The organism is Amycolatopsis sp. NPDC004368, assembly GCF_053602515.1.
Map to the genome: position 1 here is coordinate 167473 of NZ_JBSGDT010000009.1, position 55818 is coordinate 223290.

Here is a 55818-nt window from a genome sequence, read left to right on the forward strand (position 1 = left end):
GAGGAGTCGCTGCTCAGCGCCGCGGCCACCGTGTTCGTCGCGTCCGGGGTCGACGCGCCGGTGCGCGACATCGCCGCCGAGGCGGGGGTCGGGATGGGCACGATCTACCGCCACTTCCCGACGCGGGCGGACCTGATCGTCGCCGTGTACCGGCACCAGATCGAGGCGTGCGTCCAGGCCGGGCCGCGGTTGCTGGCCGAGGGACCGACGCCGCACGCCGCGCTGGGCCGCTGGATCGAGCTGTTCGTCGACTTCCTCGTGACCAAACACGGGCTCGCCGGCGCGATGCGGTCGGACGAGGCCGGGTTCGAGGCGCTGCACTCGCTGTTCCTCGACCGGCTCCTGCCGGTGTGCGCGCGGCTGCTCGCCGCGGCGGCCGAGGCCGGCGAGATCCGCGCCGACGTCGAGGCGTACGAGCTGATGCGCGGTGTCGGCAACCTGTGCATCGGCGCGGAGGACGACACCCGCTACGACGCCCGCCGCCTGGTGTCCCTGCTGATCACGGGGCTGCGGCTGTCCGGGTGATCCGCACCGGGTGGCCCGGCCCGCCGCCCGGCGCTACACTCCGCGCGGCCCGGATCCGGCAGCCGCGGAAAGGTGCAGATGACTGCGTCGACGACGATCCCGCACCGGGAAAAGCTGCTGCGCGAAGGCATGCGGCGGCTGTACGTCCACGGCTTCCACGGCACCACGATCGACGCGATCCTCGAGGGCGCCGGCGTGCCGAAAGGCTCGTTCTACCACCACTTCGGCTCGAAGGAAGCGTTCGCGAAGCAGGTGCTCGCGCGCTACGCGCAGTTCCAGCTCGACCAGCTGGGCGAGTGGGCGGGCCGCGCGGACCTCACCACGCCGGCCGTGCTGTCCGGCTACTTCCGCGCGATGGCCGACCGGTTCACCGCCTCCGGCCACCGCGACGCCTGCCTGGCGGGCAAGCTCGCCACCGAGCTGTGCGCGGAGCACGCGGCGTTCCGCGAGCAGCTGGCGGAGGACTTCCGTGTCTGGAAAGGACGGATCGCCGAGCTGCTGCGGCAGGGGCAGCGCCGCGGTGACGTGCGGGCCGACCAGCCGGCCGAGGCGCTCGCCGACGCCGTGCTCGCCTTGCTGCAGGGGGCTTTTGTCGTCGCGCTGGCGTCGCACGAGGACACTTCGCTGACCTCGGTGGCCACGGCGCTGGAGCTGCTGGTCGCCGTTCCGGGCTAATCCAGTCCTTTGTGGACACGCGCAAGGCGAGGGTGGTGAGGTACCGACGTCCACGGGCTCGATCGGGAACCTGGGTGGCGGAACGGATCGGCCGTCGAGCCCGGTGCGGTCGCTGCCCGCCCTCCTGCCCCGGGAGCGTGCACCGGGCCTGTGACCAGCTGCGACGCGCCGGTGGACCAGGGTCGTGAAGGAGCAGGGCGCGGATGCGCCTACGCTCTGGGGTCATGGCGGATCGCGCGCTGTGCCTGGAGCCACTGGAGCTGTCCGGGCGGGAACGGTCGGTCCTGCGGAGCGTCGCGGTCCGTGGGGCGAGGTCGTCGTTGTTCTGCGAGCTCGAGGCGGGACACGGCCAGGAGCACGTCGCGGGCGTCCGCGGCGACGCCGAAGGCGGTCCACGGTGGTGGTTGCGCTGGTGGCCCGGCCGGCGCGTGCTGGAGGCGCGCGCCGAATGCGGCGCACTGGCCGACGACGGCGCCGTGTGCCGCGTGCCCGCCGGTCACGAGGGCGGCCATCCCCCGGCAGACGTCGAGGTCGAGGAACTGGCCGATACAGCGGGCTTCGCCGGACCTCGGTAGACTCGCGCTTCATGCGCGAAGGTTTCAAGGACGACCTCCACCGGCTCGACGACCGGCTCGCCACCATGGGCGACGCCGCCGCCGAGGCGATGCGCTCGGCGACGCGGGCGTTGCTGACCACCGACCTCGCGCTCGCCGAGCAGGTCATCGGCGCCGACTCCGCCCTCGACGACCTGCGCGCCGAGTGCGAGGAAGAGGCGTACTCGCTGCTCGCCCTCCAGGCTCCCGTCGCCGGCGACCTGCGCGGGGTGCTCGCGGTCGTGTACTGCGCCGAGAAGATCGAGCGCATGGGCGACCTCGCCGCGCACATCGCGAGCACCGTCCGCCGCAGCCACCCGGCGCGCACCGTGCCCGCCGAGCTGGAGCCCGTGTTCAGCGAGCTCGGCGACGTCACCGCCCGCATGGCCGACCGCGTCGGCCAGTTCATCCGCGGCGGCGGCGTCGAGGGCGGCTACGCGGAGCTCAGCCGCTCCGACGAAACCGTCGACGCCCTCCACGCCCGCGTGCTCACGACCATCACGTCGACCACGTGGACCCACGGTCAGCGCCCCGCCGTGGCGGCCACCTTGCTCACCCGCTTCTACGAACGCTTCGCCGACCAGACCGTGTCGGTCGCCAAGCGCCTGGAGTTCGCGGCGACGGGGGCTCTGCCGGATCCCCGGTGACCCGGTCTGTGCACTTCGGACAGACGCTCACCCCAGGCACTTCCGCACCGCATCGACGAGGTTCGACGCGCGGGCGTCGCCGTGGCCGATCATGCGGTTGGTGACGTAGGCGAAGGCCAGGGAGTGCTCGTCGTCGCCGAAGGAGAACTGGCCGCCGGCGCCGTCGTTGCCGAGGCTGCGTGGGCCGAGCATGCGGCGGAACGGCGAGTCGAGCAGGAAACCGGAGCCCCAACGAGCGCCGGCGTCGAAGCCGAACCAGTCGGGGCCCGCGGAGAGTTCGCGGGTGGCGTCGGTGACGGTGTCCGCCGACAGCAGGCGCGGGGTCCCGTCGAGGCCCGTGACGGCGGCGGCGTAGACGCCCGCGAGCCCGGTTGCCGACGCGGTCGCCCCCGCACCCGGCAGCTCCATCGAGAGCAGCGCCGGGTCGTTCCAGCCGTGGGGTTCGTCGAGGCCGGGGAACACGAGAGCGCCGTTCATGGTCACGATCCGCGTCAGGATGTGCTCCGGCGGCGGCATCGGCGGGCGGCCCTCGGCCTCCGACAGCCGGGCTCGAGCCGCGAGCTCGGCCGGCGGCAGCGCGAGCCATGCGCGCAACCCGAGCGGATCGCCGACGGCCGAGCGGAAGTACGCCCCCGGCGTCGAACCGGTCACGAGCCGCACGAGCTCGCCGAGCAGGAAGCCGAACACGTGACCGTGGTAGGCGTAGGCGGAATCGGGATCCCACAACGTTTTCTGCGCTTCGATCGCCCGGATAACCGGCGTCCACCGCGCGATCTCCACGAACGGCACGGTCTCGTCGAGCACCGGCAGTCCCGCGCGGTGCGCGAGCACCATCCGCGGGGTGATGCCGGCCTTTCCCCTCGCCGCGAACTCGGGCCAGTACCGGGAGACGGGCGCGTCGAGGTCCAGCCGTCCCTCCTGCGCGAGCAGGTGCATGCACAGGCTCACGATTGCCTTGGCGCACGAGAAAACCGGCACCACCGTGTCGCGCTCCCACGCCCGCCCGCCGGCCTCGTCCGCGACGCCGCCCCACAGCTCCACGACCTTGCGACCGCCCGAGAACACCGTCACGGCGGCACCCAGCTCGGGGAACTCGGCGAAGTTGCGCGCGAACGCGTCGGCGACGGCGCCGAACCGTTCGTCGGCCTCCCCGTGATGGTCCGTGGTCACTTTCGGCGCTCCTTCGTGTTCGATGCCGACGCGCACGCTACGGTCCGCGTCCCCGCCCGGCCACCGAATTTGCCGCCGTGCCAGGATCCACGCGCACCGACCTTCGCGGCGCCGGACGGGGCCACCCTCGCCTACCGCGTGCGCGGCTCGGGCGCCCCGTCGTCTGCCTGCCGGGCGGCCCGATGCGCGACGCGGCCTACCTCGGCGACTCGGGGGACCGACCGCGCACCGGCGCTTCCGCCGCGTCGGCCGACCCGGAGACGTCCCGCAGGTCGGCGACGTCGAGGCCCCTGCGCGAGCACCTCGGCCTCGACCGGCTCGACCTGCTCGGCCGCTCCGCGGGCGCGAGCCTCGCGCTGCACTGCGCGTCCGCGCACCCCGGTTGCATCGGCCGGCTCGCTCTGGTGGCGCCGAGTGCCCAGTCCGTCGGCGACCACCTCGCGCCCGACGGACGGCGGCGCGCGATCGCGCCCCGCGCTGCCGAACCCTGGCACGCGGCGGCCTACGAAGCCGTCGCCGCCGGCCGCGCCACGCGCGCCGACTGGACCGCGCTCGCCCCGATGTTCTACGGCCGCTGGGACGACACCGCGAAAGCCCACCACGCAAGGGAAGCCGCGCAGCGTCACCCCCAGGCCGCTCGGCACTACAACTCCGCGGGTGTGTGCCGCCCCGGTCGCCGTCACCGCCTCGGTCCTCGTGCTCGCCGGCGAACTCGACTGGATCACCCCGCCCGAGGTCGCGGCCACCATGGCCGCGCTCTTCCCGGCCGGGCCCGCCGTGCGCCGGCCCGGCGCGAGCCACCACCCGTGGGGCGACGACCCCGCCGCCATCACCGAGGTCGTCGCGAAGTTCCTGGCCCGACGGGGTTTCAGCGCCGCTTGCGCTTCGCCGCCCGCTGCCACTCCTCTTCCTTGACGCGCAGCCCGAACGCCGTCTTCACCTCCGGCCGTTGCAGCGGCCGGAGCACGGCCTGAGCGAGCAGCAGCCACAGGAAAATGCCGACCGGCGCGCCGGATCCGCCCGCGTCGGTCGTGATCAGGGTGATGAGCCCGCCGACGAGCAGGATCGCGCCGAATCCGAGCTCGACCCCGAACGTCGTCCACCACACCGCGGGCTGTCGCCGGCCGAGCAGCACCGCGCAGACCAGCACGGTCAGCGCCAGCACGGCGTCGAGCGTGGCCAGCGCGAGGACCCCGCCCAGGCCATCGGTGTCGTCGAGGCTGCTCACGAGGACCCAGACGAACACCGACAGCGCGAGGTAGAGCGTGGCCTGCGCCCCCATGGCCCACCGCGCCGAGGTGATCGCGCGGCGCACGTCCTGCTCGTCGTACGGGTTCTGCTCGAAGGAAACGGGAATCGGGTCGGACACGGCGGGACCACCTTTGCGAGGGATGTCCGCCGACCCGGCATGGGCCTTCGTCATCAGCCGGGTCGGCGGCGGGAACCGGGCCACACCACCACATCCGCGCGGGAGGGGTCCCGGCATCCGGCTCAGCCGGCTACTGGTCGGTGGTCTTGCTGCACGTCACCGGCTTGCCGGGTGCGGGCGAAGTCGCCTTGGCCAGCTCCTTCTGCTTGTCCAGCAGGATCCGGCAGGTCAGCGTGAAGCTGCCGGTCGGCGTGGCGGTGACGCTGGCTTCGCGGCCCGCGCTGATGATCACGTCCTGCTTCCACGGCAGCCCGAGCGGGCCGGTGAGCTGGTGCTGCGTCGAGTCGTCCTGGTAGCGGTCGACCGACTGCGAGTAGGTGATCCCGCTCGTCGTCCCGCCGCCGGTCACCTCGTAGCTGATGGCCCACGACTTCCCGGTCGGGTTGGTGCACGCGACGAGACCGAGCAAAGCGGTCAGCGCGACCGCCGCGGAGAGTGCCTTCTTGATCACGCGGCGACTGTACTGGGTGTCCGGTTCGCCCGCCGCGCACGCGAAGGGCAGGATCGGGGGCATGACGGCGTTGACGACAACCAGGCGATCCCTCCACGGCGTGGCCGAGCTGCTGCTGGCCGGCCCCCAGTTCCGCACGTCGGAGCGGATCGAGCTGCGGGTGGCGGGTGCGGGCTTCGCGACGATCGCCGCCCCCGAGCTGGCGGTCGAAGGGATCCGGCTGATCGGGCGTTCGGGGGCAGTCGAGCTGCCCGGGCGCACTTACCGCGAGGTGGCCGCCGAGATCGGGGTCGAGCCGAGCGACCTCGCCGACGTCTACACCGACGGTCCGGCCGTGCGCGCCGACGAGACCATCGACCTCGACGGCGAGGCGGTTGCCACCCTGATGTCCGCGTTCGTCGCCGGCGACCGGGCGCTGCGGGCGCTCGCGCCGGCCGAGACGCCGGTGCTGTGGCCCGAGCACTTCGACGTGGCGATCACGCTGGAAGCGGTCAACTACGGCGTCTCACCCGGCGACGGGTTCCTGCCCGAGCCCTACGCCTATGTCGGTCCGCACGAGCCGAGGGAGGGTGAGTTCTTCAACGCGCCCTTCGGAGCGGCGCGACCCGTGCGGGAGCTCGACGACCTCCTGGCGTTCTTCCGTGAAGGCCGGGAGCTCACGCGGTGAACCCGTGTCGCTGACCTCCGAGCTCGCCGATCCGGCCAGTGTCCTGACGAAGTGGTGCGCCCGGGTGTTCACCGGCACGCCCGCCGTGGCGGCGCAGGTCGAGGCGGCCGTGCAGGACGTGCGGCCGGTCCGCCCGGCCACCCGCGACGTTTCGCGCCGGCACTGGGCCGAGATCGGAGGCGCGTTCGGGCAGCGCGTGGCGGACCTCGTGCAGCCGGCGCCGCCGTACTACGCGCTGCTCGGGCTCGTCGCGGCCCAGTGGGCCACGGGGGCGTGGGCGCACCGGCAGGCCGCCGGGTACCCGACGCACCGCGGTCTGCCCGCCGAGTTCCGCGCCCGCGCCCTCGGCGTGCGGCCGGCCGCGACGACGTGGCTTGATCTCGGTGACCAGCTGGGCCGCGCGGTGGCCGAGCCGGCGCCGTGGGTCGCCGACGCGTGGACGGAGTTCTTCGCCCGCGCCCGCGCGTACTCCGAGCGCCACGCGCCGCCGGGCACGCTCGGCCCGCCGGGGGTGGAGGCCGGGCTGGCCCGGACGAACTGGGTGGTCTCGGCGTGTGAGGACGTCTACCGCTCGGGCGCGATCGACCCGGCGCTGGCGCGGATCGTCGACGGCGGCGGGGCGAGCGTCGACGGGCTGCGCGGGCTGGCGTCCGAAGCCCAGGTCTCGGAGCTGGCGGAGATCGCGAAGCGGCTGCACGAGCGCGGGGCGCTGTGGGAGCTGCGCCGCAGGGGCGGGAACCCACCCGAAGGCGAGCAGCTCGGCATCGCCGGGCCGACGATCGTGCCGGGCTGGGCCGACGGCGACGTGCTGCTGGGCGCCATCGATCCGGCCGGGGGGATCGGCGAGGGCAGCGCGACGCTGCTCGACGTGAAGACCGTGGTCGGCGTGCGCGATCCCGACCGCGTCGGCCGCTGGCTGTGGCAGCTGCTGCTCTACGCGTGGCTCGACGTCGGTGACCTCTACCGGATCCGCGACGTCGGGCTGCTGCTCGCCCGGCACGGCACCGTGGTGACCTGGCCGGTGGAGCAGTTCGAACAGGAGCTGCTCGGCACGGCGGACGTCATCGAGTTCCGCCGCGACGAGGCCCGCGAGCTCGTGGGCGCGATCCTGGCTTCGGCGGGGCTGGCGTTCCCGGAGAGCTGAGCGCCCGCGGCGCGCGGCCGGCCAAACACACCGCGGCCACGACGACGGCACACCCGGCCAGCTGCAGCACGGTCGGGTCCTCGCCGAGCAGCACGATGCCGTAGACCACCGCGCCGATCGGCTGCAGCAGCATGAACACCGATCCCGTCGAGGACGACATGCGCGGCAGCCCGGCGGCGATGAGCAGCCAGCCGACGACCTGGCCCACGAGGGCGAGCGCCACCAGCCAGCCGAACACGGGCCACCCGGGCGTGAAGTCGAGCCGGTGCGTCGGCACCCCCATCACCACGGCGACGGCGCCGGCCGAGACCGTGGCCAGCAGCAGCGAGCGGATCTGCGTGGCCGGTCCGCTGCTGAGCCGGATGAGCAGCAGGTAACCCGAGTAGCCGGCGCCGGCCGCCAGCGCCAGCAGCGCGCCGGTCAACGGGTCGGAGCCGACGGCGCTCTTGCCGAGGAACCCGCCGCTGAGCACGATGCCGACGAGCAGCGCCGGTGCGGTGAGCAGGAACCGGCGGCTCGGGCGTTCGGCCAGGAAGACCAGCGCCAGCACCGGCACGATCACGACCTGCACCCCGAGCAGCACCGTCGCGATCCCGGCGCCGACGCGCGGGATCGATTCGCCCCACAGCACGAAGTCGAGCCCGAGACCCACGCCGCCCAGCAGCGGGAACAGGATTTTCGGCCGCGTGCCGGTGCGCCGCCACTCCCAGTGGGCGAGCCCGGCCAGCACGGGGATCGAGAGCAGGCAGCGCCAGAACGCGCTGGTGGCCCCACTGGCGCCCGACACCTTGATGAACACCGACGACAACGCGATGCAGAGGCTGCCGGCGGCGGCGAGCAGCCGCGGATCGACCCGGTCGGTGAGGACGGTGATCGGCCCGGCCGCCGGGCGAAGCTCGGTCGTGGTCACCCGTCAAGCCTGCGGTGCGCAACTGTCAAGGACAAGCGAATGTTCCTGCGCTGAATTCGGTAGCATCGCTACCGTGTTCAGCCTCGACCGGATGCGCGCCCTGCACGCGGTCTCCCAGCACGGCTCGGTCGCCGCGGCGGCCGCGGCGCTGCACGTGACGCCGTCCGGGGTGTCGCAGCAGCTCGCGAAGCTCGAACGCGAGGCCGGGCAGCCGCTGCTCGAACCCCGCGGCCGCGGCGTGCGGCTCACGCGCGCCGGCCGGGTCCTCGCCGGGCACGCGGGCCGCATCCTGGCCCAGGTCGCGCAGGCGCGGTCGGACCTGGAGCTGCTCAACGAGGACGTGCTCGGCCCCCTGCGCCTAGGCGCCATCGCGACGACCATCCACGCCCTGCTGCCACCCGCCCTCGCCACCCTCGCCGCCCAGCACCCGCGGCTCGAGGTGACCCTGCGCGAGGGTGAAGCCGAACAGACCGTGCCGCAGGTCGTGGCGGGCGAGGTCGACATCGCCGTGGCCGAGAGCTGGGCCGACCGCCCCGTCGTGCTCCCGCCGACGGTCACCGCCACCACCCTGTTCTCCGACGTCGCCGATCTGGCCCTCCCGAGCACCCACCGCCTCGCCCACCGCCGCACCGTCGACCTCTCGGAGGTCGACGACGTGCCGTGGATCGCCTGGACCGCCGGTTCGGGCTGCCACGAATGGCTCCTGCACGTCCTTCGGGCGCAACAGGTGGACCCCCGCATCAGCTGCACCGTCGGCGGCTACCCGACGCAACTCGCGCTCGTCGCGGGTAACGCCGGGGCCGCCCTGGTGCCCCGCCTCGCGCGCGGCACCCCACCCGCCGGCGTCCGCATCCTCACCACGCGCCCCGCCTTGTCGCGCACGATCATCGCGGTCTGCCGCGTGGGGGAAGAGGAACACAGCGGCATCCGCGCGGCGCTCGACGCTCTCGGGGCGGCCTCGGCTCGGTTCACGACCGGGCAGCCGGTGCGGTGAGGGGGCGGCCGCGAGCCACTCGCGGCTGATGAACACCGGCGTGACCGAAACATCCACGTGCGCAAAGCTCTCGGCCACCGATGCCGGGACCGGTGCACCGAAAACGTCCACGGCGACCGCGGCCGGCTCACGCCACGGAAACCGAAGGGGCACCGGTGGGTCCTGCTCGCCGCCTTTCGGGTCCCACGCGACCACCAGCGCACCCCGCCCCGGGCGCTCCACCAAGTAAGCCCGCGTGGGGCCGGCATCGTGCGCACCACGAGCTGCCGGCGGGCGATCCGGTCGCGCAGGGCGTCGAGGGCGGGTGGGCAGCCCTCGAGGAACATCCGCAGGTGTGGGGCAGCTCGGGCCCCCGCGCGCACCGCGGTGCGCGCGGGGGCCTCCTGCGTGGCACGTTCCTGCAATTACTCCGAGCTCTGCGTCGCGGGTGTGTCCGCGAAGGCGGTCAGGAAGGCTTGCTGCAGCGCGGGTTTCAGCCCCGGGTACGCGAACGGTACCGGCCCGCCGTGCTCTCCCGCGACGATCGGCTTGACGTACCCGGCCATCAGCGCGTGCGTTTCCTCCACAGAGGACGGTATCGGTCCCCGTAGAGGTGCAGGTCGAACACGTCGTAGTGTTCCCGCCCGGCCGACACCAGGTGGACGAAGAACCGCCGCGGCTCGCTGTCGGGCTCGCTCGACAGCACGTCGTACCCGCAGCCGCCCAGCATGACCAGCACGGCCGGGTCGGCGCCCTGCACCGCGTCGTGCAGCGCCTTCAGCTGACTCACGTACTCCTCCGCCGACGAAGCGCGAGTACGCGGCCCCCGATCCCGGCCGCTCCGGGCGCGGACTGGCGAGAGGACCTGCGCACCCTTGCCCGCTCGACCCGCGTGATGCAGGGCCGGCACCCGTGGTGCGCCCTGCTCGCCCACACGCGCCCGCCGGCCGGGCCGCACCTCATGCGGCGCCTGGAGTTCATGCTCGCCGTGCTCACCGCGCGCGGGGCGACCCTCGCCGACGCCATGACCTACGCCGCGCTCGTCGACCGCCACGTCCTCGGCAGCGGCGCTCAGGAAGCCGAGGAAGCGCGTTACGAACCCACCGGCGAAGCCTTCGCCGCGGCACTCGCGTCCGTGCGCGACCTCGCCGCCGCCGACCCCGCCGTGCCCCTGCTCACGGCGTGGCTCACGAACCCCGCCGGCCCGCCGCGCGACGCCCCGTTCGACCTGGGCCTCGAGTTCCTGCTCGACGGCATCGCGTCCCGGCTGCCCGAACGCTGACCCTCAGCCACCGCGCCGGCGGGCGAGCCACGGCGGGATCCGGCTGCGCGAGCTGAATCCCAGCTTCCCGAGGATGTGGTCCACATGGGACTCCACTGTCCGCCGGCTGATCACCAGGCGCTGCGCGATCTCCTTGTTCGTCAGCCCCTCGGCGACGAGTTCGGCAACCTCGACCTCGCGGCTGGTCAGCTCCGGCTCGGACGTCCCCCGCGCGACAGGCACCGGCGCCGCCGCGGCGGCCGTCTCGCCGAGCAGGTGCGCCAGCGCCGCGTCGAACCCCGTCGCGGCCTCGGCGCCGCGCTTGAACGCGGTGCGGAAGCGGGCGTCGCCGAGGGCCTCGCGCACGGCGAGCTCACACGACGCGTGCTGGTCGATCATGCGCTGCAGCCCGAGCATCGCCTTACCACCGACGAGGGGCCACATGCGCCTCGCCACGCCGAGCCGTTCGGCGGCCGGCTCCGTGCGGCCGGTGGACGCGGCGGTCCAGGACAACAGTTCCACCGACAGCGCCGCGCCGAGCACGTCGTTGAACAGCCGCGCCGTGCGCAGCCCGCGCAGCAGCCCTTCTTCCGCCGCTTCGTGCTCGCCGAGCAGCCACTGGCCGAGCGAACGCGAGTACAGCAGGTGCGTGCGGGCACGCAGTTCGCCGGAAGTCTCGCTCGCGGCCAGCCCTTCCTCCGCTACCGCCACGGCGGCGCGCGGGTCGCCGCCCCACGCCGCGGACTGGGACACGGTGGCCAGGCTCATGACCTTGATGCTGATGTGTCCCGGGATCGCGGCGAACCGGTCGCTCGCCCCGCGGAACAACTCCGTGGCCGTGCCGAAATCGCCTTCGAGGAAGTGGCACGCCGCCGTCAGCATCTCCGCGTACCCCAATACGACCGGGTCGCCGGCGCGGCGGCCCCAGTCCTCGGCCTCGCGGATGAACGGCCGCGCGGCGGCGGGCTCGCCCATCAGGCAGGCGGCGTACGCGCTGATCCACAACGCCCGCGCGCGAGCGCTGCCGGGCCCGGGGTTCGCGGCCAGCGCGCGGACCAACCACAGCCGTCCTTCGGTGAGGTGCCCGCAGTGCAGCCAGAAGAAGTACAAGGTCACCACGAGGTCGAGGCCGGCGGCGTGCCGGGCGGGGTGGCTCAGGTCGTGGTCGAGCGCGGCGCGCAGGTTGGCCTGGTCGCGCAACACCCTCGCGTACACCTCGACCTGGTCCACGCCGGTGTCCCAGTCCTGCTGCGCGCGCTTGGCGAGGCGGTGGAAGTGGTCGCTGTGCCGGTCGGCCAGCGCCGCTTCGGCCCCCGCGTCGGCGAGTTTCTGCCGCCCGTACTCGCGGATCGTCTGCAACAGGCGGAACCGGGTCGGCGACCGGTCGGGTGCGGTCACCACGATGGACTTGTCCACGAGCGCCGCCACCAAGCCGAGCACATCGCCGGTCTCGATGTCGCCGTCGGGGCAGACCGCCTCGGCCGAGGTGAGGTGGAACCCGCCGGAGAACACCGAAAGCCGTGTCCACAGCACCCGCTGCCGGGGTGTGCACAGCTGGTAGCTCCAGTCGATCGTGCCGGTCAGCGACTTCTGCCGCTGGGGCGCGACGGGGTTGGGGTTGAGCAGCTGGAAGGTGTCGTCGAGCCGGTCGAGCAGCTCGTCGATCGCCAGGGTGCGCAGCCACACGGCGGCCAGCTCGATGGCGAGCGGCAGCCCGTCGAGCCGGCGGCACACCTCGACGACGGTCGACCAGTTGGCGGTGTCGAGCGCGAACCCGCTCGCGACGGCCGTGGCGCGCTCGGTGAACAGCGTCACCGCGTCGAGCCCGACGGCGTCGGCGAGGTCGTGGACCGCGGGAACGGCGAGCGGCGCCACGGGGAACACCCGCTCGCCCTCGACGTTGAGCACGTGCCGGCTGGTGGCGAGGATCCGGAGGTCCGGGGCCGCGGCGAGGAGCTCGCTCGCGAGCCGCGCGCACGCCTCGGCGAGGTGCTCACAGTTGTCGAGCACGAGCAGCAAGCTCTTGTCGCGCAGGTACTCCGCGAGCCGGCCGGTCGGGTCCTCGCCGGCGCCCCGGATGCCGAACGCCGCGCCGACGGTCTGCACGAGCAGCGCGGGATCGTGGAGGTCGCCCAGCTCGATGAGCCAGACCTCGTCGGGGAACGTGTGCGCCACTTCGCCGGCCGCGCGGATCGCCAGCCGCGTCTTGCCGACGCCGCCGGCCCCCGTGAGCGTGACGAGGCGCCCCGCGGAGAGCAGTCTGCGGATCTCGATCAGTTCGCGCTGCCTGCCGATGAAACTGGTCAGCTCGGCGGGCAGCGTCCCCATCGAGACCACCTCCACGCGTTCGGGGTGAGCCTACGTCGCGTGGTCGCGGATGTCAGGTTGTTCCGTTTCATCCGGGCAGCGCCGAACCCCGTACCGCGTCGTGTGCGCCGCGGTACGGGGTTCGGGGGTCGGCTCACTCCGGCGGGGGGTGCCGGTGAACCTCCTTCCGGGGGACGGCGACAGGGGTCTCAAGCAGCCAGATCCGGTGCGGGCGGTCTGGTGTCCGGCGCGGGGGAGCGAAAGGCTTCCCGGTCGCGCCCGGCCGGCTCACAGCCGGGCCGCCACGTCCCCACGTGCGTCCACTGCCGTCCCCACCAGTGGCTGATGAGGACCGTGGACCGGAAGCACACCGGGCACGGCTGGCGAAGCGAGTCGATCGCCATCTCCGAGAACCTCCGTGTCGGTGCCGCTTCGTGTCCTTCGACGATCGCCGACGGACAGTCCCGGCACATCGGAAGTCCTACGGAGAAAGTACGTACGCATCCGGTTCTGCAGAGGTTCACCGGCACTCCAGCCGCCGGACAGGTCCGGGTCGACGGCGCCGGGTGGACTCACCCGGATCTGTTCGAGGCAAGGGAGAAACCCACAGTGTTCACCTCGTCACGCGCTCGGCGCGTGCTCGCGGCAGCCGTTGTCGTCGCCGGTGCGGCGGCGGTGCTCACGCCGGCCGCCGACGCGTCGGTGCCCGGTCCCGCCGGCTACACCTGGACCACCGACTCGGTCGCGCCGGGCGTCACCGTGCGCACCGGTGTGCTGAGCCGCTCGGCCCACCCTCCGATCTGGACGGTCACGATCACCGCGCCGGCCAAGAACGTGCTCACCGGCGCCGCCACGACGGCCGAGCTCGGCACGGCGGCGTGGGCGCGCGACACCGTCGCCGAGCTCGCGGCGGCCGGTTACCCGGCGCGGCAGGACACGATCCGCTGGCCCGGGTTCTCCGACACCCCGCACGGGGTCGAGGGGGTTCGCGTGCGCACCGGTTCGTACGCCACGCAGGCGGCGGCCACCGCGGCCGCGACGGCGCTCAAGGCGGCCGGGTTCACCGCCGTCGCCGAGTGGACGGGCTACGACGCCGACCAGGCACCCGATGCCGAGCGCGTGCACGTCGCGGTGATCGACCACAACCGGTTCCACGGCACCATCGAGGCCACGCACGACGGCACGGTCGCGCAGCGCGAGACCACGTCGTCGATCGCGGCGAAGACGGGTGCCCTCGTCGCCGTGAACGGCGGCTTCTTCGTGACCGCCGACGCCGACGGATTCCAGGGTGTGCCCGCCGGGCTCGCCGCGTACGACGGCAAGCTCGAGTCGCAGTCGTCGGGCGCCCGCGCGGCGCTCGTGCTCGGCCGCCGCGGTGACGTGTCCATCGAGAACCTGACGTCCACGGTCACCGTGCGCTCCGGCTCGGCGTCGCACGCGGTCGAAGGCGTGAACCGCAAGCCCGGTGTGGTGCGCGACTGCGGACGCCCCGGCTTCACCCCGACCACGCGGCCGCGGCAGGACTTCACCTGCACCAGCGCCGACGACCTCGTGCTCTTCACCGCCGAGTTCGGCGCCGCCCTGCCGACCGGCGCGGGCACGCAGGTCACGCTCGACCGCGGCGGCCGCGTGCTGACCGTCGGCGCGCGCGGCGGAGCGGTGCCCACCGGTGGTTCGGCCGTGCAGGGCATCGGCCCGGCCGCCGGCTGGCTCGCGGCCCACGCCGTGGCCGGTCACCGGCTCGACGTCGACGAGCGCGTGCGCACCGCGTCGGGACGCCCGGTCGATCTGCGCGCGGGCGACGGCATCGTCAGTGCGGCGCCAGTGCTGCTGCGCCACGGCCGCGAGGCCATCGACGCTGCCACGGAAGGCGTGCTCGACCCCAAGGACCTGTCGTTCGGGTACGCGTGGGCCGAGCAGCGTCAGCCGCGCACGATGGCGGGTCTCGACGCGCGCGGCGATCTGCTGCTCGTGACGGTCGACGGCCGCCAGCCGGGGGTGAGCGAAGGCATGACGATCGAGGAGGGCGCGCAGCTGATGCGCAGCCTCGGCGCGGTCGACGCGCTCAACCTCGACGGCGGCGGGTCCACCGCCATGGCCGTGGCCGGGCGGCTCGTGAACCACCCGTCCGACGCCACGGGCGAGCGCCCGATCGGCGACGCCGTGCTCGTGCGCTGAGGCGTCCGCCTGGGCGCGGCCACCCGGATCGGTCGCGCCCAGCCGAGCCCTTCCGCGCGGCGACATCGATGTCATCGTGGACGATTCTTGTCTCACTTGTCGTCTTGACGGGCGGGTGCGTGCCCGGGAAGCTTCCTGGCAACGTTGTCACCCCGTCGACGTCGACGCCAGCGGTCCCCGCGTCACGTGGACGGAATTCGTCTTGAGACCGGGAGATGCCATGACGTTGGACCACAGCAGCGCGCCGGGCGTGGAGCCGGCACTGTCGAGAAGGCATGTGCTGACCGCGGGCACCGGGCTGCTGGCCGGGTTCGGCTTGACAGCGGTGCTGCCTGGTGTCGCTTCGGCGGCTCCCGCGTCCCCGGCGGTGCCCGACGGGCACTCCTCGACCGATCTGGCGCTGTTCCGCCCGGTGCAGGTCTCCTCCACCGACTACGCGGCCACCCCCGCCGAGTTCGCCGTCGACGGCCTCGCCCAGGTCGGCGTGCAGGGCTCCGGCTGGCGCGCGGCCAAGGGCGACTCGCAGTGGATCATCGTCGACCTGCAGGGCCGCTGCCAGGTCGACTCCGTGGTGCTCACGTTCGAGGCCCGCCCGGGCGACCCCGCGTTCGACGCCGCCGGCTCGCGCAGCAACACCAAGGGCACCGAGGTGCAGTCGAGCTACGCGACCGTGTTCGACCTCGACATCTCCCAGGACGGCAAGTCCTGGCGCACCGTCTACAGCACCGCGCAGGGCACCGGCGGCGTCGTCACGATCCCGCTGAAGCCGGCCGTGACCGCGCGCTGGGTGCGGCTCACATCCTCCGCCGGATCGACGACGAACCCGTTGGGGCTCAACGGGTTCCAGGTCTACGGCAGCACCCGCGACAACCGCCCGGCCGTCCGCGGCTGGACGTCGTTCCCGGTGCGCAACCACGACAACCCGCCCGCGCTGGCGGTGGCCGCCGACGGCTCGGTGCCGCTGGAGTCCGGCTGGGTCCTCACCATGCAGGACTGGGCGCCGAGCACCGACGGCGCCGTCCTCTCCGGCGGTTCGGTCGACACGCGGGGCTGGCTGCCGGCGACCGTGCCCGGCACCGTGCTCGGGTCGCTCGTCGAACAGGGGCAGCTGCCCGACCCGGTCAAGGGCATGAACAACATGCACATCCCGGAGGCGCTGTCGCGGCACTCCTGGTGGTACCGCCGCACGTTCTCGCTGCCGCGCGGTCTCGACACCTCCGCGGGCCGGCACGTGTGGCTCGAGTTCGACGGCATCAACCACGAAGCCGACGTCTGGTTCAACGGCGCCCACGTCGGGTCCGCGTCGCACGCGTTCGGGCGCGTGGTCCTCGACGTCACCTCCGCGCTTCGCCGCAGCGGTGACCAGACGGTCGCGGTGAAGGTCTCGCCGATGCCGTTCCCCGGCAGTCCCGGTGACAAGGGCCCGGCGGGCCAGTCCTTCGTCGACGCCGACGCCACGATGTTCACCAACTCGCCGACCTACCTGGCCGTCTCCGGCTGGGACTGGATGCCCGCGGTGCGCGACCGCGCTTCGGGGCTGTGGGACCACGTGCGGCTGCGCTCGACCGGCGCCGCCGTGCTCGGCGACGCGCGCGTGGACACGAAGCTGCCGAACCTGCCCGACACGTCGGCCGCCGAGCTGACCATCTCGGTGCCGGTGCGCAACGCCAGTGCGGTGACCCAGCGCGTGAAGGTCACCGCGGCGTTCGACGGGGTGAGCGTGTCGACCACGGTCACCGTCGCGGCGGGCGCGCAGGAGAACGCCGTGTTCGCTCCTTCGGCCTTCCCGCAGCTGAAGCTCAAGAACCCGAAGCTGTGGTGGCCCAACGGGTACGGCGACCCGAACCTGCACGACCTCACCCTCACCGCCGCCATCGGCGCGGCCGTGAGCGACCGTCGCTCGGTGAAGTTCGGCATCCGCAAGATCGACTACCACTACGACATCCCGGTGACGCCGATCGACGGCGCCGCGGACCAGACCGTCGACTTCCCCGCGCAGACCGCTCGCTACCTGCGGTTGCAGTGCGACAAGCGCTCAGCCGGCTGGGGCTTCTCGGTCTTCGAGCTCTCCGTGCTGGACAGCGCGAAGCCCGACGTCAACCTCGCGCTGGGCAAGACGGCCACCTCGTCGACCACGGAACCGATCGGCTCGACCACCACGGACAACCCGGACCTGACCCCGGATCACGCCGTCGACGGCAACCGGACCACGCGCTGGGCCTCGGCGTGGAGCGACAACCAGTGGCTGCAGGTCGACTTCGGCAGCCCGGTCACGTTCGACCGGGTGGCGCTGCACTGGGAGTACTCCTACGCGATGACCTTCCGCCTGCAGGTGTCGCAGGACGGCAACACGTGGACCGACGCGCTCGCGGTGGACAACACGCCGAAGCCGCTGACGGTGATCGTCAACGGTGTCAAGATCTTCGTCCGCGGCGGCAGCTGGGGCTGGGACGAACTGCTGCGCCGCATGCCGGCGGAGCGGGCGGACAACGTCGTCGCGATGCACCGCGACATGAACTTCACCCTGATCCGCAACTGGGTCGGCTCCTCCTACCGGCAGGAGCTGTTCGACGCCTGCGACAAGTACGGCATCCTGCTGTGGAACGAGTTCTGGCTGGGCTGGTCCTACGACCCGGCCAACCACGACATCTTCCTCGCCCAGGCCAAGGACACCGTGCTGCGCTACCGCCACCACGCGTGCGCCACGGTGTGGTTCGGGTGCAACGAGGGCTCGCCGCCGGCCGTGATCGACGCGGCGCTGCGCTCGATCGTCACCGACAACACCGACCTGCTCTACCAGAGCAACTCCGCGGGCGGCGCGATCACCGGCGACGGCCCGTACCGCTGGCTCGACCCGAAGCAGTACTTCACGGGTGACGCGACCGGCGGCAAGGCCGGGTTCTGGAGCGAGATCGGCATCCCCACGGTGTCGGTCGTGGAGAGCATGCGCAACCTCGTCGGCGACGGCGAGGCCGGCTGGCCGATCGGCGCGCCGTGGTTCCTGCACGACTGGTCCACGCAGGGCAACCAGTCACCGCAGACCTACCTGGCCGCGATCGACGCGCGGCTCGCGCCGTCGTCGAGCCTGGACGAGTTCTGCCGCAAGGCGCAGTTCGTGAACTTCGAGAGCATGCGCGCGATCTTCGAGGCGTGGAACGCGAAGCTGTGGAACGACGCCACCGGCGTGCTGCTGTGGATGTCGCACCCGGCGTGGCACAGCACGGTGTGGCAGACGTATGACTACGACCTCGACGTGAACGGCAGCTACTACGGCTCACGCAAGGGCTGCGAGTCCCGGCACGTGCAGGCCGACCTCACGACGTGGCAGGTGCGGGCGATCAACCACACGCCGAACGCGCTCGACGGCCTGACGGTGACGGCCCAGCTGCACAGCCTCGACGGCAAGGCACTGGCTGCGCCGCAGACGCAGAAGGTCGACGTGGCCCCGATTTCGGCCACCGCGGCGTTCACCGTGCCCTTCGGCGCGGACCTGCCCGCACTGCACCTGCTGCGGCTCACCCTGACCGACGCCCGGGGTGGTGTCGTCTCGGAGAACACGTACTGGCGCTACCAGAGCGACACCGCGATGCGCGCGCTCAACCAGCTCGGGCGCACGCAGCTGTCGACGACCCTGCGCTCGGCCGGCAAGGACGGTTACACCGCCACGATCCGCAACACGGGCAGGACCGTGGCCGCCATGGTCCGGCTGTCGCTGCGCGAGAACAACGGCAAGGACCGCGTGCTGCCCACCCTGTACGGCGACAACTACTTCTGGCTGCTGCCCGGGGAGTCCCGCACGATCACCGTGACACCCCGGCGATCCGTGAAGTCCCCGCGGTTGCAGGTGGAGGCGTACAACGTGCCGGCGAAACTGAGCTGACTCCCGGTTGCCGGGGCCTGCCCGAACGGCGGCCCCGGCAACCGGTGTTCAAGCGATCGACGCCCGCAGGCGTTCGGTGAACGTCTCGGTGTCGAGCCCGTCGGTGAGGTGCGTCGCGTACGCGCCTTCGGGATCGAGCACGTACGTGATCGCGGTGTGCGGCACCGCGTAGCCGTCCGGGTCCGCCGGATCGTCCTTGCGCCGCGCGAACACCCGGAACGCACGCTTGGCCGCCTCGATCTGCTCCGGCGTGCCGGTGAGGCCGGTGAACCGCGGGTGGTCGTCCTCGAGGTACGCCCGCATCACCTCGGGGCTGTCCCGCTCCGGGTCGACGGTGATGTACAGGGGCTTGATGTTTTCGGCCGCCGACCCGAGGGCGTCCAACGCGTCGTCCAGCCGGCCGAGCGCCCGCGGACAGGCCGTGCGACAGTGGGTGAAGCCGAAGAATACCGTGACCCAGTGGCCGCGGTAGGCCCGCTCGGTCACGGGTGTGCCGTGGTGGTCGACGAGGCTGAAGGTGGCGTCGATGGGCGTCACGCCGGATCCTCCTGTCGCTGCGGGCACGTACTTGATCGCCAGCCTTGATCGCCAGCGTAGTAACACTCGGGTACCGGGGTGAGGAGCCACTATCCTGCGCGGGTGAGGGATCCTTCCGCGGACGAGCTGCGCCGGGACGCGATGCTCCGCGCGGCGGTCTTGTCGTGGTGAAGGCGAAAATTCCTGCCGGCGGCCCGCAGTCCAGGGGCGCCTGGCGTCCGGTGATCAGTGGTCATGCCGTCCCGACGGCGACGGGCACGGCAGCGCGGGCTTTTCGGGGTCGACGGAATTTCTGATCAGTGTCGGAGGCGCTGGACTGGGAAGCTTGCCCTGGGCGAGGGTCAGCCGCCCTGCAAGCACTCCTCTCGCGCGCAATCTGGCGGTTCGTCCCCAGGAACCGGAATTCGTGGCCATGTCGTCGGACGGGCGGACCGTGTGCGGCGTGACAGCCGACTTCTTGTCGAGGTGCGAGTGAAGCTGTCCTGCTCACCGCACAGATCAAGTCAATCACTTGACTTAACTCACGAACCTCCGGTTGACTGATCACGAACCGCACCCACACCGCGGGGAGGAGCAACCGTGCCCGGTACCGCGGGAAGAGCCGTCCGAGCCGCGCCCACCCGTGAGCGGATCCTCGCGACGGCCGAGCGCCTGTTCGCCGAGCACGGGGTCTACGCGGTGTCCAACCGGCAGATCAGCGAAGCCGCCGGTCAGGGCAACAACGCGGCCGTCGGGTATCACTTCGGGGCGAAGGCCGACCTGGTCCGGGCGGTGGCCCGCAAGCACGCCGAGGACATCGAGGTCCGGCGGGCGCGCATGGTCGCCCGGGTGCCCGAAGGTGCCGGCGTGCGTGAGTGGGTCGAGTGCCTGGTGCGGCCTGTCACCGATCACCTGGCGGGCCTGCGCGCGCCGACCTGGTACGCGCGGTTCGCGGCGCAGGTCATGACCGACCCGGCACTGCGGGGCGTCATGGTCGAGGAGGCACTGAGCGCCCCGGCGTTGCACCGCATCCTGCGCGGCCTCGACACCTGCCTGCCCCACCTGCCCGCCGACGCGCGCGCCGAACGCGACGCCATGGCGCGCCTGCTCATGGTCCACACCTGTGCCGAACGCGAGCGCGCCCTCGCCGAAGGCGCGCCGACGCCGCGCGCCGACTGGGGCGCGGCGGGCACGGGGCTGGTCGACGCGATCGTCGCCGTCTGGGGCGCGCCGGCCACCGAAGGCTGAACTGTCCGAACCACCGCGGAGGAAGCATGACGAGCACGAGCCCCGAAGTCCTCGAAATCTCCGAAGTCCCCGAGTTCCCGATGGCGCGCGCGGCCGGGTGCCCGTTCGACCCGCCGCCGCGGGCGCGGGAGCTGCAGGAAGCCGGGCCGCTCGCGCGCGTGCGGCTGTGGGACGGCAGCACGCCGTGGCTGGTCACCCGGTACGCGGACCAGCGGGCGCTGCTCGCCGACCCCCGCGTGAGCGCCGACATCACGCGCCCCGGCTACCCGAGCCCCGCGCCGCTGCCGCCGGGTGGGCCGGCGGTGAGCTTCATCCTGATGGACAACCCGGAGCACGGGCGCCTGCGCCGCATGGTCACCGGACCGTTCACGGTGCGGCGCATCGAGGCGCTGCGCCCGGCGGTGCAGCGGATCGTGGACGACGCGCTGGACGAGATGCTGGCCGGGCCGAACCCGGTGGACCTCGTGGAGGCGTTCGCGCTGCCGGTGCCCTCGCTCGTGATCTGCGAGCTGCTCGGCGTGCCCTACCGCGACCACGACTTCTTCCAGGCCAACAGCAAGGCGATCGTCCAGCGCGACGTCGACCCGGCCGTGCGCGCCGCCGGGCACCGGGCGCTGCTGGACTACCTCGACGAGCTGATGGGGGAGAAGCTGGCACACCGGCAGGACGATCTGCTCTCGGGGCTGGCCGACCGGGTCGAGGCCGGCGAGCTCACGCGCGCGGAAGCCGCGCAGATGGGGGTGCTGCTGCTGATCGCCGGCCACGAGACCACGGCCAACATGATCGCGCTCGGCACGCTCACCCTGCTGCGGCACCCGGACCAGCTCGCGCTGATCCGCGAAACCGACGACCCGGCCGTGATCGCCGGCGCGGTCGAGGAACTGTTGCGCTACCTCACGATCACGCACAACGGCCGCCGGCGTGTGGCAGCCGAGGACATCGAGATCGCGGGCGAGACGATCCGCGCGGGCGAGGGCCTGATCCTGGCCAACGACATCGGCAACCGCGACGAGGACGTCTTCCCCAACCCCGACGAGCTCGACCTGCGCCGCCCCGACTCGCGCCGGCACGTGGCGTTCGGCTTCGGCGTGCACCAGTGCCTCGGGCAGCCGCTCGCGCGCGTGGAGCTGCAGGTCGTGTACCGCACGCTCTACCGCCGGGTCCCCACGCTCGCCCTCGCCGCGGAGTTCGACGAGATCCCGTTCAAGCACAACGGTTCCGTGTACGGCGTGTACGAGCTGCCCGTCACGTGGTGATGCGCAGCCCCGCCAGCACCACATCGAGGTAGGGCTCGGCGGTGCGGCCCGTCGCCGGGTCCTTCGGCAGGGCGCCGACGAGCGTGAGCACCTGCGCCGCCGTGACGTCGGGGCGCACCCGGCCCTCGGCGCGAGCGCGGTCGAGCAGCGCGGCGAAGCTCGCCTTCATCGGCGCGCACGTGGTGGCGACGGGCGACGCGTCGCCGTGCCCGCTCAGGCCCGGGTACTCGGTGGCGGCGCGGTCGTAGAGCCGCAGCCACTCGGCGAGGCGGGCCGTGCCGTCGGGGGAGTCGAGCAGCTCGCGTGCGCGGACGTCGAGCAGGTTCGCGCTGTCGCGCATGATCGCGGCGAACACGTGCTCCCGCGAGGGGAAGTGCCGGTACAACGTGCCGCGCCCGACCCCCGCCTCCTGCGCGACGACCTCCAGCGGAGCGTCGGTGCCCAGCCGTGCGAACACGTCCTTCGCGGCTTCCAGGAGCACGTCGTGGTTGCGGCGCGCGTCGGCGCGCTGTCGTCGAGCGGGACTGGTCACGGTCCGAGTCTAGCGGCTATCCGGACGCCGTGTCCGGTATCACCGTGACAACCGGACACGGTGTCCACAAAGTCGGCGCCAGGAAACGGACACGACGTCCGGATAGAGAGGAGGCCGCATGGCTCCCGTGATCGCCGTGGTCACCGGCGCGAGCCGCGGTGCCGGCAAAGGCATCGCCCTGGCCCTGGGCGCGACCGGCGCCACGGTCTACGTCACCGGCCGCAGCGTCCGCCCCGGCGACTCACCCCACGGCGGCACCGTCGCGCAGACAGCGGCGTTGATCGACGCCGCCGGCGGCACCGGCGTGCCCGTGGCCGTCGACCACGCCGACGACGACGCCGTGGCCGCGCTGTTCGCCCGGGTCGCGAAGGACCACGGCCGGCTCGACCTCCTCGTGAACAACGCGGCGAAGGTCGCCGAACCGATGAAGCCGGGCGGGTTCTGGCTCAATCCGCTGGGAGCGGCCGACCTCATCACCGTCGGCCTGCGGTCGCACTTCGTCGCCGCCTACCACGCCGCGCCGCTGCTCATCGCCAACGGCCGGGGCCTCATCGTCCACACCGGACACTACGGCGCGGTGTCCTACCACCAGGGCCCTGCCTACGGCGCGCAGAAGGCCGGCGCGGACAAGATGGCGGCAGACGTGGCGAAGGACCTGCGCCCGCACCACGTCGCCGCCGTGTCGATCTGGATGGGCGGCCTGCGCACCGAACGCGCCGAGGCCCACCTCGCGACCCTGCCGCCCGAAGCCCGCTCCACGGCACCACGCGAATCGCCGCAGTTCACCGGCCGTGTGATCGCCGCCCTCTACGCGGCTCCCGACCTGATGACCTACTCGGGCCGCACGCTGATCGGCGCGGAACTCGGCGCGCGCCTCGGCGTGACCGACGTGGACGGCACCGTGCCGGCCAGCCGTCGCGACGAGCTGGGTGCGCCGCCGGAACCGCATCCCTCGCTGCTCGGCTGAGCGGTCCGGCCGTGCCACACTCGGCATCGTGGAGATCGATGCGAGGGCCGCGGGAATCTGGACACTGGGCGATCGGCCGGTGGCCCGTCTCGGGTTCGGCGCGATGCGGTTGCCGCAACACGGCGAGGCGTTCGCGCCCGACGCCGTGCCGCGCGACCGTGACGACGCGATCGGGGTGCTGCGTCGCGCCGTCGGGCTCGGGGTGAACCACGTCGACACCGCAGCGTTCTACTTCTCCCGGCTGCGTTCGGCCAACGAGCTGATCAACCGGGCGCTGGCCCCGTACACCGACGACCTGGTGATCGCCACCAAGGTCGGGCCGCGGCGCGACGCCGACGGCCGGTGGCTGCCGATGGCGACCCCGGCACAGCTGCGCGGGCAGGTCGAGCAGAACCTGCGCGAGCTCGGCCGGGACCACCTCGACCTCGTGAACCTGCGGACGTCCGGGCTCGATTCGGTGTCCGAGCACTTCGGCGCGCTGGCCGAGTTGCGCGTGGCCGGGCTGATCCGCCACCTCGGCATCTCCAATGCCCGGCCCGAGCACCTCGCGCAGGCGCAGGCGATCGCGCCGGTGGTGTGCGTGCAGAACGCCTACGGCCTGGGCTACCGGCCCGGCCAGGACGAGTTCGTGGCCGAGTGTGGTGCGGCCGGGGTCGCGTTCGTACCGTTCTTCGCGATCGCCGGGAGTGGCCGGGAAGCCGGGACCGGTGGCGCGGACCACGACGAGATCGTCGCCATCGCCCGCGCGCACGGCGTCTCGGCGGTTCAGGTGCGCCTGGCCTGGACGCTGCAGCAAGGGCCCCACGTGCTGGTGATCCCGGGCACCGGCACACCCGGTCACCTCGTCGACAACGTCGCGGCCGGCGCGCTGCGGCTCACGGCCGAAGATCTGGCCCGGCTGGGCGCGCTGCACCGGGCCGCGGCCTAGCGGAACTTTCTGAAAACGCCTTCCCCTCCGTGTCGAGTTACGGTCAGGCTGTTCGTCATCCTCTTCGGACGACCTCGACCAGATGACGCGGAGGACACGTGCAATACATGCTGCTGATCTACAACTGCGTACGCCCCGAGCCGGGGGACCCCGGGTTCGAGGAAGCGGTGGCGCGGGTCAACGCGTTCGCCGACGAGTGCCGGCGCCGGGGGGTGTGGCTGGAGGGCAGGCCGCTGCAGTCGGAGGCGACGGCGACCACCGTGAGTGTGCGCGACGGGCGCACGTTGATCACCGACGGCCCGTTCGCCGAGACCCACGAGCACCTCGGCGGGTTCTACCTGTTCGACTGCCGCAACCTCGACGAAGCGCTCGAGCTGGCCGCGCTGTGCCCGATGGCGGCCGAGGGGTCCATCGAGGTGCGCCCGGTCGTCGGGATCCCGGGGGTGGGCCACGCGCCGGTCGACGTGGCGGCCCCCGCTGAGTGAACCGGCGGCCTCGGCGGTCGAGCGGGTCTACCGCGAGGACCGTGCGCGCATGCTCGCCGCGCTGATTCGCGTGCTCGGCGATTTCGAGCTCGCGGAGGACGCGTTGCAGGAGGCGTGCGCGCTGGCGTTGCGCAAGTGGGAGCGGGTGCCGGACGACCCGATGGCGTGGCTGCTCACGGCGGCGCGAAACACCGCGATCGACCGGCTGCGCCGCGCCCGCGTGGGCCGGGAGAAGCTGGCGGGCGTGCCGGAGGTGGTGGTCGTGCCGGATTTCGCCGACCGGCGCCTGCTCGAGGTGGGCGACGAGCGGCTGAGCCTGATCTTCACCTGCTGCCACCCCGCGCTCGCCGAGCCGGCGCGGGTGGCGTTGACACTGCAGGCCGTGGTCGGGCTGACCGCGGGCCAGATCGCGCGGACGTTCCTGACGAGCGAGGCCACGCTGGCACAGCGGCTCGTGCGAGCCAAGCGCAAGATCCGCGACGCCGGGATCACTCTCGAGGTGCCGCCCGACCACCTGCTGCCCGAGCGGCTGGCCGGCGTGCTGGCCGTGGTGTACTTGATCTTCACCCAGGGCTACACCGGCGCGCCGAACCTGCGGCAGGAGGCGATCCGGCTCGGCAAGCTCGTGGCCACGCTCATGCCGGACGAACCGGAGGCACTCGGTCTCGTCGCTCTGCTGTTGCTGCACGATTCGCGCTCGGCAGCGCGCCACGACGACGAGGGCGACCTGGTGCTGCTCGAAGACCAGGACCGCACGCGCTGGGACCACGCCGAGGTCGCGGAGGCTCTCGGGCTGCTCGACCGCGCGCTGCGGCACGGTCACCCCGGGCCGTACCAGGTGCAGGCCGCGATCGCCGCGGTGCACGCGCAGGCGCCGTCGGCCGAGGTGACCGACTGGGCCGCGATCGCCGGGCTGTACGCGCGGCTGCTGGAGCTCACTCCGTCGCCGGTCGTGGCGCTGAACCACGCCGTGGCGGTGGCCATGGCGCACACGCCCGCCGACGGTCTCGCGCTGATCGAGCGCATCGACGGGCTAGACCAGTACCACCTCATGCACGCCGCACGCGCCGACCTGCTGCGCCGCCTCGACCGGCGCGACGAGGCCGCCACCGCCTACCGGCGCGCCCACGAGCTCGCCCACACGCCCGCCGACCGGCGGTTCCTCGCCCGCCGCCTGCTCGAACTCGACGCCGCCGATCCTCAGGAGACCCCGTGAGACTGTCCATTCTGGAGCACGGCCACCGCCGCCGGGCGAGGCTGTTCCTGTCGGCCACGTCCGCACTGTCCCGGGTGGACAGTCCCGACATCGTGCTGATGCTGCTCTACCGCCCGGACTTCATGACCCGCGCCCTGCTGGACCTCACCGCCCCGGCCATGCGCGGCCCGTCGCATTGGACGCCCGGCGAACGCGAATACCTGGCCATGGGCACGGCGAAGCTGCACGAATGCCCCTTCTGCATCGTCACGCACGCCGAGCTGACCCGCATCGCCGGCGCGGGCGAGGTGGACCCGGAGGAACCGGCGTCCGCCCGGCCGCAGCTGCGGGCCGTGCGTGCTTTCCTGGACACGGTTTCGCGCCCGGGCAGCGAACCCGACGCTTCGTCGGTCGCCGACGTGCCCGCGCCCGCGGTGCTGGAGGCGCTGCGCGTGAACCTGGTGTGGGATGTCGTCAACCGCCTGGCCAACGCGTTCGGGTTCGAATTGCGCGACGGCCAGCTCGAGAGCGGCACCCGTTCCCTGCACCGCTTCGGCTACCGCTTCCCGGGTTTCCTGCTCGCCGGCGGCCCGAAAACCGGCCACGGCGACGTGGTGGAGGACCTGCGCCACGCCGTCACCGACGCTCGCGGTGTCACCGCCCCGGAGCTCCGCGCGGCCCTGCTCGAGGGTGCCCCGGTGGCCGAACCGTGGTCGACCTACGCCGACACCGTCCGCAACGCCTCCTACCGCGTGACCGACGCCGACGTCGCTGCTCTGCGCGCCGCCGGGCACAGCGAGGACGAGATCTTCGAGGTCACCGTCGCCGCCACGGTCGGCGCCGCGCTGTCCGCGTACGACCGGGGCCGGGCGGCGATCGGGGAGTAGGCACGGGCCCGGTGGGGTACCCGCAGTGTCCACATCGGACACCCCAACCGGGCCGGGCTCACACGGCGACCGGCTCCCACGCCGCCCGGCCGAGGAACGCCAGCAGGCGCGTCTGATCGTCCGAGCCGGCGGGTGGGGTGAGCTCCGGGCCGAAGAAGCCGGGTGCGCGCACGGCGTGGTCGCGGGCCCAGCCGAACGCGGCCTCGACCGTGGCGGGGTCGAGGCGGACGTCGGCGCCCAGGGTGTGCGCGATGTCCCACGTGTGGGCCACCCAGGTCGGTGGTCAGCAGGCTCGCCACGGCGGCCACGGGCACCTCGCCGAGTCCCGGGATCGTGGTGGTCCGCCCCAGCGCCTCGGGGGTCAGCGCGGCGAGGCAGGCTGCGCTCGCCGAGCGCCACGTGGTGAGCGGGTCGGCGCCGGCGATCGGGGCCGGGTGGGGCGAGCCCGGGGCGCCCGAGCGGTCGGTGTAATCCTCGCCGGTGGCCCAGGCGCGCAACTGGTGCTGGCCCCAGATCACGTGGCCGGCGAGATCGCGCACCGTCCACTCGGGGCACGTCGAGCGGTCGGCCCAGCGGGCGGCCCGAACCGCGGCGAGCACCTCGTCGAAACCGCTCTGCGCCTGCCGGAGCAGTGCCAGGATGTCCATCGTTCGTCCTTTCCCAGGAGATCATTCTCCTTTCGAGGACGAACGGAAACGGCCTCGCTCGACACGAGTCGCGGATCGGCCGCGAGCGAGGCGACGAACGGAAACGGCCTCGCTCGACACGAGTCGCGGATTGGCCGCGAGCGAGGCGGCGAACGGACACGGCCTCACTCGACACCCGGTCAGGGACTGGCGGCGAGGAACACGAAAGCCGCCAGCAGCACCAGGTGGACACCGCCCTGCAACCGCGTGGCGCGGCCCGGCACCACGGTGAGCCCGCCGACCACGACGGTGATCACCAGCAGCACGATCTGCGTCGGGTCGAGACCCAGCAGCAGTGGCCCGTCGAGCCAGATGGACGCCAGCGCGATGGCCGGGATGGTCAGGCCGATGCTGGCCATCGCGGAACCCAGCGACAGGTTCAGGCTCACCTGCACGCGGTCGCGCCGGGCGGCGTTGGCGGCGGCGAGCGTTTCGGGCAGCAGCACGAGCAGCGCGATCACCACGCCGACGAACGACTGCGGGAACCCCAGCGCCGCCACCCCCGCCTCGATCGCCGGTGACTCCACCTTCGCCAGCCCGACCACGGCCACGAGCGCGACCAGCAGCAGGCCCAGGCTGAACAGCGCGGTGCGCGTGGTCGTCGGCGTCGCGTGGGTGCTTTCCTCGACCACGGCGCCGTCACGGCCCACGGGCAGGAAGAAATCGCGGTGGCGCACGGTCTGCGTGACCACGAAGAGCCCGTAGAGGATCAGCGACGCCAGCGCCGCGAACGTCAGCTGCGCGGGCGAGAACTCCGGGCCGCTGCGAGACGTGGTGAAGGTGGGCAGCACGAGGCTGAGGGTGGCCAGCGTCGCGACGGTCGCCAGCGCGGAGCCGGTGCCCTCGGCGTTGAACACGGCGGTCTTGCGCCGCCACGCGCCCACGAGCAGCGACAGGCCGAAGATGCCGTTGCACGTGATCATCACGGCGGCGAACACGGTGTCACGCGCGAGTGAAGCCGTTTGCGGCCCGCCGGACACCATCAGCGTGACGATCAGCGCCACCTCGATCACCGTCACGGCCACTGCCAGCACCAGCGACCCGAACGGCTCGCCGACCCGGTGCGCGACCACCTCCGCGTGGTGCACCGCCGCCAGCACCGCGGCCGCGAGCACCACCGCGACGAGGATCACCGGCACCGTCGCGAGCACCCGCCCCCACGTCGCCGCGAGCACGACCACCGCGACCACGGGGGCGATCGTGGTCCAGCGCAACCAGGGAGAACCCGTCCGGGAAGCCATGTAACGCAGCTTCGCAGATCACGCCGCCGGACGCCCTCGCAGCGCGCCGGACCGGGGACCAGGTAACCGTCGGCGAGATCGGACCGGCGCAAGTGCCGCTCGCTCGCGATCCTGTGGGTGCCGCAGGTGCTCCCACAGCGACGCCGGCCGGGTTTCGCGCGCTGACGCGGGGGTTATCCCGGCCCGGTAAGGGTGAGCCGGCGGCGGTTCACCGGCGAAGCGAGGAAGCGGGGGACAACCGCATGCGCATCGGCTACACCTTGATGACCGAACAGGCCGGGCCGAAGGCCCTGGTCGCCCACGCGGCCGCGGCCGAGCGGGCCGGATTCGACTTCGAGGTCTGCAGCGACCACTTCTCGCCGTGGCTCGTCGAGCAGGGGCACGCGCCATACGCGTGGAGTGTGCTCGGCGCGGTGGCCCAGGTGACCGAGCGGGTGGACCTGATGACGTTCGTGACCTGCCCGATCATGCGCTACCACCCGGCCGTGGTCGCGCAGAAGGCCGCGACGATCCAGCTGCTGTCCGACGACCGGTTCACCCTCGGTCTGGGGGCGGGCGAGAACCTCAACGAGCACGTGGTCGGCCAGGGCTGGCCGCCGGTGAACGTGCGCCACGACATGCTCGCCGAGGCCGTGCAGATCATCGGCGGCCTCTTCGACGGCGGGTCGTTCAGCTACGAGGGCAAGCACTTCCGCGTGGACTCGGCGAAGCTGTGGGACCTTTCGCCCGCACGCGTGCCGGTGGGGATCGCGGTGTCCGGCAAGCAGTCGGTGCACCGCTTCGCCGCCCAGGCCGACGTGATGATCGCCGTGGAGCCGGACCCCGCGCTGTGCGGCGAGTGGGACGCGACGCGCCTCGGCCCGCCCACCCGCAAGGTCGCCCAGCTGCCGTTGTGCTGGGATCCCGATCGGGAAGCCGCGATCCGCCGGGCGCACGAGCAGTTCCGGTGGTTCAGCGGCGGGTGGAAGGTCAACTCCGAGCTGCCGGGCCCGGCCGGGTTCGCGGGTGCCACGCAGTTCGTGCGCCAGGACGACGTCGCCGCCGGCATCCCGTGCGGCCCGGACATCGGCCCGATCCGCGACGCCGTGCAGCAGTTCGCCGACTCCGGTTTCACCGACCTCGCGCTGATCCAGATCGGCGGGGATCGGCAGGACGAGTTCCTGGCGTTCGCGGAGCGAGAACTGCTGCCGGCGTTGCGGGAGTAGGCGTCACAGCGCCGGCCGGTGCAGCGCCGGCAGGTTCTCCAGCGCCGTGCGCAAAGCCGCCACCACCCGCGGGTGGCCGAGCGGCAGCGGTGCCGGGAGGCGGTCGCTTTCGCTGCTGTGCGCCAGGAGGTCGACGTCGATGCCGGCGTCTCGCAGGACGGCGACCTCGTTGCCGTGGTCGGCCAGCCAGGTTTCGTCGGCGGTGCCCGCGTCGCCGGGGCTCACCACCCCCTCCGCGGCCGGGTCGACGAGCAGGACCGACCGCACGTGGTCACGGTATTCGTTCGCGAGCCGCAGGGCTTCGCCGGCGAACGGGCCGCTGGCGACGACGTCGACGGGGCGCGGCTCGGACAGGGCCGAAGCGGCTTCGCGGGCCGCGCCGTCGACGGGCAACCGGCACCAGACGATCTCGTACTCGTCGGTGAGCGGGCGCCACGTGGACGGCAGACCGTCGTGGTTGGCTTCTCCCGCTGGGTCGAGCACGAGCAGGCGCCGGGCGCCGCGCGGGCCCGCGGTGACGAGTGCCGGGCCCCGGGCGCGGACCGGGTCGACAGCCGGATTCTCGGACATGGGGAACTCCTTTCGTCCGTTCACGCGGGTACCCGCCGCGGGTGGTGAAAAACCGGCCGATTTCCGCGCGGCCCGCCGGGGTATCCGGCGGGCATGAGCCGAAGTCGCGGAAAGGTCGAGGTCACGGCCAGGGTCCGGCTCGAAGGGCCCGGGGACCTCGCGAGGGAGTACACGCCAGGCGTCGCCGAAGTGGCCGAGCGGGTCGCCGCCGACCCGGCCGCGTTGACACGGGAAACGGTGAAGGCCAACTCCGTCGCGATCGTGTCGGACGGGTCGGCGCTGCTCGGTCTCGGCGACCGCGGCCCGGCCGCCGCGCTGCCCGTGATGGAGGGCAAAGCCGCGTTGCTCAAGCGGTTCGCCGACGTCGACGCGTGGCCGATCTGCCCGGTCAGCCGGGATCCGGACGACCTGGTGCGCACCGTGAAGGACCTCGCGACGTCGTTCGGCGCGATCAACCTCGAGGACATCGCCGCGCCGCGCTGCTTCACCGTCGAACGCCGGCTGCACGACGAGCTCGACATCCCCGTGTTCCACGACGACCAGCACGGCACCGCGGTGGTCGTGCTCGCCGCGCTGCACAACGCGCTGAAGCTGACCGACCGGGAACCCGGCGGCACGTCCGTGGTCATCTCCGGCGCGGGCGCGGCGGGCAGCGCCACCGCCCGGCTGCTGCGCCAAGGCGGGTACGAGCGGATCACCGTCTGCGACAGCCAAGGTGTGCTGCATCCCGGTCGTGATCTGGTCGGCGAGAAACGGTGGCTGGCGGAGAACACCAACGCAGACGGGTCCGTTGAAGGCAGCCTGCGTGACGCGCTCTCCGGCGCCGACGTCTTCCTCGGCGTCAGCGCTGGTGGCCTGCTCGGCGAGGACGACGTGGCCGCGATGGCCGGGCGCGCGATCGTGTTCGCGCTGGCCAACCCCGACCCCGAGATCGACCCGGAGCTCGCGGCCAAGCACGCGGAAGTCGTGGCGACCGGGCGCAGCGATCACCCGAACCAGATCAACAACGTCCTGGTCTTCCCGGGTGTCTTCCGCGGCCTGCTCGACTCCGGTGCGTCACGGGTCACGAGCCCGATGCTGCTCGCCGCGGCCCGTGCGCTGGCCGATGTGGTCGCCGACGACCTCTCGCCGCAGCACATCGTCCCGACCGCCTTCGACGACGGTGTGGTGGAAGCGGTCGCGGGTGCGGTGACCGGGGCGGCGGAACGGGACTGACAGCGCGGACAGGAACTGGGCGCGGGGAACGAGTCCGCTCGTTCCCCGCGCCCAGTTGTGCTCCGGCTGGTGCGGGCACACCCCGCCGGCCACCCGCACCCTCCGGGATCAGGGGTGGCGCAGGAGCGCGGCGAACCCGCCCGGGAGGTCGAGCCGCTCGTCCATCACCACCACGTCCGCGCCGACGGCCACGGCCGCGAACGGCAGGGCCTCGTCGGCCCGGTGTGCCGCTGGTCGCTCGGCGCCGAGCGCGGCCAGCCGGGGTGTGGCCATGCCGACCTGCGTGGGTTCGCGGCCGGTCAGCACCTCGGCGTCGCCGGGGTCGCCGACCAGCAGGGTTTCGACGTTCGACTCCGACAACGCCGCCGTGACCGCCTCCAGGCCGCTGACGGCGAGACCGGAACCGCGCCCGACCTCGGCACGGAAGCGTTCGGCCAGGTCGTCGAGCTCAGCGAGGTGCCGGCCGGCCAGCAGCTCGCGGATGTGCTCGTCGAGCTCGGCCCGGTCGGCGCCGGCCGCGCGGCCTCCGGCGCCGGACTCCTGCGTGATCGCGCGCACGGGTTCCGGCAGCAGATTCAGCAGTTCGGCCCGGGCCTGCACCTCGCCGGCGAGCACGACGAGGTGCGCGCGGGTCCGCTGCACGGTCCTCGCGATGTGCTCGGCTACGTCCTCGAGGTTGTGCCGCACGGCTTCTTCGGCCCGGTTCTGCAGGTTCCGGTGCGCCGGGCCGCCGCCGCGCACCTTGTGCACGTCGTCTTCGGGGCCCTGCACGGTTTCGGTGCGGGCGGTGCCGTCGGCCTGGTGCACCTCGACGTCGGCGCCATGGCGATCGACGAGCACCACGACGTAAGCGGACGCGTCCTGCGTGTGCGTGACCACGGGCAAGAAGTACGGCAGGTCGGAGTAGCGTGCCTCCTGCGTGGCCGGCGGCCCGGCGAGGCGGCGGTCGGCCACGATCTCGCCGTGCGCGGCGATGAGGCTCCGGCCGGCCGGGCCGACAGGCGGGGGCGAGTCCTCGATCGCGGCCACGATCGCGTCGACGGTGTCCGGGTCGGCGTCCTGCTCGGACAGGGCCGCGCAGATCTCCTTCAACCGCAGGCGAAGCTGTTTCGCGGCGGTTTCGCTGTCGTGCGACTCGTCGACGTGGACCGAGGCGAACGGTCCGGTGGCGGTCGTGAGTGGACGCAGATCGCTGGTGTCCACAAGCGACTCCTTTCGGTGGTGCGGTCAGGACCGGGTGGGCAGGAGCTCCTGCACCTTCGTCTTGAGGCCCTGGGCGACCAGGTGCCAAGCGTGGGGGTCGCCCTTGAGCACGGCTTCGGTCATGGACTTGAGCTGGTCGAACGTCGCGTGCGGCGGGATCGGCGGCACCTCGGGGTCGCAGCGCACGTCGAGCACCGTCGGCACGTCGGCGCTCAGTGCCGCGGTCCAGGCGTCGCCCAGGTGCTCGGGGTCGTCGACGGCGATGCCGCCCAGCCCGATGCCGCGGGCGAAGTCCGCATAGGACACTTCGGGCAGGGACTGCGACGGCTCGAACTTCGGCGCGCCGCCCATCGCGCGCAGCTCCCAGGTCACTTGGTTAAGGTCGCCGTTGTGGAACACGCAGATCACGCACCGCTGGTCGGTCCACAGTTCGCGGTAGCGGGCGACGGTGAGCAGTTCGGCGAGGCCGTTCATCTGCATGGCACCGTCGCCGACGAGCGCGATCACCGGCCGGTCGGGGTGGGCGAACTTGGCGCCGATCGCGTACGGGACACCAGGGCCCATCGTCGCCAGTGTCCCCGAGAGCGAAGCGCGGACCCGGCCGCGGATCCGAAGGTTGCGGGCGTACCAGTTGGCTGTCGAACCGGAGTCGGCGGTCACGACGGCGTCTTCGGGCAGCCGCTCGGACAGCTCGTGGACGATGCGCATCGGGTTGATGGGGTCCGCCGCCAGCATCGCCTGGCTGGTCACGGTGTCCGTCCACTCGGTCACGTTCTTCTCGATCCGCTCGCGCCAGCCGCGGTCGGTTTTGCGTTCCAGCAAGGGGATGAGGCGTGCCAAAGTGGACTTGGCGTCGCCGAGGAGAGTGACCTCGGTGGGGTAGCGCAAGCCGAGGAAACGCGCGTCGAGGTCGATCTGCACCGCGCGCGCCTGGCCGAAGGACGGCAGGAACTGGCTGTAGGGGAAGCCGGAGCCGATGATCAGCAGTGTGTCGCAGTCGTTCATGAGCTCGTAGCTCGGGCGGGTGCCGAGCAGGCCGATCGCGCCGGTGACGTAAGGCAGGTCGTCAGGCAGCACGTCCTTGCCCAGCAACGCTTTCGCCACGCCGGCGCCGGTCAGTTCGGCGACCTCGCGCACCTCGGTGACGGCGTTGCGCGCGCCCTGGCCGATCAGGATCGCGACCTTCTCGCCCGCGTTGAGCACGTCGGCGGCCTCCGCCAGGTCTTCGTCAGGCGGGACGACTTTCGCCCGCGGATGCGCCGGCGGGCTGGAGGGCACGTGCTTGAACTCGTGCTCGGGCGGCGTATACGGCAGCTCCTGCACGTCGGCCGGGATGATCACGGCCGTCGGCGCGCGCTGGGCGAGCGCGGTGCGGATCGCGCGGTCGAGGGCGTTGGGCAGTTGCTCGGGCACGTTGACCTCGACGAGGTACTCGCTCGCGACGTCCTTGAACAGCGCCTGCAGATCGACTTCCTGCTGGTAGCTGCCGCCCATGGCGCTGCGCGCGGTCTGGCCGACGATGGCCACCACGGGCACGTGGTCGAGCTTGGCGTCGTAGAGGCCGTTCAGCAGGTGGATCGCGCCCGGACCGGACGTCGCCGCGCACACGCCGACGCGGCCGCTGAACTTCGCGTACCCGACCGCCTCGAACGCGGCCATCTCCTCGTGCCGAGCCTGCACGAACCGCGGCTCGTTCCCCGCCGCCCCGAACGCCGCGACGAGACCGTTGATCCCGTCGCCGGGATACCCGAACACCTGCTCCACGTCCCATTCGCGCAGCCTCTGCACCACGTGGTCCGCAACGGTTGTGGTCATGCGGACCGGGTACCGCGGGGTTCGCGCGGGCAAACATGCTCAGTCCTCGTGGGACTTCCGGCGCAGGATCAGCCGCAGTACGATGATCAACCCGAGTACACCCGCGAAGACCGGCACGGGGTTGGCGCGCACGGTTTCGGCGCCCTGGCGGAACTTCTTGGCCGCCGGCTCGCCGACGACCTTGCCCACCTTCGTCTCGGCCTGGTCCAGGCGCTGGTCGACGCCCTGCTTGATTTTCGGGCGCACGTCGAGCTTCTGCTCCAGGTCCTCGAGCGTCTGCGCGAGCTCGGCGCGCGTGGCGTCTCGATCGACGCGGACTTCTTCCGGGGTCTCGCGGTTCACGAGCGCACCTCCTGCTTCACGACCTCGACGTCCTTGCGCACACCCTCGATGGCTTCCTCCGGTACCGGTGGCGTCGCGTGCTTGATCTGCGCGCGCCCGACGAGCGCGGCGATCCCGGCGATGAGGAACAGCACCCCGGCCACCACGAGCGCCGCCGCCCAGCCCGGCAGCACCAGTGCGAGCGCCATGATCGCGGCCGCCACCACCGCCCCGCCTCCGAACACGGCGATCAGCCCCGCGGCCCCGAACAGCCCGGCGCCGACCCCCATGCGCGTGCCTTTCCGCTGCAACTCGAGCACGCCGAGCCGGATCTCGTCGCGCACCAGGCGCTTCACCTGGTCGGTGAGGTCGGAGACGAGCTCTCCGAACGATCGTTCGTGCGCCGGAACCGGCTGGATCTCTTCGGTCACCACTACACCTCCATCATTGCGTCCACCCCGGCCCGCGTCCGCCGGGGTGATCTCCGGGTTCCCGCTTCGGCGGCGACTCAACCGGATGACCACCCGCAGGGTGATTGGCCGGGCACGGCGGGGGTAACCCGGCGGCGAGGAGGTGTTTCCATGTCCGACTACCACCACAGCGCCGCCGTCGATCTGCCGGCGGACGAGCTGTTCGCCTACCTGCGGGAGCCGCGGAACCTGCCGCACTACTTCACGCAGATGCAGGAAGCCGAGCCGGAGGGCGGCGAGCGGGTCCACGTCGAGGCGGAGATCCACGGCGAACACGTCGAGGGCGAGGCCTGGCTGAAGGTCGACGAAGGCAACCGCACCTTGTCGTGGGGCTCGCAGGGCCCGCACGACTACCAGGGCGAGCTGAGCATCGACGACGCCGGGCCCGCGTCGAGCCGCGTGAATGTGACGCTGCGCAGCGTCCGCGACGGCTCGGCCGACGAGATCCAGCGCGGCCTGGAGGAGACGGTCGCGGCACTGGCGCACACCGCCGTCGCCGACTCGGACGTCGAACAGAGCCGCCGCGAGGGCGGTTGGACCGGCGGCTGACTTCCGGCGCCCGCGAGAGCATCACAGCCCACAACGCACGGACGCCGCTGCCAGGATCCTGGCAGCGGCGTCCGTACGTTGTGGTCACGGGAGGTCTTCACGAGTCCGCGGCGGGTCGGGGTCGGCCTCTTCCAGGTTGCGCTGGGCGGCCTCGGTGGCATCGTCGGGGCGCTCCTCGGCCAGGCGCGCGGCCAGCGGACGCCGCTCGGCTTCCTCGCGCGGCGTTGTGCCGTACCTGTCCACGCCGCTCCACCGCTCGGGCGGATCCATGCCCGCCTCGAGCGGATCGGTCTGCAGCTCGTCCTCGTCGAGATCCTCGGCGGCGCTGAGGGCGGCCGCGTCGGTTTCGACGGCGTCGGGGCGGTCGGGTTCGCTCACAGGAACCTCCTTCGGTGTCGATGGAGTCCGGACGCGTGGGTCAGCGGGAGTCGACCTGCACGAGCGCGGCGGCGAGCCGGGCGAGGTCCGCACCCGCCACGAGCCCGGCGAGTTTCGCGGAGTCGGTCGGCAAGCCGGCCTTCCCAGCTCCTGACAGGGCCCGCTTGTCGAAGTACGGGCGCACCCACGGCCACACGGCCTGCACCTCCTGGCAGAAGATCTGCGCGCCGGTCGGCCCGATGCGCGGGAACTCGGTGAGCAGCTTCTCCAGCCGCGGTACGGATCCGTCGGCGGCGCGGGCGAGCTCGCGCAGGTCGTCGTGGTAGCGCTCCTGCAGCAGCTCCGCGCTCGTGAGCAGGTATCGCGCGGTGCTCTCGTCGTAGCGGGTGTAGTGGGCGCGCCCGAGCGCGTGGACGCGATCGAGCCACTCCGAGCCGCGCAGGGCCTTCGGGGTGCGCCACCCCGCGTGCCACAGCTCCTCGGCCGCCGCGACGGCGATGTCGCTGCCGATGCGCGCGGACAGCAGGGTGGTGAGCACCAGCAGCTGGTACAGCGGTTTCGGTTTGTCGGCCAGCGTGATGCCGGCCCGCTCGGCGTAGGTGGTGCCGTGCTCGGCGAGCAGTTCGTCGACCTCACTCATGCGTCCCCCCGCGAACTTGGCGCGACGGGGTCGCCACGGCGTTGATCGTGGCGGCCACGAGGTCGGGCTCGGCGACGGTCACCGTCAGCCCGGGGTGGCGCAGCAGCCCGAACGGCTCGATCCCCGCCACCGGCTCGTGGAAGCGGATGCAGACGCCTTGCCGGGTGCTCGTGCCGAGAGTCAGTCCCCGGTCGGCCAGGGACAGCCGCGCGCCGAGGGCGCGAAACGCGCTGAACGGCCCGGTGACCTCCGCGCTCGCGAGGTTGTGCAGCGGCGTGGCGACGAGCCAGGGCCCGAGACGCACCCGCAGCCCCTCGGTGTCGAGCGCGAGGCCGTCCCGGTCACGGCGAAGCCGGCGCAACCACGCGGGCAGCACGAAGCGGGCCCACATCCGGTGGTGGACGACGGTCGTGGTGCCGATTCCTGCCGACGGCATGGCGCCCCTCCTCGCTCAGTGGGCTGATCGTTGCGGTTACCCGGTGGCGCGCCGGGGAAACCGGCCGGCTGTCAGCGCCGGGGCAGCACGCAGAACTCGTTGTCCTCCGGGTCGGCGAGGATGATCCAGTGGTCGTCTTCCGGGTCGGCGAGGACCTTGGCGCCGAGGGTCACCAGACGTTCGACCTCGTCGCGCTGTTCGACGGTTTCGGGGGCGATGTCGAGGTGCAGCCGGTTCTTCACGGTCTTGCCCTCGGGCACGGGCTGGAACAGCAGCGACGGCCGCCCCGGTCCCTTGAGCTCGACGTAGGTGAGGCCGTGGTGGTCGGTCCAGCGTTCGGTGTCCGGGTAGCCCAGGGCCTCGCGCCAGAACTCGGCGAGGGCCTCGGCGTTGCGGCAGTCGACGGCGACGGCGATCAGCGCGCTGCTCACGAGCGGCTCCTTCGGCAGGCGAGAGTCCACAGAGGACAAGCCGATCCCGCCGACGGGCGCGTCGACGGGATCGGCTTGTGCTCAGCGGCCCAGCGCGTTCTGCAGTTCCTTTTTCGTCATGCTCGAACGGCCCTTGATGTTGCGTTGCCTGGCCTCGTTGTAGAGCTGTTCCTTGGTCGGGCCGCCCGGCCCGAGGCGCTTTCCACTGCGGTGCCCGCCGCGCTCCTGGGGGCTCTTGCCACGCAGCGAGGTCTTGCTGGCCGTTCGTGACTCACCGGCTCGGGCGCGGTTCTTGTTCACCGTCCGGGCGGCGATCTCCTCGGCTCGGGACTCACTGGCGCCGCGGTCTTCCTGCTGCGCCTTGATGTGTTTGTACTGACGTTCGCGCTTCGCGTTCCAGGCTTCCTGCGGCACGACTCCTCCTTCGCTCGTGACCTGCGGATACCCGTTGCGGCCGGGGCGAAACGACGATCACGAACCCGACTGGGGATCGGTGTCGTCGTGCGGGTCGCGGGACGTGCCCTGCTCGCCGCGGATGGTTTCACGCTCCTCTTCGGGCGTGTCGCCGTAGGCGTCGCGCCCGTCGCGCTTCTCGGGGTCGCTCATGGTCGAGTCCTCCTGCTGGTCCGCGGAGTCCGCTGTCCCGGAGCTCATCGGGTCGGGCCGGGAATCGCGCACCTCCTGGGCAGCGTCCTTGGCCTCGCTGATCGCGTGGCGTACTTCGTCGAGCTGCTCGTCCAGCTGTTTCTCGTCGGCTGTCATCGGTGGCTCCCTTCCCCCGGGCCGGATACCACCGGACGCCGGCGGCGAAACCGCGCTCAGCTCTGCGGCGGGGGCGCGACGTCGCCACGCCATTCGCCGGTCGTGCGGCCGTCGCGGTGTTCGATGAAGGTCTTGAACCGCTGCATGTCGGCTTTCACCCGCCGGTCGAGGATCCCGAGCTTGTCGGCGGCGTTCTCGGCGAAACCGTCGGGGTCGAGGTCCATCTGGGCGGTGACGCGCGTGGTCTTGTCGTCGAGCCGGTGGAACGTGATCACACCGGCGTGCGTCGGCCCGGAATCCGATGCCCACGCCACCCGCTCGTCCGGGTGCTGCTCGGTGATCGTCGCGTCGAACTCCCGCGTGACGCCGCCCAGCGCGATCTTCCAGTGCGTGTGCGTCGCGTCGACCTGCTTGACTTCCTCGACGCCTTCCATGAAGCGCGGGAACGACTCGAACTGCGTCCACTGCCCATACGCGGCGGACACCGGCGCGTGCACGTCGACGAACTCGGTGATGGTGCTCATGGCGAGAACTCCCTTCGTCGTGTTCGTTCTCCTGCCGCTTACCCGGCTGTGAGGGATCGAAACCGGTGACAACAACCCTTTTCGATCACCGTCGAAAGCGTGCGGTCAGTGCGAACCCGCGGCCACCAGCTTCGCGGTGATCGGTTCCAGCTCGGTGACCAGCTGGTCGAGCTCGGCGGGCGGCAGCGCCGCGTAGGGTGCGGCGGCGAGCTCGTCGGTGAGGTTTTCGATGCGCTGCTTGGTTTCGCATCCGGCGTCGGTGAAGCGGCCTTCGGCGTCCACGAGCCCGCGCTCGCGCAGCCCGGCCATGACCTCGGCCAGCCGCTCCTTCGGCAGGTGGTGGATGCGCCCGAACGACTCCGGCGGGTGGATGCCGTACTCCAGCGCGGACAGCACGTGGGCCTCCGTACCGCCGATGCCGGCGCAGAGAAGCGCGGCGACGTGGCCGTCGGAGCGGTGTTCGCGCAGCATGTTCGCCGAGTGCCACAGCCGGGCGACCGGGTCGCTCGGCACCGGGGTGGTGCGCAACCCGGCGTACATCACCCGTCCGGCCGTCGGCGCGCTCGTGGCGGCCTTGGTGGTCAGGTCCGCGGCGCGCACCAGGCCGGGGGAGCCGGCCAGGTCGGCACCGAGGATCCGCCGGAGGGCCGCCGCGCTGCCCCGCTCCCGGGCGGCGAACGAAGCCTCGGGCGGGATCGTCTCCCACGCACTCGGGATGTGCCGCGCGACCTCGCCCTCGGCGAAGCTGTAGAACGCCGCGTGCACGACCTCCGCCGGCACCCGTCCCAACGACGCGGCCCGGCTGGCGAAGTAGCCGTCCCAGTAGGTGCGGTGACCGAGCGTGGCCTGCTCCTCGTTGCTCTCGTCGGCGAGGTAGGTGACCAGGCAGATCGGCTCCAGGAGCTCGAACATGCGGCGAGCGGTGTGCGTCATGCCCCGGATGATGCCAGCGGTGAGCCCGCTGGTGGGGCGTGCTCGCCGGACCACTCGCTCATCGGTGCGACGGCGAGTGGTCGGCGTGCCAGGACAACAGGATGTCCAGGGCGTCGCGGGAAGGGGTGCCGGGCTCGGCGGTGAGGACCATGAGGCGCTGGCCGCAGCCGTCGGGGCTGAGCCAGGTGTCGCAGTCGAGGGTGAGATCGCCGACGAGGGGGGTGGCGGTAGTGCTTCGTGCCGAAACCCGCGCTGGTCACGCGGTGCTCGGCCCACCACGTGCGGAAGTCGGCGTCGCGCACGGAGAGTTCGCCGACCAGGCGCGCCAGGTCCGGGTCTTCGGCATCGGCGGCGGCTTCCATCCGCAGGGCGGACACGGCCACGCGCGCGTCGTGCTGCCAGTGGGGGTGCAGGGCGCGGAACGCGGGCTCGGTGAACATGAGGTGCACGTAGTTGCGCCGCGCGGGCGGGAGCCGGGCGAAGTCGACGTAGAGGGAGGTCGCCGCGGTGTTCCACGCGAGGATGTCCAAGCGTTTGCCGAGGACGAGGGCCGGGGTGCCGGTGAGCTGGTCGAGCAGGCGGCGCAGGGCCGGGCGCACGCGTTGGCCGCCGCGGCGCCGGCGCGGGCGGGCGTCGGCCTTGCCGGCGAGGTCGTAGAGGTAGGTCTGCTGGTCGTCGTCGAGGCGCAGCGCTTGGGCGAGCGTGGCCAGGACGGTCGCCGACGCCTGCACGCGGCCCTGCTCCAAGCGCGTGTAGTACTCGACGCTGATCGCCGCCAGGCGGGCGACCTCCGTGCGGCGCAGCCCCGCGACCTTGCGCCGGCCGGTGTCGGGCAGGCCGACGTCGCCGGGAGTCAGCTGGGCGCGGCGCGCCTTGAGGAAGTCGCCGAGCCGCGGCGGAGTGGTCATGTCCTCCATTCTGCGCATTCTGCGCCCGAATGGCCGCCGGCAAGAGGGCCAGGATCCTGGCCACCCTGAAACCGGTCTCTGGTGGCCGGCCGACGGCGGCCCGATCGTGGAGCCAGGCCCCGGTGAAAGGCCGGACCAGGAAAGGAATCTCCCGTGACCAGGATCGACGTCACCTTCGACAGCTCCGGCATCCGGATCGCCGGGCACCTGCACTCGCCCGACTCGGCCGACGGCCCGCGCCCGGCCGTGATCGTCGGCCACCCCGGCAGCGGGGTGAAGGAACAGGCCGCGGGCCGCTACGCCGCACGCCTGGCCGAACACGGCTTCGTGGCACTCGCGTTCGACGCCGCCCACCAGGGCGACAGCGGCGGCGAGCCACGCGGCCTGGAGGATCCCGCCCAGCGCGTCGAGGACTTCAAGGCGGCCGTGTCGTTCCTGACCACCCGGTCCGAAGTGGACGCTGCCCGCCTCGGCCACCTCGGCATCTGCGCGTCCGGCGGTTACGTGCTCGCGGCCACCGGCGCGGACTCCCGTGTGAAGGCCGTGGCCACCGTGAGCGCCGCCGACATCTCCCGCCAGTTCCGCTTCGGCGCCGACGGTTCACAGGATCCCGCGGTCTTCCAGGGAATGCTGGCCGCCGCCGCGCACGCCCGCACCGCGGCGGCCGCCGGCGAGAAGCCGGCGCCGCTGACGTTGTTCCCCGACACCGTCGAGCAGGCGCGCGCCCTCGGCCAGGAGCACGGCGCCGAGGGCTTCGAGTACTACCGCACCGCCCGCGGCCACCACCCGCGCTCGGCCGAGTTCTTCCACTGGACGAGCATCGACCGGTTCGCTTCGTTCGACACGTTCGTCGCCGTGCCCCTCATCGGCTCTCGCCCGCTGCTGATGATCGTGGGTTCGCACGCGGTCACCGCGTGGATGAGCATCGAGGCGTTCCAGAAGGCCACGGGTCCCAAGGAGCTGTACCACGTGGCGGGTGCGAGCCACGTCGATCTGTACGACAAGGAGGAGTACGTGGGGCCGGCTGTGGAGAAGCTCGCGGCTTTCTTCAGCGAGAGCCTCCGACGCGAGTGGGTGTCCGGTCGGTGAGTGCAGGCGTCGCGTTCAGCCGCGCGGGTCGGCGATCCACAGCGCGGCCAGGGCGCCCACGGCGACGACCGGAATCCAGATCGTGCCCGGGACGCTCGGCGACGCCCAGCAGGCGCGCGAGGGCGCCACGGAGCTGGCGAACTCGGGCCTTGCCGGTCACTCTCGCCGGCCCCCGTGCGTAGCGCCTGTTCTTCGCTCCACCTGTGTGGCTCTGTCCGCGACAGCCGACCTCAACTCTCGACGGCCCGCGCGACCCGCGCGGCGACCTCTACGGCGGTGAGGTGCGTGGTGTCGACGACTTCAGCCTCGGCGTGCAACCACGCCCGGGCTGCCTCGGCGTAGGGCTCCAGATACTTGAGGCGGAACGGGGACGGGATGGGGTGCTCGCCCACGATGCGCCCGCGCAGCGTCGCCTGGTCGGCGTGCAGGACGAAGTGCCGCACGGGAATGCCGTGCTGAGCGAGGCCCGTGCGGATCTCGCGCCAGTACTCCTCGACCAGGACGGTCATGGGGATCACCAGCGTGCCACCGGCGTAGTCCAGGACCCGAGCGGCCGTCTCGACGACCAACGGTCGCCACGGCGGCCAGTGCTGGAAGTTGTCGGTTTCGGGCAGCCCTGGGCTGATGTCCATGAGCGTCTCGCCGACCTTCTCGGCGTCGAACACCCGCGAATCAGGCAACAGCGGTTGCAGGAGAGCACTGGTCGTCGTCTTGCCGGCGCCATGGGTGCCGTTCAGCCAAACGATCACTCGCGACACAGTAGCGTGTCGGCTGGGGAATCGAGTGAACATCGACTCGCGGCATCGAACACGCTCGGCCGATGTCCTCCACCGTCTCCTCCGAAAGAAATGGGCACGCACGTTCTGCCGCTCTCCCGGCTAAGTTGGGGCGTGTGGTCAACGCACAAGACCGTCCACACACCGGTTGGCTACGACGGCGCCATCGCTTTGTGGCGACATGAAACTCAGCCTCACCACGCACCTGGTCCGGCTCGGCGCGAGGCAGTATCGCGTTGTCCAACCACGACCCATTACCCCGCACGCGACACTGCGGGATGCGCACACGTGCTTCCACCTGCGCGTGGACCAGGCAACAGCACGGCAGTTCGCCGGCCTCTGGGAACTGGCGGCCCGATCACCGCACTTGATCCTCCACTTGCCCCTTCGACGCAACGCTCTGGACGCCGAGTCGGACTGGCAAGCTGACCTGCCCGCGTTGGATTTGGTCCTCGTTCACCACTCCCAGCAACTACGGCCCTCGTCGTGGCCGCGGATCCGCCGAAGCCTCGGCCCGGGTCGCGCCCAGACCGTCGACGTGCCCGACGAAGCAGTGCAGGCCCGCTTCGATCAGGAGTATCCCCAGCTCCGGTACCGCGACAACCGGGATCGCTTCGTGCATCACCTGCAGTCCTGCGCACGGGCCTTCCGCGGGACGAAGAAGCAACCGTCGGACTCTGCAGCGTGTGCCGGGGAACCGAAACCCGCCACCGTGTCGGGGCCGCCCCGAAAGGCTCGAAGGTCCGGCACGTCATCGGGTTCTCCGCGGACGCAATCCTCGACCGCACGACTACCGTCGGTTTCGCCAGGGCCACCACCCCGATCTACCCGCTGGCCGACCTGGCCCGCCGAAACGGGCGCGGTGAGCGCGTTCACGGCGTGCAACTTCGGTGAGCCAGCTAGGCTGCGGCCATGCCGTTCGAGGGCAGGTCCATGTGGCCCGGGATGTGGAGGGCTCTGGCGGCCGCGGTGGTGCTCGGTGGTCGACCTCGGCACCGCGTGACGGCGTCGCGCGGGGTGATGGTGGCGCGGTTCATCGTGACGGCCGGCGTTGTGGCGTGGTGCCTCTTTGCGGCGGTGAGTTTCCCGCCGGCCAGGTGGGGTCCTACGCCTGTGCTGGGGCTGGCGATGGCGGCTGCTGCCGCCGTCCCGGTTGTGGTGTCGGAGGTCAGTCCGTTGTGGGCCTGGCGCGGTGTGATCGTGTTGGCGGCGGTTTCGCCGTGGGTGTATCCCGACCTGGCCCTCCAGTGGGGCTGGGCCTGGACGCCGAGTTTGGGTGGGGCGGCGTTGGTGGTGCTGTACCGGGTCGGTGTCAGCTGTCGCGGCGCCGTGGTGGGCTGGGTGTTCGCGTTGAGCGCGGTGGTGGCGGTGGTGCTGCCGGTCCAGGCGTTGCATCACGCCGTGGTCATGACGGGTGGTATCGCAGCCGCATTGGCGTCGGGGCACGTCGTGGGGCTGTGGCGTCGTGCCGAGCGCGAGCGCGCCGAGCAGCAACGTCGCCGCGCCCAGCAGGAGAAACGGGCCGCCACGCTCGCCGAACGCAACGCCATCGCCCGGGAGTTGCACGACGTGGTCGCCCATCACATGTCGGTGCTGGCGTTGCGCTGCGATTCCGCGCGCTACCGGTTCCCGGAATTGTCCAAGGAATTGTGCGAGGAATTCGCCGCGCTGCACACCACGGCCCGCGACGGCCTTGCCGAGATGCGACGGCTGTTGCGGGTTCTCCGCTCCACCACGGATGAAGTGGAAATCGAGCCGCAACCCACGGCCAACGAGATCACGGCGATGGTGGAGCGGATCCGTGACAGTGGTATCGAGGTCGTGTTCCGTCAGGATGGCGATCTCGAAGGGGCGCCCGCGGGGGTAGCGTTGTCGGTGTACCGGATCTTGCAGGAGGCGTTGAGCAACGCCGTGCGCCACGCACCCGGCTCCGCAGTGTCGGTGGAGATCACCGACGCCGAGGTGGGGCTGCGGCTGGTGGTGTGCAACGAGATCACGGCCAAGGTACGGGACGACGGCGCCGGGGCCGGGCATGGACTGGTGGGGATGCGGGAACGGGCCGTGATGCTGGGCGGCACACTGGAGGCCGGGCCGGATGCGACCGGGAGATTCGTGGTCACCGCGAGTCTGCCGATCGAGAAGGGGTGAGGGGTCATCGCTGCCGAGTCGCTGCGGGTGCTGATAGTCGATGACCAGACCATGGTGCGGCAGAGTTTCCGAGCTGTCCTCTCGGCGCAATCCGATATGACGGTCGTCGGCGAGGCCGCGGACGGCGCGCAGGCCGTCGCCATCTGCGCCGAGCTCGCGCCTGATGTGGTGCTGATGGACGTACGGATGCCGGGTATGGACGGTTTGGAAGCCACCCGTCGCATCCTTGACGGCGCTGGGGACCGCCCGCGAGTGCTGATGTTGACCACGTTCGACGTCGACGAGTACGTCTACGCCGCCTTGCGCGCAGGGGCCAGTGGCTTTCTGCTCAAGGACGCTCCGGTGGACGACATGATCAACGCGGTTCGCCTGGTGGCCGGCGGGAACGCCCTGTTCGCTCCGACGGTCACCCGCCGGCTCGTCGCCGAGATCGCCGCGCAAGGCCCAGGAAGCCAACCCCTACCCGGGTTGGGGCGCGTGGATCAGCTCACCGGCCGGGAGACCGAGGTGCTGCGATTGGTCGCCCAGGGCCTGTCCAACGCCGAGATCGCGCAACGCCTGGTCATCGTCGAGCAGACCGCGAAGTCCCACGTCAGCCGTGTGCTCACCAAGCTCGGCGCGCGGGACCGCGCCCAAGCCGTTGTCATCGCCTACGAGTGCGGACTCGTCTCACCTCACCGGTGACCCGCCACAGCGGAACAGAGTGTTGCCTCTGCTCTGCTCAACCCTGAACAGCTGCTCAACCCTGAACAGCTGCTCGACCCTGAACAACGGGCGGGTACGACTGCCGTACCGGCCCGCGCGGTCACCACTACGCGGGTAGCACTCCAAGACGCCACTGTGAGGCGACGACCACCTCTGCAGCTCTGGCTAGGTTCGGCCAGCATGACCACGACGCACCGCACGACAGCCGGGAACACTCACGCGGTGAGATATGCGCCGCTGGCGCTCGCCGGGGCGCTGGCGGCGATGTCGGTAGCGTCGTGGGTGATGGGCCGGCCGCTGGGGATCGACGTGTCGGTGTACCGGGCAGGCGCTCTCGCGGTCGTCCACGGTGACCCGCTGTACGGGTGGTTGCCGCTACCGGAGTGGTCGCCGGAGCCGCTGCCGTTCCTCTACCCGCCGTTCGCGGCGCTGCTGCTCCTGCCGTTGGCCGCGTTGCCCGTCCAGCTCGCGTGGGGGTGTATGGCGGTGGCCTCCGCGTTCGCCCTCTCGAGGGTGCTGCGGTTGATCACCAACGCCCGGATGGCGCCATCCGGGTTCGCAGTGCTGTTGGTCGCGGTGCTGTGCCTGCAACCGGTCTGGCGCACTCTGGGACTGGGCCAGGTGAACATCGTGTTGATGGCTCTGGTCACCGTCGACGTGCTCGCCCTGCGTGGCTCGCGCGCGGGAGGCGTGCTGATCGGGTTGGCCGCGGCCGTGAAGCTCACCCCGTTGTTCTTCATCCTGCATCTGCTGGTCACCGGCCGGGTACGCGAAGCGCTCCGGGCAGTGTCGGTGTTCGCGGCTGCCACCGCGGTGGGCGCGGCGGTATTGCCAGGTGATTCATTTCGGTACTGGACATCCCAGCTGTTCGGCGGCTTCGTCACCGGACACCAGGTGTGGGCCGGCAACCAGTCCCTCGCCGGGCTCGCCCACCGCCTGGTTCCCAGCGGGGCCGCCGGGCTCGTCCACGTGGGTCTGGCCGTGTTGTGCACCGGCGTCGCACTCGGATTGGCGCGATACGTGGCCCGATACGGCGACCACCGGGCGGCCCTCCTGGTCTCGGCCACCTGCGCGCTCCTGATCAGCCCGATCTCCTGGACCGAGCATTGGGTGTGGGCCGCACCCGCTGTGGCCTACCTAGCGGCGTGCACCGACCTGCCGCATCGCATCCGCGCGACCGGGCTGCTCACCGTCGTGGGCGTGTTCACCGGCTGGTTCATCTACGTCGTCCCCAACGGTCAGAGACGCGAACTCACCTGGAACCTCAGCCAGCTCGCAGTAGGTGATGCATACGTGCTCGCGGGTATCGCCGTCATCGCACTCGTCGTTGCCGCCTCGCGGCAGCCGCTGCACCACTGTTGTCCAAGCACCTATGGCTTCCGACAGACCGTCGAGTTCAGGGCCGCGAGCGGCCCCTCCGCCCCTGAGGCGCACGCGCCGTGGCTACTCCCGGCCTGGTTTCACCCGCCCAGGCGGTCGCGACGTCCCCCGCGACATCGCGGTCACCGAAGCCGATCGAGCTGACCGCACAGCCACCAGCGTGGCGCTGGGGTCTATCCCGTGATCGGTGTTTCCGGCGGTTTGGTCAGTAGGTTTCGGCTCCCGGCCGGCGGTCACCGAACGTGATGGCGAACGCGTTGATGACTGGTTTCCACCGCGACACCGCCACACACACCGAGTCGAGCGGCCGGTTGGCCCAGTCCTGCATCTGCGCGATCACCTTGTCGGTGCTTCGCGAGATCGCTCCTTGCTCACCGACGCCCCGCAGATTTCGCCCAAGTGCGCGGAGATGTCCCCGGTGGTCATCCCTTTCGCGTACCACGACAGCACGATCTGATCTACATCCGTGATTCGGCGCTGCCGCTTCTTCACGATCTGGGGTTCGAACGTGCTTTCCCGATCCCGCGGCACCTCGATCCGCACTTCACCGGCGGCGTCCGAGACGACGGTCTTCGACCGGGCACCGTTCCGCACGTTGGTCGAGTCCCGGGCCGGATCTGCTTGATTCTCCTCATGCCCGAGGTGCTCTGTCATTTCCTCGTTCAGCGCCGTTTCCAGCACGTTCTTGGTGAACAGTCATCACTCACAGTGTCCATCCCGTCGGACCTCAGTCCGGCGTGTCGGGCCGGAAACACCGATCTCGGAACAGCCCCACTCGCGATGGTCGCGGCCGGTGGGATCGGAGGTCACGCGCTCCGGTCGCGGCCAGCCTGCGCGCCGGCGCCGTGACGTGTCGCGCCGTGCGGACCGTGCGCAGGGCATGCCGGGGGTCCTGGCGCAGCCGTACGGCTGGTGCGCCTGGCGACCGAGTTCAGCCGGAGGGCGTGGAATGGTGGAGCTGGTGCAGGGTACCGAGGTCGTGCCGATAGGTCTGCTCGTCGATCTCGCCGCGGGCGAACCGTTCGGCCAGTAGCTGTTCGGGGACAGGCGGTGGGATTTCGCGGTCGCGGGTCGCAGGCCGGCGGCTGAGAGCGCGGACGAGGGCCACGATCGCGACGATGACCAGGGCCCAGAACACCAGGTTGCCGATGGTCATGAGTGCGATGCCCCAGCCGCTCATGCCGTTGCCGTACCAGTACATCTTGGTGATCCCTTGTTCGTTCATGGCGGGACCGCATGGTTCGCGGCCCCGTCTGCTCCACGGAGCCGCGGCTCGGTTTGATCCGGCTCGTCGGCATCCCGTAGTGGGTACATCGCCATCGTGCCTGCCTGGGTATCGCGGTTCGATGGGCCAACGTCGCGCAGCGGCAGGTACAAAGTCCTCGTCGTCTGCGGTGAGCCGGACCTACTGTGCCCGTTGGGGAAGGGTCGCTGTGCCGGGTGTCGCCTCGTGCCGGTTGCGACGCCGTCAGCGGCTACTGTGGAGGTTATGGACACCACCCGTCGCCCGCTGCTGGTGCGCTGGCTGCTGATCGGGGTGGTGGCCCTCGGCGTGGTGCTGATGCATCATGCGCCGGCTCCGCATGAGGGTGCCCACCACAGCACGGCCGCGATGACGGTGCTGCAGGTGCACGCTGAGCCTGCGGCTGAGCCGATGCCGGATGAGGGCGGCATGGGCGCGATGCTGCACGAGTGCCTGGCGATTCTCGGGCAGGTGTTGGGTTCGGCGGTGCTGGTGTTGCTGGCGATCGCCGGGTGGCTGCAGTGGGTGCGGGCGCGGTGGTTGCTGGTGCCGGAGGCTGCGGCGCGCGGCCCGGACAGAGCACCCGGTGTGGGGGGTCGGTCGGTTCTTTCTTTGGTGTGTGTGTTGCGGCGGTGACAGGCGCGCGCCTTGGTGCGCCCGCTTTCACCTGTCATTGGCAACTTTCACCGAGAAGGATTTTTGAGCGTGTACAAAACAATTGTGGGTACCGGTATGGCCGTGCTGGCCGCCGGGCTGCTGCTGGCCGGCTGCGGTAGCGGCGACAACACCGGCCACCCGGGCATGACCGTGGGCACCAGCCCGAGGGCGTCCTCGTCGGCGCCTGCGGCGCACAACGACGCCGACGTGGCCTTCGCCCAGCAGATGATCCCGCATCACCGGCAGGCGGTGGCGATGGCGGCGATGGCCGTCTCGCAGGCCTCCAGCCCGCAGGTCAAGGACCTGGCGGGCCGGATCCAGCAGGCCCAGGACCCGGAGATCCAGCTGATGACGTCCTGGCTGACGCAGTGGGGTGCGGCTGCGTCGGGGTCGATGCCGGGGATGGACCACGGCTCGATGCCGGCGTCGTCGATGCCGGCCATGCCCGGGATGATGAGCGACGCGTACATGCAGAAGCTGCAGCAGGCTAGCGGCGCCGCGTTCGATCGGATGTTCCTGCAGATGATGGTGACCCATCACCAGGGCGCGGTGGCGATGGGGAAGACGGAACTGGCGAGCGGTTCGAGCCCGGATGCCAAGGCGCTGGCGCAGCGCATCATCGACTCGCAGACCGCCGAGATCGCCCAGATGCAGCAGATGCTGGGCCAGTCCTGACACCCCCGGTGAGGGCAGCCACCACTCGGCTGTCCTCACCGGTCGCTCGTCGAACGCGCGCCGGACACGCGCCGACATGCAGGACGACAAGCACACGGTTCACCAACCAAATCCCCTGGTGCCAGGTACCCCTGTGGGGTATAAACGTGGATGCCCGGCCATGAGGTCGGGCGGTGAAGGCCGGGCAGGCGCCGATGCGGTGCGCGAAGCCGGGTACGAGCTTGGCCGGCTGAGTGCCGCGGCTGCGCCGGGCAGTCGGTGCCGCACCACGTTTGCGACCCGCCGGACGAACCGGCCGGCGCAGACCATCCGGCGGATGCTTGCCGCACCGATTTCCGTGGTCGCGGCCGTCCTCGCTCCAGCCGCGCCGCGTGACCTGCCACGGAAGGAGAGGCCATGAAGTACGACTTGAGTATCACCGTCAACTTGCGCTGCAGGAAGGCCGTCGGCGCCGTGCGCGCGGCCCTGGAGGAGCAAGGCTCCGGCGTGCTGACGGAGATCGACGTCAAGGCGACGATGCACGAGAAGCTCGACGTCGACATGGAGCCCTACGTCATCCTCGGCGCGTGCAACCCGCCGCTGGCGCACCGCGCGCTGGGGACTGACCGGATGATCGGTCTGCTGCTGCCGTCCAATGTCGTGGTCCGCGCGGACGGGGACGAACGCAGCCTGGTCCAACCCCTGGACCGGGCCGGCGCATCCGAGCAGCCTTGGGAACGCTGACCGGGTCCTGACCGCCGACACCGTCGTCGGTCGCAAGACCTTGCGGACGCCGCCGGTGCGCCGCTGAAAACATCCCAGGCTTCGAACGCGAAGAAGGTGGCAGTGATGCGTGACCACATCGGCCACACCGGCCGCGGCGCGGACACCGCGACGGTGGTCCTGGACGTCCGAGGACTGCTGCGAGCGTCGGAACAGGGCGTGGTCGACGCCCGGTTGCGGCGGCAACAGGGCGTGGCGGATGTCGAGGTCAACCCGGTCGCCCAGGCCGCGACGGTGACGTTCGATCCCGCCCGTACATCGGTGGCGACCTTGCGGCAATGGGTGCTCGAGTGCGGCTACCACTGCGCCGGGCAGTCGGTGCCGAACCACGTGTGCGACCCGCTGGACGAACCGGCCGGCCGCGACGGTGCGGAGGCAGCTGCCGAGCACGCCCACGCCGCGCCGCCGCAGCCCTCGCCGCATGAGGCGATGGGGCACGGCGGGCATGGCGGGGTGTCGATGGACTCGATGGTCGCGGACATGCGCAACCGGTTCCTGGTCGCTTTGGTGTTCTCGATTCCGATCCTGCTGTGGTCGCCGATCGGGTCGGCGGTGTTTGGGCTTCAGCTGCCGGTGCCGTTCGCGTGGCGCGAAGATGCGTGGACGCTGCTGCTGAGCTTGCCGGTGATCGGCTACTCCTGCTGGATCTTCTTCGCCGGCGCAGTGCGGGCGCTGCGGGGCCGGACGCTGGACATGATGGTGCTCGTCGCTGTGGCGGTGAGCACGGGCTGGCTGTATTCGCTGGTCGTGACCCTGACCGGCGGCGGCGAAGTCTTCTACGAAGCGGCCACTGTTTTGGCCACGTTCGTGCTGCTCGGGCACTGGTTCGAGATGCGCGCCCGCGGCGGGGCCAACGACGCCATCCGCGCCCTGCTGGACCTCGCGCCACCGAAGGCGGTCGTGCTGCGCGACGGGGCGGAGATCGAGATCCCCACCGCCGAGGTGGTGGCCGGTGACCTGCTACTCGTGCGACCCGGGGCCAAGATCGCCGTCGACGGACTCGTCGAGCACGGCGCGAGCGAGGTGGACGAGTCGATGGTCACCGGGGAGAGCCTGCCCGCCCACAAGGCCCCGGGCAGCACGGTGATCGGGGCGACCATCAACGCCAACGGCACCCTGCGGGTGCGCGCCACCAAGGTCGGTGCCGACACCGCGCTGGCCCAGATCGTCGCCCTCGTGCAGGAGGCGCAGAACTCGAAAGCCCCGGGCCAGCGGCTGGCCGACCGGGCGGCGTTCTGGCTGGTGTTCGTCGCCTTGCTCGGCGGGGCCGCGACGCTGGCGGTCTGGCTGGCCACCGGCAGCGCGTTCTCGGTGGCGATCCTGTTCGCCATCACCGTCGTGGTGATCACCTGCCCGGACGCGCTCGGCCTGGCCACCCCGACTGCGATCATGGTCGGGACCGGCCTGGGCGCCAAGCGGGGCGTGCTGGTCAAAAACGCGATGGCGCTGGAAATCTCGGCCCGGATCGACGTGGTGGTCATGGACAAGACCGGCACCCTGACCCAGGGCATCCCCGAGGTCACCGACGTGCTGATCGCCGCCTACGGCTCCGCCGGCGACGAGCGGGAGCTGCTGCGGCTGGTGGCCGCGGTCGAGCGCGAATCCGAGCATCCGCTGGGCGAGGCGATCGTGCGTGAGGCCGAGCGCCGCGGCATCGAGGCCGCCGGCGCGGCCGGGTTCGAGAACGTGCCCGGCCACGGCGCGATCGCGCAGGTCGACGGGCATCGGGTGGTGGTCGGCAGCCGGCGCCTGCTCGATCGTGAAGGCATCGAGCTGGGCGAAGTGGACCAGCGCCGGGCGGAGCTGGCCGCGACCGGGCGCACCGCGGTGCTGGCTGCCATCGACGGTGTCGCAGCCGGGGTGGTCGGTGTCGCCGACGCACCCCGCGCCACCTCGGCCGCGGCCGTGGCCGAACTGCACGCACTCGGGGTCGAGGTCGTGATGCTCACCGGCGACAACGAGGCCACCGCCGAACGGATCGCCCACCAGCTCGGGATCGACACCGTGATCGCCGAGGTCCTGCCCGGTGACAAAGCCGCCACGATCGCCCGGCTACAGGCGGCCGGGCGCCGGGTCGCGATGGTCGGCGACGGCGTCAACGACGCCCCCGCCCTGGCCCAGGCCGACCTCGGCATCGCCATCGGCGCGGGCACCGACGTCGCGATCGACACCGCCGACGTCGTGCTCATGCGCTCCGACCCGCTCGACGTGCCCACCGCCCTGCGTATCGGCCGGGGCACGCTGCGCAAGATGCGCCAGAACCTCGGCTGGGCCATCGGCTACAACGCGATCGCCCTGCCCATCGCCGCCGGCGTGTTCGACCCCGCCTTCGGCCTCGTGCTCCGCCCGGAAATCGCCGCACTGACCATGTCCGGCTCCAGCCTCATCGTCGCCGTCAACGCCCTGACCCTCAAAGGACTCCGACTACCGCGCGCGGACACGGCCAGGGCCGCGGGGCACCTGGAGCCGGCCTTCGCCGCACGGAAGTCCTCAGTGGACAGCGAACGCGCTCACAGCGCGGGAGCTGGCCGCCGCCGTAGCCGCTGATGACAACTGCCGTGCACGGCAAGTGACAACCAGCGTGCACAGCACCATCGAAACATCGACGTCACAAGCCAGTCGGTGTCAACAGCCGCGCGCCGGCACACAGCCCGCCGGGTTCTCGCATATCGAGGTCGCCCCCGGTCGGCCGACTACGCGCGACAGAAGGTTTCTGTACCTGTTGCTGCCCCAGCCCGTGGGCGAGGCTGCGCTGCTCGGGTGACCGAGGCTGCGGGTCGGTTCCGATGCCTCGTCGTCGGCCGCGGTTTGGGTTCGCGTGCCTCGGCCTGACGCAGGTTTACCCGTATGGGGCCCGCTTGGCTGGTCCGCAAGTGGTCCACGCTTGCTCGTCCTGTGGATCAGCAACGCAAGCTGTTCGTGATCAATGAACAGGGCCCTTGAGCAGCGCTTTCGCTGTTCAAGGGCCCTGCTTTTCGTCCGGTCGGGCTGACAGGATTTGAACCTGCGACCCCTTGACCCCCAGGACGTGGGAGTTGGGGTATTCGCAGCTCAGGGTGCGTGCGGGTGATCAACTGGCGTTCCTGAAACGCCTGGTCGTTCGTCGCCGTGCATGACGTGTGGTCCCCACGTGGTCCCCAGCGTCGAACCTGGTCATGGGTGCGCCGGTTGTCTTCTTGCCCCCGAGCAGTGGCCGACACGCGGAGGCAGCCTGGCCCCTTCTTCCTCGTCCCTGCCGCCCCTAGCGTCGGATTGGCGCCGTCAAGGGTGAGCGCAGCTCATCGCGTCAGCGACGCCGCAGGCGCCCTTGATGGCGTCGATCCGCCGTTAGACGATCACCGACGAGGGAGCGGCCTCCGAGGCCCCGACGGACGGCAGTAACGCCAGCGTCGCTTTGAGCGTTCTACGCCTCATGTGGATCTCTGCGTCCCGTGTCCGCCTGGGGTGGCGCGCCCACCCCACCGCACCTCCGGCGGCCCGCCCCGCGGCCGGCGGCCGAAGCGGAGCGGCAGGCCGTCCGTGCCGCTTGCGGGCGGGGCCGCCGTGCATGCGGTGACCTGCGCGCCGCCCCAGGCGGCGCCTTGATCCTATAGAGCCAAATTCGGCAATAGTTGTCTCACAAGCCTGCGAGGACGGAAATTGAGCAAGGTTCATGTGCGCCATATCAAGGCCGCACTGGTTCGCGACTTCGATAACCTGATTGACATGTCGGACTATGCTAATGCTGGCGAAGAGCAGCGCGGCAAGGCATTTTGCACGCGATCTCTGGCTGCCTTTGCATTGCAAAGATTCGCGGATATTGATCAGGTGCAAGCCGCGCAATCCGTAGTTGACGGAAGTAATGACAACGGAATTGACGCGATCTACATCGATCAGACAAACTCGAAAGTCATATTAGTTCAGTCAAAATGGGACACCAATGGAACGGCAACCATAGGTCTAGGTGACTCGCGGAATTTTGTCGCTGGTTTTAAGGACCTTACCGATGAACGGTTTGAGAGGTTCAATGATAAGATCGGTCGCCAAAAGGATGTAATCAGTGAAGCTCTCGGCGACCCTAGTGTCCGCTTTGTATTGGTCGTCGCAACCACGGGCGGCAGTACGCTAAATCCTGCGGTTCAACTCGTCTTTGATGACACGCTTGATGAGCTCAACAACCCGATCCCTTTGGTTGACTTCCAAGTTCTAGGGTTGACTGAGTTTCACGCGCTAGTTTCGGAGGGTGTAGACGGCGGATCGATAGACTTAACGGCCACGGTAGAACATTGGGGAACAATTACCGAGCCTTATGAAGCATTCTATGGCGTAGTCGACGCGAAAACAGTGGGCGATTGGTATGCGCGCCATGGCGATAGTCTATTCGCGCAGAATATTCGCGGGTCACTAGGGGTCACAGGGGTCAACAACAACCTTCGTGAGACTCTTGCTGAGCAGCCTGATCACTTCTGGTACTTCAACAACGGAATTACCGTACTGTGTCAGAAAATCGAGAAGTCGGCCCGCGGTGCCACGACGCGCAACTATGGAGAGTTTTCTCTTTTTGGTGCCAGTGTAGTAAACGGCGCACAGACGGTGGCGAGTATTCACAGAGCTTTGAAGGACTCGGATGCTGCCGAGGGTGCGCGAGTGTGGATTCGACTCATTTCCCTGGAGGCTTGCCCACCTGAGTTTGCCAAGGAAGTAACACGAGCTACTAATACTCAAAACTCGGTCGAAGCTAGCGACTTTGTGGCGCTAGATCCAGAGCAGGCACGATTGCGCGTGGAAATGCTACTTTCGTGCAGTAAAATTTACGCAATCAAACGAGGTGACGAATCGCCAGATCAAGCTATGGGATGCACCGTTTATGAAGCTACCGTTGCGCTCGCATGTGCATACCCAGACCCGTCACTTGCCGTACTTGCCAAGAGTGCCGTGGGTCGACTCTGGGAGTCAACGGAGAGGCCGCCGTACAAGTCGCTCTTCAATTCGAGCGTCAGTGCATTCAAGATTTGGCGTACTGTAGAAGTGTTGCGGTCAGTTGACTCTGCGCTGAACACGCTTCGCTACAATAAGGAGGGAAGGGAAAGGTCTATTGTGGTACAAGGCAATAGGATTGTCGCACATTTGGTGTTCCATATGATCGACATGAGCAAGGTGGATGATCCGGATCTTAACTGGTCAAGCGTTCTGAAAGGTGTATCAAGGCTTACCCATGTGATTGTCAATCTACTGACGGATCATGTTGAGTCAATGTACGCCAACAATTACATTACAAGTTTGTTCAAGAACG

Annotated in this window: 58 protein-coding genes and 2 pseudogenes (2 of these 60 cut by a window edge); 30 read left to right on the top strand and 30 right to left on the bottom strand. The window is 71.1% G+C overall.

Translation table 11 applies throughout. The annotated features are described in order from the left end of the window. The 4 genes from ACWEOE_RS16145 to ACWEOE_RS16160 form a co-directional block, all read left to right on the top strand. Nucleotides 1-525 carry the 3' portion of a TetR/AcrR family transcriptional regulator gene (locus ACWEOE_RS16145; protein ID WP_452009252.1) on the top strand. 51 nt of this gene lie to the left of the window's left edge, so the window shows 525 of its 576 coding nt (coding positions 52-576); the start codon falls outside the window, past its left edge; its stop codon occupies nucleotides 523-525. A gap of 78 nt (nucleotides 526-603) precedes the next feature. Next, nucleotides 604-1200: a TetR/AcrR family transcriptional regulator gene (locus ACWEOE_RS16150; RefSeq protein ID WP_452009255.1), complete on the top strand. Its 597-nt coding sequence runs from the start codon at nucleotides 604-606 to the stop codon at nucleotides 1198-1200. A gap of 224 nt (nucleotides 1201-1424) precedes the next feature. Continuing rightward, the gene (locus ACWEOE_RS16155) at nucleotides 1425-1775 is read left to right on the top strand and encodes a hypothetical protein (RefSeq protein ID WP_452009257.1); all 351 of its coding nucleotides are present in this window, start codon (nucleotides 1425-1427) and stop codon (nucleotides 1773-1775) included. Between the two features lie 11 nt (nucleotides 1776-1786). Further along, nucleotides 1787-2440: a phosphate signaling complex PhoU family protein gene (locus ACWEOE_RS16160; protein WP_452009259.1), complete on the top strand. Its 654-nt coding sequence runs from the start codon at nucleotides 1787-1789 to the stop codon at nucleotides 2438-2440. Nucleotides 2441-2467: 27 nt separating this feature from the next. On the opposite strand, the gene ACWEOE_RS16165 is transcribed toward ACWEOE_RS16160, so the two are convergent. After that, nucleotides 2468-3610 carry a serine hydrolase domain-containing protein gene (locus ACWEOE_RS16165; RefSeq protein ID WP_452009262.1) on the bottom strand — a complete coding sequence of 381 codons (1143 nt, stop codon included), beginning with the start codon at nucleotides 3608-3610 and terminating at the stop codon, nucleotides 2468-2470. 657 nt (nucleotides 3611-4267) lie between these two features. Here ACWEOE_RS16165 and ACWEOE_RS16170 point away from each other — a divergent pair. Beyond that, a complete protein-coding gene (locus ACWEOE_RS16170) occupies nucleotides 4268-4525 on the top strand; it encodes an alpha/beta fold hydrolase (protein WP_452009265.1) in 258 nt (85 codons plus the stop codon). Here ACWEOE_RS16170 and ACWEOE_RS16175 read toward each other — a convergent pair. Then, nucleotides 4479-4979 carry a hypothetical protein gene (locus ACWEOE_RS16175; RefSeq protein WP_452009268.1) on the bottom strand — a complete coding sequence of 167 codons (501 nt, stop codon included), beginning with the start codon at nucleotides 4977-4979 and terminating at the stop codon, nucleotides 4479-4481. The genes ACWEOE_RS16170 and ACWEOE_RS16175 overlap by 47 nt on opposite strands. Nucleotides 4980-5109: 130 nt before the next feature. Beyond that, complete coding sequence (locus ACWEOE_RS16180) at nucleotides 5110-5490, bottom strand: hypothetical protein (RefSeq protein WP_452009271.1); 381 nt, start codon at nucleotides 5488-5490, stop codon at nucleotides 5110-5112. Here ACWEOE_RS16180 and ACWEOE_RS16185 point away from each other — a divergent pair. Both ACWEOE_RS16185 and ACWEOE_RS16190 read left to right on the top strand, forming a co-directional pair. Next, on the top strand, nucleotides 5483-6157 hold the full coding sequence (locus tag ACWEOE_RS16185) for a hypothetical protein (protein WP_452009274.1): 675 nt from the start codon (nucleotides 5483-5485) through the stop codon (nucleotides 6155-6157). The two genes, ACWEOE_RS16180 and ACWEOE_RS16185, sit on opposite strands and share 8 nt — an antisense overlap. 4 nt (nucleotides 6158-6161) lie before the next feature. Then, nucleotides 6162-7301, top strand: a complete 1140-nt coding sequence (locus ACWEOE_RS16190) for a hypothetical protein (protein ID WP_452009276.1) — start codon at nucleotides 6162-6164, stop codon at nucleotides 7299-7301. Here ACWEOE_RS16190 and ACWEOE_RS16195 read toward each other — a convergent pair. Continuing rightward, the gene (locus ACWEOE_RS16195; RefSeq protein WP_452009278.1) at nucleotides 7219-8211 is read right to left on the bottom strand and encodes a DMT family transporter; all 993 of its coding nucleotides are present in this window, start codon (nucleotides 8209-8211) and stop codon (nucleotides 7219-7221) included. The genes ACWEOE_RS16190 and ACWEOE_RS16195 overlap by 83 nt on opposite strands. Before the next feature lie 73 nt (nucleotides 8212-8284). Between ACWEOE_RS16195 and ACWEOE_RS16200 the strand changes: the two genes are divergently transcribed. Beyond that, nucleotides 8285-9205, top strand: coding sequence for a LysR substrate-binding domain-containing protein (locus tag ACWEOE_RS16200; RefSeq protein WP_452009280.1), 921 nt, complete (start codon nucleotides 8285-8287; stop codon nucleotides 9203-9205). Nucleotides 9206-9609: 404 nt separating this feature from the next. Here ACWEOE_RS16200 and ACWEOE_RS16205 read toward each other — a convergent pair whose 3' ends face one another. Next, nucleotides 9610-9750 carry a hypothetical protein gene (locus ACWEOE_RS16205; RefSeq protein ID WP_452009283.1) on the bottom strand — a complete coding sequence of 47 codons (141 nt, stop codon included), beginning with the start codon at nucleotides 9748-9750 and terminating at the stop codon, nucleotides 9610-9612. After that, nucleotides 9750-9974: a hypothetical protein gene (locus ACWEOE_RS16210; RefSeq protein ID WP_452009286.1), complete on the bottom strand. Its 225-nt coding sequence runs from the start codon at nucleotides 9972-9974 to the stop codon at nucleotides 9750-9752. Before ACWEOE_RS16210 ends, ACWEOE_RS16205 begins: the two co-directional genes overlap by 1 nt. On the opposite strand from ACWEOE_RS16210, the gene ACWEOE_RS16215 reads away from it, so the two are divergent. Further along, entirely contained in the window at nucleotides 9951-10466 is a 516-nt protein-coding gene (locus ACWEOE_RS16215) for a TetR/AcrR family transcriptional regulator C-terminal domain-containing protein (RefSeq protein ID WP_452009289.1), read from the top strand. The genes ACWEOE_RS16210 and ACWEOE_RS16215 overlap by 24 nt on opposite strands. Nucleotides 10467-10469: 3 nt before the next feature. On the opposite strand, the gene ACWEOE_RS16220 is transcribed toward ACWEOE_RS16215, so the two are convergent. Further along, entirely contained in the window at nucleotides 10470-12773 is a 2304-nt protein-coding gene (locus tag ACWEOE_RS16220; protein WP_452009291.1) for an ATP-binding protein, read from the bottom strand. Between the two features lie 588 nt (nucleotides 12774-13361). Between ACWEOE_RS16220 and ACWEOE_RS16225 the strand changes: the two genes are divergently transcribed. Further along, entirely contained in the window at nucleotides 13362-14930 is a 1569-nt protein-coding gene (locus ACWEOE_RS16225) for a phosphodiester glycosidase family protein (protein ID WP_452009294.1), read from the top strand. A gap of 220 nt (nucleotides 14931-15150) precedes the next feature. Next, nucleotides 15151-18810, top strand: coding sequence for a discoidin domain-containing protein (locus ACWEOE_RS16230; RefSeq protein ID WP_452009296.1), 3660 nt, complete (start codon nucleotides 15151-15153; stop codon nucleotides 18808-18810). Nucleotides 18811-18858: 48 nt separating this feature from the next. Here ACWEOE_RS16230 and ACWEOE_RS16235 read toward each other — a convergent pair whose 3' ends face one another. After that, on the bottom strand, nucleotides 18859-19347 hold the full coding sequence (locus ACWEOE_RS16235) for an SCO family protein (protein WP_452009299.1): 489 nt from the start codon (nucleotides 19345-19347) through the stop codon (nucleotides 18859-18861). Nucleotides 19348-19926: 579 nt separating this feature from the next. On the opposite strand from ACWEOE_RS16235, the gene ACWEOE_RS16240 reads away from it, so the two are divergent. After that, nucleotides 19927-20574, top strand: a complete 648-nt coding sequence (locus ACWEOE_RS16240; RefSeq protein ID WP_452009301.1) for a TetR/AcrR family transcriptional regulator — start codon at nucleotides 19927-19929, stop codon at nucleotides 20572-20574. A gap of 26 nt (nucleotides 20575-20600) precedes the next feature. Beyond that, nucleotides 20601-21830, top strand: coding sequence for a cytochrome P450 (locus tag ACWEOE_RS16245; RefSeq protein ID WP_452009304.1), 1230 nt, complete (start codon nucleotides 20601-20603; stop codon nucleotides 21828-21830). On the opposite strand, the gene ACWEOE_RS16250 is transcribed toward ACWEOE_RS16245, so the two are convergent. Further along, nucleotides 21820-22362 carry a TetR/AcrR family transcriptional regulator gene (locus ACWEOE_RS16250; RefSeq protein ID WP_452009307.1) on the bottom strand — a complete coding sequence of 181 codons (543 nt, stop codon included), beginning with the start codon at nucleotides 22360-22362 and terminating at the stop codon, nucleotides 21820-21822. The genes ACWEOE_RS16245 and ACWEOE_RS16250 overlap by 11 nt on opposite strands. Before the next feature lie 118 nt (nucleotides 22363-22480). Between ACWEOE_RS16250 and ACWEOE_RS16255 the strand changes: the two genes are divergently transcribed. From ACWEOE_RS16255 to ACWEOE_RS16275, 5 genes are all read left to right on the top strand, one after another. After that, complete coding sequence (locus ACWEOE_RS16255; RefSeq protein WP_452009309.1) at nucleotides 22481-23329, top strand: SDR family NAD(P)-dependent oxidoreductase; 849 nt, start codon at nucleotides 22481-22483, stop codon at nucleotides 23327-23329. A gap of 28 nt (nucleotides 23330-23357) precedes the next feature. After that, nucleotides 23358-24257 carry an aldo/keto reductase gene (locus ACWEOE_RS16260; protein WP_452009312.1) on the top strand — a complete coding sequence of 300 codons (900 nt, stop codon included), beginning with the start codon at nucleotides 23358-23360 and terminating at the stop codon, nucleotides 24255-24257. A 98-nt stretch (nucleotides 24258-24355) separates the two neighbouring features. Then, on the top strand, nucleotides 24356-24742 hold the full coding sequence (locus tag ACWEOE_RS16265) for a YciI family protein (RefSeq protein WP_452009315.1): 387 nt from the start codon (nucleotides 24356-24358) through the stop codon (nucleotides 24740-24742). After that, entirely contained in the window at nucleotides 24735-25958 is a 1224-nt protein-coding gene (locus ACWEOE_RS16270) for an RNA polymerase sigma factor (protein ID WP_452009450.1), read from the top strand. Before ACWEOE_RS16265 ends, ACWEOE_RS16270 begins: the two co-directional genes overlap by 8 nt. Further along, nucleotides 25955-26824 (top strand): hypothetical protein, encoded by an 870-nt coding sequence (locus ACWEOE_RS16275; RefSeq protein ID WP_452009318.1) that lies wholly within the window; start codon nucleotides 25955-25957, stop codon nucleotides 26822-26824. Before ACWEOE_RS16270 ends, ACWEOE_RS16275 begins: the two co-directional genes overlap by 4 nt. A gap of 58 nt (nucleotides 26825-26882) precedes the next feature. On the opposite strand, the gene ACWEOE_RS16280 is transcribed toward ACWEOE_RS16275, so the two are convergent. The 3 genes and pseudogenes from ACWEOE_RS16280 to ACWEOE_RS16290 form a co-directional block, all read right to left on the bottom strand. Then, entirely contained in the window at nucleotides 26883-27095 is a 213-nt protein-coding gene (locus tag ACWEOE_RS16280; RefSeq protein WP_452009457.1) for a hypothetical protein, read from the bottom strand. Between the two features lie 70 nt (nucleotides 27096-27165). Beyond that, a pseudogene (locus tag ACWEOE_RS16285) lies at nucleotides 27166-27471 on the bottom strand (maleylpyruvate isomerase N-terminal domain-containing protein); the annotation flags it as partial. A gap of 179 nt (nucleotides 27472-27650) precedes the next feature. Continuing rightward, nucleotides 27651-28751, bottom strand: coding sequence for a calcium:proton antiporter (locus ACWEOE_RS16290; protein ID WP_452009321.1), 1101 nt, complete (start codon nucleotides 28749-28751; stop codon nucleotides 27651-27653). 242 nt (nucleotides 28752-28993) lie between these two features. Here ACWEOE_RS16290 and ACWEOE_RS16295 point away from each other — a divergent pair, with 242 nt between their 5' ends. Then, nucleotides 28994-29956 (top strand): TIGR03557 family F420-dependent LLM class oxidoreductase, encoded by a 963-nt coding sequence (locus ACWEOE_RS16295; RefSeq protein WP_452009324.1) that lies wholly within the window; start codon nucleotides 28994-28996, stop codon nucleotides 29954-29956. A 3-nt stretch (nucleotides 29957-29959) separates the two neighbouring features. Here ACWEOE_RS16295 and ACWEOE_RS16300 read toward each other — a convergent pair whose 3' ends face one another. After that, entirely contained in the window at nucleotides 29960-30526 is a 567-nt protein-coding gene (locus tag ACWEOE_RS16300) for a hypothetical protein (protein WP_452009327.1), read from the bottom strand. A 93-nt stretch (nucleotides 30527-30619) separates the two neighbouring features. On the opposite strand from ACWEOE_RS16300, the gene ACWEOE_RS16305 reads away from it, so the two are divergent. After that, a complete protein-coding gene (locus ACWEOE_RS16305) occupies nucleotides 30620-31741 on the top strand; it encodes an NAD(P)-dependent malic enzyme (RefSeq protein ID WP_452009330.1) in 1122 nt (373 codons plus the stop codon). Nucleotides 31742-31849: 108 nt separating this feature from the next. Here the strand turns inward: ACWEOE_RS16305 and ACWEOE_RS16310 are convergent, their stop codons facing one another. Genes ACWEOE_RS16310 through ACWEOE_RS16325 form a run of 4 tightly spaced genes read right to left on the bottom strand, consistent with a single transcriptional unit; the run spans nucleotide 31850 to nucleotide 35511 of the window. Then, nucleotides 31850-32944: an Rv2629 family ribosome hibernation factor gene (locus ACWEOE_RS16310; RefSeq protein WP_452009332.1), complete on the bottom strand. Its 1095-nt coding sequence runs from the start codon at nucleotides 32942-32944 to the stop codon at nucleotides 31850-31852. Nucleotides 32945-32968: 24 nt separating this feature from the next. Further along, nucleotides 32969-34759 (bottom strand): thiamine pyrophosphate-requiring protein, encoded by a 1791-nt coding sequence (locus tag ACWEOE_RS16315; RefSeq protein ID WP_452009335.1) that lies wholly within the window; start codon nucleotides 34757-34759, stop codon nucleotides 32969-32971. 39 nt (nucleotides 34760-34798) lie between these two features. After that, on the bottom strand, nucleotides 34799-35101 hold the full coding sequence (locus ACWEOE_RS16320) for a DUF3618 domain-containing protein (protein ID WP_452009338.1): 303 nt from the start codon (nucleotides 35099-35101) through the stop codon (nucleotides 34799-34801). Beyond that, the gene (locus ACWEOE_RS16325) at nucleotides 35098-35511 is read right to left on the bottom strand and encodes a phage holin family protein (RefSeq protein ID WP_452009341.1); all 414 of its coding nucleotides are present in this window, start codon (nucleotides 35509-35511) and stop codon (nucleotides 35098-35100) included. The genes ACWEOE_RS16320 and ACWEOE_RS16325 overlap by 4 nt, the downstream gene beginning before the upstream one ends. A 150-nt stretch (nucleotides 35512-35661) precedes the next feature. Here ACWEOE_RS16325 and ACWEOE_RS16330 point away from each other — a divergent pair, with 150 nt between their 5' ends. Continuing rightward, entirely contained in the window at nucleotides 35662-36099 is a 438-nt protein-coding gene (locus ACWEOE_RS16330; RefSeq protein ID WP_452009344.1) for an SRPBCC family protein, read from the top strand. An 84-nt stretch (nucleotides 36100-36183) separates the two neighbouring features. On the opposite strand, the gene ACWEOE_RS16335 is transcribed toward ACWEOE_RS16330, so the two are convergent. From ACWEOE_RS16335 to ACWEOE_RS16375, 9 genes are all read right to left on the bottom strand, one after another. After that, the gene (locus tag ACWEOE_RS16335; RefSeq protein WP_452009347.1) at nucleotides 36184-36477 is read right to left on the bottom strand and encodes a hypothetical protein; all 294 of its coding nucleotides are present in this window, start codon (nucleotides 36475-36477) and stop codon (nucleotides 36184-36186) included. Nucleotides 36478-36517: 40 nt separating this feature from the next. Beyond that, entirely contained in the window at nucleotides 36518-37117 is a 600-nt protein-coding gene (locus tag ACWEOE_RS16340) for an endonuclease (protein WP_452009350.1), read from the bottom strand. Continuing rightward, nucleotides 37110-37553, bottom strand: coding sequence for a hypothetical protein (locus ACWEOE_RS16345; RefSeq protein ID WP_452009353.1), 444 nt, complete (start codon nucleotides 37551-37553; stop codon nucleotides 37110-37112). The genes ACWEOE_RS16340 and ACWEOE_RS16345 overlap by 8 nt, the downstream gene beginning before the upstream one ends. 71 nt (nucleotides 37554-37624) lie before the next feature. Beyond that, the gene (locus tag ACWEOE_RS16350; protein WP_452009356.1) at nucleotides 37625-37984 is read right to left on the bottom strand and encodes a VOC family protein; all 360 of its coding nucleotides are present in this window, start codon (nucleotides 37982-37984) and stop codon (nucleotides 37625-37627) included. A gap of 81 nt (nucleotides 37985-38065) precedes the next feature. Next, a complete protein-coding gene (locus tag ACWEOE_RS16355) occupies nucleotides 38066-38398 on the bottom strand; it encodes a plasmid stabilization protein (protein ID WP_452009359.1) in 333 nt (110 codons plus the stop codon). 57 nt (nucleotides 38399-38455) lie between these two features. Beyond that, nucleotides 38456-38746, bottom strand: coding sequence for a hypothetical protein (locus ACWEOE_RS16360; protein ID WP_452009362.1), 291 nt, complete (start codon nucleotides 38744-38746; stop codon nucleotides 38456-38458). A gap of 56 nt (nucleotides 38747-38802) precedes the next feature. Then, nucleotides 38803-39270: an SRPBCC family protein gene (locus ACWEOE_RS16365; RefSeq protein ID WP_452009364.1), complete on the bottom strand. Its 468-nt coding sequence runs from the start codon at nucleotides 39268-39270 to the stop codon at nucleotides 38803-38805. Nucleotides 39271-39375: 105 nt separating this feature from the next. Then, nucleotides 39376-40203 (bottom strand): SCO6745 family protein, encoded by an 828-nt coding sequence (locus tag ACWEOE_RS16370; protein ID WP_452009366.1) that lies wholly within the window; start codon nucleotides 40201-40203, stop codon nucleotides 39376-39378. After that, nucleotides 40200-41111 carry a helix-turn-helix domain-containing protein gene (locus ACWEOE_RS16375; protein WP_452009369.1) on the bottom strand — a complete coding sequence of 304 codons (912 nt, stop codon included), beginning with the start codon at nucleotides 41109-41111 and terminating at the stop codon, nucleotides 40200-40202. Before ACWEOE_RS16375 ends, ACWEOE_RS16370 begins: the two co-directional genes overlap by 4 nt. 153 nt (nucleotides 41112-41264) lie before the next feature. Between ACWEOE_RS16375 and ACWEOE_RS16380 the strand changes: the two genes are divergently transcribed. Further along, nucleotides 41265-42200, top strand: coding sequence for an alpha/beta hydrolase (locus ACWEOE_RS16380; RefSeq protein ID WP_452009372.1), 936 nt, complete (start codon nucleotides 41265-41267; stop codon nucleotides 42198-42200). A 230-nt stretch (nucleotides 42201-42430) separates the two neighbouring features. Here the strand turns inward: ACWEOE_RS16380 and ACWEOE_RS16385 are convergent, their stop codons facing one another. Further along, on the bottom strand, nucleotides 42431-42949 hold the full coding sequence (locus ACWEOE_RS16385) for an AAA family ATPase (protein ID WP_452009374.1): 519 nt from the start codon (nucleotides 42947-42949) through the stop codon (nucleotides 42431-42433). Between the two features lie 499 nt (nucleotides 42950-43448). Beyond that, complete coding sequence (locus tag ACWEOE_RS16390; protein WP_452009376.1) at nucleotides 43449-43598, bottom strand: hypothetical protein; 150 nt, start codon at nucleotides 43596-43598, stop codon at nucleotides 43449-43451. Between the two features lie 290 nt (nucleotides 43599-43888). Here ACWEOE_RS16390 and ACWEOE_RS16395 point away from each other — a divergent pair, with 290 nt between their 5' ends. The 3 genes from ACWEOE_RS16395 to ACWEOE_RS16405 all read left to right on the top strand — a co-directional run bounded on the left by ACWEOE_RS16395 (nucleotide 43889) and on the right by ACWEOE_RS16405 (nucleotide 47353). Then, on the top strand, nucleotides 43889-45124 hold the full coding sequence (locus ACWEOE_RS16395) for a sensor histidine kinase (RefSeq protein WP_452009379.1): 1236 nt from the start codon (nucleotides 43889-43891) through the stop codon (nucleotides 45122-45124). 21 nt (nucleotides 45125-45145) lie between these two features. Further along, nucleotides 45146-45808, top strand: coding sequence for a response regulator (locus ACWEOE_RS16400; protein WP_452009453.1), 663 nt, complete (start codon nucleotides 45146-45148; stop codon nucleotides 45806-45808). A 201-nt stretch (nucleotides 45809-46009) separates the two neighbouring features. Beyond that, on the top strand, nucleotides 46010-47353 hold the full coding sequence (locus ACWEOE_RS16405; RefSeq protein ID WP_452009381.1) for a glycosyltransferase 87 family protein: 1344 nt from the start codon (nucleotides 46010-46012) through the stop codon (nucleotides 47351-47353). Between the two features lie 136 nt (nucleotides 47354-47489). Here ACWEOE_RS16405 and ACWEOE_RS16410 read toward each other — a convergent pair. Then, a pseudogene (locus ACWEOE_RS16410) lies at nucleotides 47490-47899 on the bottom strand (transposase); the annotation flags it as partial. Between the two features lie 241 nt (nucleotides 47900-48140). Then, nucleotides 48141-48434, bottom strand: coding sequence for an SHOCT domain-containing protein (locus ACWEOE_RS16415; protein WP_452009384.1), 294 nt, complete (start codon nucleotides 48432-48434; stop codon nucleotides 48141-48143). 264 nt (nucleotides 48435-48698) lie between these two features. Between ACWEOE_RS16415 and ACWEOE_RS16420 the strand changes: the two genes are divergently transcribed. From ACWEOE_RS16420 to ACWEOE_RS16440, 5 genes are all read left to right on the top strand, one after another. Beyond that, a complete protein-coding gene (locus ACWEOE_RS16420) occupies nucleotides 48699-49088 on the top strand; it encodes a DUF6153 family protein (protein ID WP_452009386.1) in 390 nt (129 codons plus the stop codon). Nucleotides 49089-49157: 69 nt separating this feature from the next. Next, complete coding sequence (locus ACWEOE_RS16425) at nucleotides 49158-49784, top strand: DUF305 domain-containing protein (RefSeq protein WP_452009388.1); 627 nt, start codon at nucleotides 49158-49160, stop codon at nucleotides 49782-49784. 396 nt (nucleotides 49785-50180) lie between these two features. Further along, nucleotides 50181-50507, top strand: coding sequence for a DUF302 domain-containing protein (locus tag ACWEOE_RS16430; protein WP_452009390.1), 327 nt, complete (start codon nucleotides 50181-50183; stop codon nucleotides 50505-50507). Between the two features lie 105 nt (nucleotides 50508-50612). Then, on the top strand, nucleotides 50613-53093 hold the full coding sequence (locus ACWEOE_RS16435; RefSeq protein ID WP_452009393.1) for a heavy metal translocating P-type ATPase: 2481 nt from the start codon (nucleotides 50613-50615) through the stop codon (nucleotides 53091-53093). A 1092-nt stretch (nucleotides 53094-54185) separates the two neighbouring features. Beyond that, on the top strand, nucleotides 54186-55818 hold the 5' portion of the coding sequence (locus ACWEOE_RS16440; RefSeq protein WP_452009396.1) for an AIPR family protein. Its footprint extends 86 nt past the window's final position; the window shows 1633 of its 1719 coding nt (coding positions 1-1633); the start codon lies at nucleotides 54186-54188; its stop codon lies beyond the right edge, outside the window.

What these genes read in the sequence shown, in the direction of transcription:
- ACWEOE_RS16150 (WP_452009255.1), top strand. Translation starts at nt 604, where the DNA reads ATGACTGCGTCGACGACGATCCCGCACCGGGAAAAGCTGCTGCGCGAA.
- ACWEOE_RS16155 (WP_452009257.1), top strand. Translation starts at nt 1,425, where the DNA reads ATGGCGGATCGCGCGCTGTGCCTGGAGCCACTGGAGCTGTCCGGGCGG.
- ACWEOE_RS16160 (WP_452009259.1), top strand. Translation starts at nt 1,787, where the DNA reads ATGCGCGAAGGTTTCAAGGACGACCTCCACCGGCTCGACGACCGGCTC.
- ACWEOE_RS16205 (WP_452009283.1), bottom strand. Translation starts at nt 9,750, where the DNA reads ATGGCCGGGTACGTCAAGCCGATCGTCGCGGGAGAGCACGGCGGGCCG.
- ACWEOE_RS16220 (WP_452009291.1), bottom strand. Translation starts at nt 12,773, where the DNA reads ATGGGGACGCTGCCCGCCGAGCTGACCAGTTTCATCGGCAGGCAGCGC.
- ACWEOE_RS16230 (WP_452009296.1), top strand. Translation starts at nt 15,151, where the DNA reads ATGACGTTGGACCACAGCAGCGCGCCGGGCGTGGAGCCGGCACTGTCG.
- ACWEOE_RS16245 (WP_452009304.1), top strand. Translation starts at nt 20,601, where the DNA reads ATGACGAGCACGAGCCCCGAAGTCCTCGAAATCTCCGAAGTCCCCGAG.
- ACWEOE_RS16255 (WP_452009309.1), top strand. Translation starts at nt 22,481, where the DNA reads ATGGCTCCCGTGATCGCCGTGGTCACCGGCGCGAGCCGCGGTGCCGGC.
- ACWEOE_RS16290 (WP_452009321.1), bottom strand. Translation starts at nt 28,751, where the DNA reads ATGGCTTCCCGGACGGGTTCTCCCTGGTTGCGCTGGACCACGATCGCC.
- ACWEOE_RS16295 (WP_452009324.1), top strand. Translation starts at nt 28,994, where the DNA reads ATGCGCATCGGCTACACCTTGATGACCGAACAGGCCGGGCCGAAGGCC.
- ACWEOE_RS16300 (WP_452009327.1), bottom strand. Translation starts at nt 30,526, where the DNA reads ATGTCCGAGAATCCGGCTGTCGACCCGGTCCGCGCCCGGGGCCCGGCA.
- ACWEOE_RS16305 (WP_452009330.1), top strand. Translation starts at nt 30,620, where the DNA reads ATGAGCCGAAGTCGCGGAAAGGTCGAGGTCACGGCCAGGGTCCGGCTC.
- ACWEOE_RS16315 (WP_452009335.1), bottom strand. Translation starts at nt 34,759, where the DNA reads ATGACCACAACCGTTGCGGACCACGTGGTGCAGAGGCTGCGCGAATGG.
- ACWEOE_RS16330 (WP_452009344.1), top strand. Translation starts at nt 35,662, where the DNA reads ATGTCCGACTACCACCACAGCGCCGCCGTCGATCTGCCGGCGGACGAG.
- ACWEOE_RS16340 (WP_452009350.1), bottom strand. Translation starts at nt 37,117, where the DNA reads ATGAGTGAGGTCGACGAACTGCTCGCCGAGCACGGCACCACCTACGCC.
- ACWEOE_RS16345 (WP_452009353.1), bottom strand. Translation starts at nt 37,553, where the DNA reads ATGCCGTCGGCAGGAATCGGCACCACGACCGTCGTCCACCACCGGATG.
- ACWEOE_RS16360 (WP_452009362.1), bottom strand. Translation starts at nt 38,746, where the DNA reads ATGACAGCCGACGAGAAACAGCTGGACGAGCAGCTCGACGAAGTACGC.
- ACWEOE_RS16365 (WP_452009364.1), bottom strand. Translation starts at nt 39,270, where the DNA reads ATGAGCACCATCACCGAGTTCGTCGACGTGCACGCGCCGGTGTCCGCC.
- ACWEOE_RS16370 (WP_452009366.1), bottom strand. Translation starts at nt 40,203, where the DNA reads ATGACGCACACCGCTCGCCGCATGTTCGAGCTCCTGGAGCCGATCTGC.
- ACWEOE_RS16375 (WP_452009369.1), bottom strand. Translation starts at nt 41,111, where the DNA reads ATGACCACTCCGCCGCGGCTCGGCGACTTCCTCAAGGCGCGCCGCGCC.
- ACWEOE_RS16390 (WP_452009376.1), bottom strand. Translation starts at nt 43,598, where the DNA reads ATGCACGAAGCGATCCCGGTTGTCGCGGTACCGGAGCTGGGGATACTC.
- ACWEOE_RS16395 (WP_452009379.1), top strand. Translation starts at nt 43,889, where the DNA reads ATGCCGTTCGAGGGCAGGTCCATGTGGCCCGGGATGTGGAGGGCTCTG.
- ACWEOE_RS16405 (WP_452009381.1), top strand. Translation starts at nt 46,010, where the DNA reads ATGACCACGACGCACCGCACGACAGCCGGGAACACTCACGCGGTGAGA.
- ACWEOE_RS16415 (WP_452009384.1), bottom strand. Translation starts at nt 48,434, where the DNA reads ATGAACGAACAAGGGATCACCAAGATGTACTGGTACGGCAACGGCATG.
- ACWEOE_RS16420 (WP_452009386.1), top strand. Translation starts at nt 48,699, where the DNA reads ATGGACACCACCCGTCGCCCGCTGCTGGTGCGCTGGCTGCTGATCGGG.
- ACWEOE_RS16430 (WP_452009390.1), top strand. Translation starts at nt 50,181, where the DNA reads ATGAAGTACGACTTGAGTATCACCGTCAACTTGCGCTGCAGGAAGGCC.
- ACWEOE_RS16435 (WP_452009393.1), top strand. Translation starts at nt 50,613, where the DNA reads ATGCGTGACCACATCGGCCACACCGGCCGCGGCGCGGACACCGCGACG.